40 protein-coding genes and 1 pseudogene (1 of these 41 only partly in view) are annotated in these 57671 nt (G+C 72.2%); 19 read left to right on the top strand and 22 right to left on the bottom strand.

Going from position 1 to position 57671, the window contains the following annotated elements:
- From ACZ6D7_RS03660 to ACZ6D7_RS03645, 4 genes are all read right to left on the bottom strand, one after another.
- On the bottom strand, positions 1–41 hold the 5' portion of the coding sequence (locus ACZ6D7_RS03660) for an AAA family ATPase (protein WP_469482964.1). 952 nt of this gene lie to the left of the window's left edge; only the first 41 of its 993 coding nucleotides appear in the window; the start codon lies at positions 39–41; its stop codon lies off the left edge, out of view.
- On the bottom strand, positions 38–1234 hold the full coding sequence (locus ACZ6D7_RS03655; RefSeq protein ID WP_469482962.1) for a DUF4350 domain-containing protein: 1197 nt from the start codon (positions 1232–1234) through the stop codon (positions 38–40). Before ACZ6D7_RS03655 ends, ACZ6D7_RS03660 begins: the two co-directional genes overlap by 4 nt.
- Positions 1231–1941 (bottom strand): DUF4129 domain-containing protein, encoded by a 711-nt coding sequence (locus tag ACZ6D7_RS03650; protein WP_469483032.1) that lies wholly within the window; start codon positions 1939–1941, stop codon positions 1231–1233. Before ACZ6D7_RS03650 ends, ACZ6D7_RS03655 begins: the two co-directional genes overlap by 4 nt.
- Before the next feature lie 202 nt (positions 1942–2143).
- The gene (locus ACZ6D7_RS03645) at positions 2144–3391 is read right to left on the bottom strand and encodes a glycerophosphoryl diester phosphodiesterase membrane domain-containing protein (RefSeq protein ID WP_469482960.1); all 1248 of its coding nucleotides are present in this window, start codon (positions 3389–3391) and stop codon (positions 2144–2146) included.
- A 140-nt stretch (positions 3392–3531) separates the two neighbouring features.
- On the opposite strand from ACZ6D7_RS03645, the gene mtnA reads away from it, so the two are divergent.
- From mtnA to ACZ6D7_RS03610, 7 genes are all read left to right on the top strand, one after another.
- The gene (mtnA, locus tag ACZ6D7_RS03640; protein WP_469482958.1) at positions 3532–4662 is read left to right on the top strand and encodes an S-methyl-5-thioribose-1-phosphate isomerase; all 1131 of its coding nucleotides are present in this window, start codon (positions 3532–3534) and stop codon (positions 4660–4662) included.
- Positions 4663–4853: 191 nt separating this feature from the next.
- Positions 4854–5543: a two-component system response regulator MtrA gene (mtrA, locus tag ACZ6D7_RS03635; protein ID WP_187283109.1), complete on the top strand. Its 690-nt coding sequence runs from the start codon at positions 4854–4856 to the stop codon at positions 5541–5543.
- Position 5544: 1 nt separating this feature from the next.
- A complete protein-coding gene (gene mtrB, locus ACZ6D7_RS03630) occupies positions 5545–7698 on the top strand; it encodes an MtrAB system histidine kinase MtrB (RefSeq protein ID WP_469482956.1) in 2154 nt (717 codons plus the stop codon).
- Complete coding sequence (locus tag ACZ6D7_RS03625; protein ID WP_469482954.1) at positions 7688–9523, top strand: LpqB family beta-propeller domain-containing protein; 1836 nt, start codon at positions 7688–7690, stop codon at positions 9521–9523. The genes mtrB and ACZ6D7_RS03625 overlap by 11 nt, the downstream gene beginning before the upstream one ends.
- A 245-nt stretch (positions 9524–9768) precedes the next feature.
- Complete coding sequence (locus ACZ6D7_RS03620; protein WP_469482952.1) at positions 9769–10704, top strand: ComF family protein; 936 nt, start codon at positions 9769–9771, stop codon at positions 10702–10704.
- 314 nt (positions 10705–11018) lie between these two features.
- Positions 11019–11711, top strand: coding sequence for a ribosome hibernation-promoting factor, HPF/YfiA family (gene hpf, locus ACZ6D7_RS03615; protein ID WP_469482950.1), 693 nt, complete (start codon positions 11019–11021; stop codon positions 11709–11711).
- A gap of 205 nt (positions 11712–11916) precedes the next feature.
- On the top strand, positions 11917–12663 hold the full coding sequence (locus tag ACZ6D7_RS03610) for a response regulator (RefSeq protein WP_469482948.1): 747 nt from the start codon (positions 11917–11919) through the stop codon (positions 12661–12663).
- 6 nt (positions 12664–12669) lie between these two features.
- On the opposite strand, the gene ACZ6D7_RS03605 is transcribed toward ACZ6D7_RS03610, so the two are convergent.
- Positions 12670–13869, bottom strand: coding sequence for a winged helix-turn-helix domain-containing protein (locus ACZ6D7_RS03605; RefSeq protein ID WP_469482946.1), 1200 nt, complete (start codon positions 13867–13869; stop codon positions 12670–12672).
- A 73-nt stretch (positions 13870–13942) separates the two neighbouring features.
- Complete coding sequence (locus ACZ6D7_RS03600; protein ID WP_469482944.1) at positions 13943–14536, bottom strand: GNAT family N-acetyltransferase; 594 nt, start codon at positions 14534–14536, stop codon at positions 13943–13945.
- Positions 14537–14815: 279 nt separating this feature from the next.
- On the opposite strand from ACZ6D7_RS03600, the gene secA reads away from it, so the two are divergent.
- Positions 14816–17659, top strand: coding sequence for a preprotein translocase subunit SecA (gene secA, locus ACZ6D7_RS03595; protein WP_469482942.1), 2844 nt, complete (start codon positions 14816–14818; stop codon positions 17657–17659).
- A 312-nt stretch (positions 17660–17971) separates the two neighbouring features.
- Here the strand turns inward: secA and ACZ6D7_RS03590 are convergent, their stop codons facing one another.
- The gene (locus ACZ6D7_RS03590) at positions 17972–18523 is read right to left on the bottom strand and encodes an Rv3235 family protein (RefSeq protein WP_469482939.1); all 552 of its coding nucleotides are present in this window, start codon (positions 18521–18523) and stop codon (positions 17972–17974) included.
- Between the two features lie 308 nt (positions 18524–18831).
- Here ACZ6D7_RS03590 and ACZ6D7_RS03585 point away from each other — a divergent pair, with 308 nt between their 5' ends.
- Together ACZ6D7_RS03585 and ACZ6D7_RS03580 are read left to right on the top strand one after the other, a co-directional pair.
- The gene (locus ACZ6D7_RS03585; RefSeq protein WP_469482936.1) at positions 18832–19347 is read left to right on the top strand and encodes a DUF6912 family protein; all 516 of its coding nucleotides are present in this window, start codon (positions 18832–18834) and stop codon (positions 19345–19347) included.
- Positions 19348–19494: 147 nt separating this feature from the next.
- Positions 19495–20163, top strand: coding sequence for an HAD family hydrolase (locus tag ACZ6D7_RS03580; RefSeq protein ID WP_469482934.1), 669 nt, complete (start codon positions 19495–19497; stop codon positions 20161–20163).
- A gap of 55 nt (positions 20164–20218) precedes the next feature.
- On the opposite strand, the gene ACZ6D7_RS03575 is transcribed toward ACZ6D7_RS03580, so the two are convergent.
- Entirely contained in the window at positions 20219–20785 is a 567-nt protein-coding gene (locus ACZ6D7_RS03575) for a DJ-1/PfpI family protein (RefSeq protein WP_469482931.1), read from the bottom strand.
- Between the two features lie 585 nt (positions 20786–21370).
- On the opposite strand from ACZ6D7_RS03575, the gene ACZ6D7_RS03570 reads away from it, so the two are divergent.
- Positions 21371–26308 (top strand): NAD-glutamate dehydrogenase, encoded by a 4938-nt coding sequence (locus ACZ6D7_RS03570; protein ID WP_469482929.1) that lies wholly within the window; start codon positions 21371–21373, stop codon positions 26306–26308.
- An 85-nt stretch (positions 26309–26393) separates the two neighbouring features.
- Here the strand turns inward: ACZ6D7_RS03570 and ACZ6D7_RS03565 are convergent, their stop codons facing one another.
- Entirely contained in the window at positions 26394–27332 is a 939-nt protein-coding gene (locus ACZ6D7_RS03565) for an ABC transporter ATP-binding protein (protein ID WP_469482927.1), read from the bottom strand.
- On the bottom strand, positions 27325–28242 hold the full coding sequence (locus ACZ6D7_RS03560; protein WP_469482924.1) for an ABC transporter permease: 918 nt from the start codon (positions 28240–28242) through the stop codon (positions 27325–27327). Before ACZ6D7_RS03560 ends, ACZ6D7_RS03565 begins: the two co-directional genes overlap by 8 nt.
- Positions 28243–28414: 172 nt before the next feature.
- Between ACZ6D7_RS03560 and ACZ6D7_RS03555 the strand changes: the two genes are divergently transcribed.
- Both ACZ6D7_RS03555 and ACZ6D7_RS03550 read left to right on the top strand, forming a co-directional pair.
- Positions 28415–29062: a TetR/AcrR family transcriptional regulator gene (locus ACZ6D7_RS03555; protein ID WP_469482921.1), complete on the top strand. Its 648-nt coding sequence runs from the start codon at positions 28415–28417 to the stop codon at positions 29060–29062.
- A gap of 39 nt (positions 29063–29101) precedes the next feature.
- Complete coding sequence (locus tag ACZ6D7_RS03550; RefSeq protein WP_469482919.1) at positions 29102–29746, top strand: LuxR C-terminal-related transcriptional regulator; 645 nt, start codon at positions 29102–29104, stop codon at positions 29744–29746.
- Here ACZ6D7_RS03550 and ACZ6D7_RS03545 read toward each other — a convergent pair.
- Complete coding sequence (locus ACZ6D7_RS03545) at positions 29743–30756, bottom strand: ADP-ribosylglycohydrolase family protein (RefSeq protein WP_469482917.1); 1014 nt, start codon at positions 30754–30756, stop codon at positions 29743–29745. The genes ACZ6D7_RS03550 and ACZ6D7_RS03545 overlap by 4 nt on opposite strands.
- A 115-nt stretch (positions 30757–30871) precedes the next feature.
- A complete protein-coding gene (galE, locus tag ACZ6D7_RS03540; RefSeq protein ID WP_469482914.1) occupies positions 30872–31852 on the bottom strand; it encodes a UDP-glucose 4-epimerase GalE in 981 nt (326 codons plus the stop codon).
- A gap of 384 nt (positions 31853–32236) precedes the next feature.
- On the opposite strand from galE, the gene ACZ6D7_RS03535 reads away from it, so the two are divergent.
- The gene (locus tag ACZ6D7_RS03535) at positions 32237–33952 is read left to right on the top strand and encodes a glycosyltransferase family 39 protein (RefSeq protein WP_469483030.1); all 1716 of its coding nucleotides are present in this window, start codon (positions 32237–32239) and stop codon (positions 33950–33952) included.
- Here ACZ6D7_RS03535 and ACZ6D7_RS03530 read toward each other — a convergent pair.
- Positions 33870–34388: a MarR family winged helix-turn-helix transcriptional regulator gene (locus tag ACZ6D7_RS03530; RefSeq protein WP_469482910.1), complete on the bottom strand. Its 519-nt coding sequence runs from the start codon at positions 34386–34388 to the stop codon at positions 33870–33872. The genes ACZ6D7_RS03535 and ACZ6D7_RS03530 overlap by 83 nt on opposite strands.
- Before the next feature lie 146 nt (positions 34389–34534).
- On the opposite strand from ACZ6D7_RS03530, the gene ACZ6D7_RS03525 reads away from it, so the two are divergent.
- On the top strand, positions 34535–34948 hold the full coding sequence (locus ACZ6D7_RS03525) for an organic hydroperoxide resistance protein (protein ID WP_469482907.1): 414 nt from the start codon (positions 34535–34537) through the stop codon (positions 34946–34948).
- Between the two features lie 61 nt (positions 34949–35009).
- On the opposite strand, the gene ACZ6D7_RS03520 is transcribed toward ACZ6D7_RS03525, so the two are convergent.
- From ACZ6D7_RS03520 to ACZ6D7_RS03480, 9 genes are all read right to left on the bottom strand, one after another.
- Positions 35010–36563, bottom strand: coding sequence for a hypothetical protein (locus ACZ6D7_RS03520; RefSeq protein WP_469482905.1), 1554 nt, complete (start codon positions 36561–36563; stop codon positions 35010–35012).
- Between the two features lie 97 nt (positions 36564–36660).
- Positions 36661–37944, bottom strand: coding sequence for a hypothetical protein (locus ACZ6D7_RS03515; protein WP_469483028.1), 1284 nt, complete (start codon positions 37942–37944; stop codon positions 36661–36663).
- Positions 37945–38024: 80 nt separating this feature from the next.
- Positions 38025–40241, bottom strand: coding sequence for a bifunctional glycosyltransferase/CDP-glycerol:glycerophosphate glycerophosphotransferase (locus tag ACZ6D7_RS03510; protein ID WP_469482903.1), 2217 nt, complete (start codon positions 40239–40241; stop codon positions 38025–38027).
- A gap of 8 nt (positions 40242–40249) precedes the next feature.
- Positions 40250–42454, bottom strand: coding sequence for a bifunctional glycosyltransferase/CDP-glycerol:glycerophosphate glycerophosphotransferase (locus ACZ6D7_RS03505; RefSeq protein ID WP_469482901.1), 2205 nt, complete (start codon positions 42452–42454; stop codon positions 40250–40252).
- A gap of 65 nt (positions 42455–42519) precedes the next feature.
- A complete protein-coding gene (locus ACZ6D7_RS03500; protein ID WP_469482897.1) occupies positions 42520–44784 on the bottom strand; it encodes a bifunctional glycosyltransferase/CDP-glycerol:glycerophosphate glycerophosphotransferase in 2265 nt (754 codons plus the stop codon).
- Positions 44785–44927: 143 nt separating this feature from the next.
- Positions 44928–45770 carry a carbohydrate ABC transporter permease gene (locus tag ACZ6D7_RS03495; protein WP_469482895.1) on the bottom strand — a complete coding sequence of 281 codons (843 nt, stop codon included), beginning with the start codon at positions 45768–45770 and terminating at the stop codon, positions 44928–44930.
- On the bottom strand, positions 45767–47092 hold the full coding sequence (locus ACZ6D7_RS03490) for a carbohydrate ABC transporter permease (protein WP_469482893.1): 1326 nt from the start codon (positions 47090–47092) through the stop codon (positions 45767–45769). The genes ACZ6D7_RS03495 and ACZ6D7_RS03490 overlap by 4 nt, the downstream gene beginning before the upstream one ends.
- A 7-nt stretch (positions 47093–47099) precedes the next feature.
- Positions 47100–48479, bottom strand: coding sequence for an ABC transporter substrate-binding protein (locus ACZ6D7_RS03485; RefSeq protein WP_469482890.1), 1380 nt, complete (start codon positions 48477–48479; stop codon positions 47100–47102).
- 211 nt (positions 48480–48690) lie between these two features.
- Complete coding sequence (locus tag ACZ6D7_RS03480; protein WP_469483026.1) at positions 48691–52206, bottom strand: FHA domain-containing protein; 3516 nt, start codon at positions 52204–52206, stop codon at positions 48691–48693.
- Between the two features lie 406 nt (positions 52207–52612).
- Here ACZ6D7_RS03480 and ACZ6D7_RS03475 point away from each other — a divergent pair, with 406 nt between their 5' ends.
- The 4 genes and pseudogenes from ACZ6D7_RS03475 to ACZ6D7_RS03460 all read left to right on the top strand — a co-directional run.
- Entirely contained in the window at positions 52613–54310 is a 1698-nt protein-coding gene (locus tag ACZ6D7_RS03475) for a serine/threonine-protein kinase (RefSeq protein WP_469482888.1), read from the top strand.
- 139 nt (positions 54311–54449) lie between these two features.
- Entirely contained in the window at positions 54450–55703 is a 1254-nt protein-coding gene (locus ACZ6D7_RS03470; RefSeq protein ID WP_469482886.1) for a serine/threonine-protein kinase, read from the top strand.
- 134 nt (positions 55704–55837) lie between these two features.
- Positions 55838–56944, top strand: a complete 1107-nt coding sequence (gene prfB / locus ACZ6D7_RS03465; protein WP_469482883.1) for a peptide chain release factor 2 — start codon at positions 55838–55840, stop codon at positions 56942–56944.
- A gap of 304 nt (positions 56945–57248) precedes the next feature.
- A pseudogene (locus ACZ6D7_RS03460) lies at positions 57249–57671 on the top strand (hypothetical protein); the annotation flags it as partial.

Below are 57671 nucleotides of genomic sequence, written 5' to 3'. Positions count from 1 at the left end.
TCCCCGGTGTTCCCGGCGTTGTCAGTGGTCGGGTCCATCATGGACGGCGTACCTCTCTTTCGAGGGCGTCGAGTTGGTCGGCGAGTGCGATGAGGGCCGTGTCGTCGCTGGGCGGCAGGCCGAAGAGGAGGGAGTGCAGGGGCTGTCCGTCGCCGTGGAGGTGGGCGGACAGGGCGGGGACGAGTGCTTCGGGTGTGTGTGCCTGGGTGACGGGGACGCCTACGAGAGGGGCGAGGCGGGTGCGGGTGGTGGAGCGAAGAGCGGCGGCCGCGCGGTCGCGGGCGGCCGCGTTGCGGTAGAGGCGGGCGCGGCCCTCGACGGTTTCGGAGGCGCGGATCGCCACGGGGAGTTTTTCGGGTACGAGGGGGCCGAGCCGGCGTGCTCGCCAGAGGGCGGCCAGGGCTGCCGCGACGAAGAGTTGCAGTGTGCCCCAGAGCCAGCCGGAGGGGAGCAGGTCGAAGAAGCTCTTCTCGTTGTCCCCGTCGGTGGTGGAGGTGTCGGAGAGTGAGGGGAGGTACCAGACGAGATGCGGGCGGGAGCCGAGGAGTTGGAGGGCGAGCGAGGCGTTGCCCTGCTGGTCGAGGCGGGTGTTGAAGAGGATGTCGGGTGCTCCGAGGACGACGGTGTCTCCGGTGCCGGAGGTGTCCGGGATGCGCAGCAGGGTGGCCAGGCGCTGACTCGGGTAGCACTCGTCGGCGTTGAGGTGGCGGGTGGTGTAGCGGGTGCCGCCGGTTTCGGCGGTGCCGGCGCGCCGGGCGTCGGGCAGGGCGCAGTCGGGGGTGAGGGCGGAGCTGCGGCTGGTGGCGGGGTCGGCGGTGACTCCCGGGGCGAGGGTGCCGACGGAGGGGCTGCCGGGGTCGACGAGGACGGTGCGGCCGCCGGAGCCGGCCATTGCCGCGTGCAGGGATTTCTGTTGGCGTTCCGTCAGGAGGTCGGGGACGGCGACCAGGAGGGTGGTGTCGGGTCCGGTGGCACTGCGGGCCTCGGCCAGGGTGGTGACCACGCGGGTGTACACGCCGCGGTTGGCGAGGAGTTCGGCGACGGCGCGGCTGCCGTAGGGGTCGGCGGAGCGTGGGTCAAGGGAGCCGTGCCGGGTGTCGGACTGGAGGGTGGCGAGGGCGACGGCGCCGGCGAGGAGGAGTGCGACGGCGAGGGCGATGCCTCGCGCGCGGGTCCACACCTGGCGGGCCGTGGGTGCGGCGGAGGTGGGCGGGAGCGTGGCCTGGGTGGTCATTCGGCGGCTCCCTGGCGGGCGGTGCCGGCCGGGGTGTGGGCGCTGTTCGTGGTGAGCTGGGGTTTGGTGCGGTCGAGATCGTGGTCGAGTTCGGCGATGCGGTGGTACGCCTGCTCGGTGGCGTTGCGGCCGCCGTATGTCACGTCGTCGAAGTCGCGGGCGGCGGCGCGCAGTCGGTCGGTGTGGGCGGGCAGGGTGCGGCCGGCCTCGGCGGCGGCCTCGTCGGCGGTGCGGCCGGGGCGGGCGTCGAGGAGGGCGCGTTCCTCCAAGGAGCGGACGATGGCGCGCATGCGTTCCTGGACGGCCTGGTTCCAGTGGCCCTGGGCGGCGTGTGCCTCGGCGGCCGCGCGGTGTTCGGCGGAGCTGCGGGGGCGGTCGTCGAACAGGGCGGCGGTGGAGGCGGGTTGGCGGCGGGGGGTGCCCAGGCGCCACCACAGGGCGCCGACGACTGCGAGGACGGCCAGGACGATGACGAGGAGGCCGAGTGTGCCGCCGGGGGTTGCGGTCGATGCGGTGCCGAACAGGTTGCCGAGCCAGTCCCAGAAGGCGTCCAGGGCCCGTTCGAACGGGCTGGGGTCGTTCTCGTGGTACAGGCGTTTGGACAGTTCGCGTCGGGCTGCCTCGCGTGCGGGGTCGCGCGGGATGGTCAGGGGTGGTTCGTCGTTCGAGCCGGTCAGTGTCTGTACCGAACGGTCGGCGATCCGCAGGAGGGCGTGTACGGCGTTGTCGGTGGTGTCCGAGAGGGCTGCGGGGATCGCGTCGGCCGCGCGTGACAGGGCCGTGAGGGCCGGGTCGGCGGTGTGTGAGAGGGCTTCCGGGGCCGCGTCGGCCGGGGCGGGCGGCAGCCGTGTGGGTGCTGTGTCCGTGAGTGGTACCGCTGTGAGAACTCCCCCCGTCAGGCTCACCGCATCAGCTCCCGGGGGTGGTGCCGGGGGTGGGGGAGCCGTAGCCCTGGATGCCCGCGGCGCGGGCCAGGTCGAGGTCGAGGGCCTCGCGGCGGATCCGCTGGTCGATGTAGAGGAGCACGGTGACGCCTGCCGCGATCGGGAGCGTGATCATGGAGCCGATGACGGAGCCGATCCCGCTGACGATCAGGTAGGTCCAGCCGTAGTCGCTGCCGGCGTCGACGAGTCCGCCAACCCCCGCGTCGCTCAGGGCGGCGCCGACGAGGGCGAAGGGGAGGACGACGATCGCGGAGATGATGTTGGCGATGACCACGGCGAGCAGTTGGATGCCGAACATCCGCCACCAGGAGCCGCGGACGAGTTTCGCAGAGCGGCTCAGGGACTTCTTGATGCCCTGCTTCTCCAGCATCAGGGCGGGAGCGGCGAGGGAGTAGCGGACCACCAGCCACAGGACGAGCACGAACGCGCCGAGGCTGCCGAGGCTGATGAGCGCGGCACCGCCGTCACTACTGCCGGAGGCGGCCACGAGGATGCCGGGCAGGACGCAGGCGGCAGCGACACCGGCCGTGAGGAGCAGCAGGACGAGGATCAGGCCGAGCAGCCGGGGTACCTGCGGGCGGGCGTCGCTCCAGGCCTGCCCGAGGGTGACCGGCTTGCCGAGGACCGCGCGGCTGGTGACGGTGGCGAGCAGGGCGGTCGCCGTGAGGATGGCGAGCATGGTGATCAGGAGGAGGAGACCGGAGCTGCGCATGACGTCGCCCATGGCGCGGGTCTGCTCGTCGAGGCTGGAGTTCGGGTCGCCGAGGGCGGAGGTGTCCAGGGTGTCGTTCAGGACGAGGCCCTGGAGCAGGACGACGACGATCTCGAAGACGATCGCGATGGTCAGCGAGATGCCGAGGGCGGTGCGCCAGTAGGTGCGCATGGTGGAGACGGCGCCGTCGAGCATCTCGCCCACGCCGAGGGGGCGGAGCGGGATCACACCGGGCTTCACGGCGGGGGGCGGGCCGCCCCAGCCGGGGCCGGGGGGCGGGGGCGGAGGGGTCTGGCCGGGGGTCTGGGGGCCTGCGGGCGCGGACCACCGAGCGGGTGGCGGCTGCTGGTCGGACCACTTCGTGCCGGGGCCCTGTGGGTCCGTGCCCGGCTGGTCCGCGGGCTGCGGGGCGGTGGGTCGGTCGGCGGGGGCGGACGCGCCGGGTTCCCGTCCGTCGGACGGGGCGGATCCGGGCGAGGCCCAGCCCGGAGTGTCTTTCATCGTCGCTCCTTCACGGTGCCCGTCCGCGGTCGCGGCGGCAGGTTGGCAGCCATCGTGCCATGGGGTGGTCATCGGATCACCGGCCGCGGTAGGGGCTGCGCACCTTCAATTGTCCGCCGGATCCGGGGCAGACTGACCGCATGGCTGATCAGTACGCGCAATCCGACGAGGACAAGCGGCCGGCAGGGATACCCGCGATTCGCTGGGAGGAGCCGCCCGAAGGTCCCGTACTGGTGCTTCTCGACCAGACGAGGCTGCCGGCCGAGGAGGTGGAACGGGTCTGTACGGACGCGTCCGCGCTGGTGGAGGCGATCCGGTCGCTCGCCGTGCGCGGTGCGCCGCTGCTCGGTATCGCCGGGGCGTACGGCGTCGCGCTCGCCGCCGTACGGGGCTTCGACGTGGACGAGGCGGCGAGCGCGCTGGCGGGCGCCCGGCCCACCGCGGTGAACCTGTCCGTCGGTGTGCGGCGGGCCCGGTCCGCGTATCTGGCGCAGCTGGCCAAGGGCGGTGACACCGCGCAGGGCGCGCGGGCCGCGCTGGCCGCCGCGCGGCAACTGCACCGGGAGGACGCCGAGGCCAGTGCCCGGATGGCCGGCCACGGGCTGGCTCTCCTCGACGAGCTGCTGCCCGGCGGCGGGCACCGCGTCCTCACCCACTGCAACACCGGATCGCTGGTGTCGGGCGGGGAGGGCACGGCGTTCGCGGTGGCGCTCGCGGCGCACCGGGCGGGGCGGCTGCGGCGGCTGTGGGTGGACGAGACGCGTCCGCTGCTGCAAGGAGCCCGTCTGACGGCGTACGAGGCGGCGCGCAGCGGGATGGCGTACACGCTGCTCACGGACAACGCGGCGGGTTCGCTGTTCGCGGCGGGGGAGGTGGACGCGGTGCTGATCGGGGCGGACCGTATCGCCGCGGACGGCTCGGTGGCGAACAAGGTGGGCAGTTATCCGCTCGCGGTGCTCGCCCGCTACCACCATGTGCCGTTCATCGTGGTCGCGCCGGTGACGACCGTGGATCCGGACACCCCGAGCGGGGCGGCGATCGAGGTCGAGCAGCGTCCAGGGTTCGAGGTGACTGAGGTGGCGGCGCCGCAGGTGCCGGTGACCGGGGCGGGCGGCGGGGTTCCGGTGGCGCCGCTGGGGACGCAGGCGTACAACCCGGCGTTCGACGTGACGCCGCCCGAGCTGGTGACGGCGATCGTCACGGAGGCGGGGGTGGTCTCGCCCGTGACGGCGGAGGGTCTCGCGGAGCTGTGCGACGGTCACGCGCGGTGACGTCGAGGTGGGGGAGGGAAGCCTGGGACGGCGGTGGGTAAAGACCGTGGAGTGGGTGCCGGAGAGCGGGCCCGCATCAGTGCTCACATCGACGTCCACGGACGAGGGCAGACAGTGACGGCCCAGTACGACTATGGTCACAGGCCGGTGACCCTGCTCACCTGCGCCACCTTCACTGTTATGAGAATGGGATGATGTCGTTTATGAAGGGACGAGTCCTTGTCGTCGACGACGACACCGCACTGGCCGAGATGCTCGGCATCGTGTTGCGTGGTGAAGGTTTTGAGCCGTCTTTCGTAGCCGACGGCGACAAGGCGCTGGCTGCTTTCCGTGAGGCGAAGCCCGATCTGGTGCTGTTGGACCTGATGCTGCCCGGACGGGACGGCATCGAGGTCTGCCGCCTGATCCGGGCCGAGTCCGGCGTGCCGATCGTGATGCTCACGGCCAAGAGCGACACCGTCGACGTGGTCGTCGGGCTGGAGTCCGGCGCCGACGACTACATCGTGAAGCCGTTCAAGCCGAAGGAGCTGGTCGCCCGGATCCGGGCGCGGCTGCGCAGGTCGGAGGAGCCGGCACCGGAGCAGCTCGCCATCGGTGACCTCGTCATCGACGTGGCCGGTCACTCCGTGAAGCGGGACGGGCAGTCGATCGCGCTGACGCCGCTGGAGTTCGACCTGCTCGTGGCGCTCGCCCGCAAGCCGTGGCAGGTGTTCACGCGCGAGGTGCTCCTCGAGCAGGTGTGGGGCTACCGCCACGCCGCCGACACCCGCCTGGTGAACGTGCACGTGCAGCGACTGCGCTCCAAGGTCGAGAAGGATCCGGAGCGGCCGGAGATCGTGGTGACCGTCCGTGGCGTCGGATACAAGGCAGGACCGAGCTGACATGCCCGGGGACAGTGCCGCTTCGGCCCCCGGCCGGTCCGGGGCCCGTCCGGGGCGGCCTGTCGGCCGTAAGACGATGAGCTCACGCTTCGGACGCCTCCTCGAAGGGGGCCTGCTCCAGGGCGGAGTGCAGGGCAGCCCCGTCCTGAGGCTCCTGCTGCGCTGGGTGCGCCGGCCGCTGCTGCCTGTCATGCGGCTGTGGCGGCGCAACATCCAGCTCAAGGTCGTCGCCACGACCCTGCTGATGTCGCTGGGCGTCGTGCTGCTGCTGGGCTTCGTCGTCATCGGGCAGGTCCGCAACGGCCTGCTCGACGCCAAGGTCAAGGCATCCCAGAGCCAGGCCACCGGCGGATTCGCCGTGGCCAAGCAGAAAGCCGACGAGACGACCGGCGCCGGCGCCGTCGACGGCACCCCCGTCGACGGCTCCAACCCGCAGAACGTCATCGAATGGATGAGCGAACTGGTGTCGTCGCTGTCCAGCGGCGGCCAGGGCGCCTTCGACGTGGTCACCCTGCCCCCCGGCGACGACAGCGGCGGCGGCCGGGGCCCGCGCGCCTCCGGCGACGTCAACCCCAACAAGAGCGTCCCCGAGGACCTGCGCGCACGCATCAACACCAGCACCGGCGCGGCCCAGAGCTACACCCGCATCCGCTACAGCAGCAACAAGGAATCCCAGCCCGCCCTCGTCATCGGCAAGCAGCTCAACGACCCCAACGGCGACCCCTACGAGCTGTACTACCTCTTCCCGCTCACGCAGGAGGAGAAGTCGCTGAGCCTGGTCAAGGGCACCCTGGCGACCGCGGGACTCTTCGTCGTCGTACTCCTCGGCGCCATCGCCTGGCTCGTCGTACGGCAGGTCGTCACGCCCGTGCGGATGGCCGCCGGGATCGCCGAGAGGCTGTCCGCCGGGCGGCTCCAGGAACGGATGAAGGTCACCGGCGAGGACGACATCGCACGCCTCGGCGAGGCCTTCAACAAGATGGCCCAGAACCTCCAGCTGAAGATCCAGCAGCTGGAGGACCTGTCACGGATGCAGCGGCGGTTCGTCTCTGACGTCTCGCACGAACTGCGGACACCGCTGACGACCGTACGGATGGCCGCCGACGTCATCCACGAGGCACGCGAGGACTTCGACCCCGTCACCGCGCGGTCCGCGGAACTCCTCGCCGACCAGCTCGACCGGTTCGAGTCGCTGCTCGCCGACCTGCTCGAGATCAGCCGCTTCGACGCGGGCGCGGCCGCCCTGGAGGCCGAGCCGATCGACCTGCGCGAGGTCGTACGGCGGGTCGTCAGCGGCGCCGCGCCCCTCGCCGACCGCAAGGGCACGGCGATACGGGTCCTCGGCGACCAGCAGCCCGTCGTCGCCGAGGCCGACGCACGGCGCGTCGAGCGAGTGCTGCGCAACCTCGTCGTCAACGCCGTCGAGCACGGCGAGGGCAAGGACGTCGTCGTCAAGCTCGCCTCGGCGGGCGGCGCCGTCGCGGTCGCCGTCCGCGACTACGGCGTCGGACTCAAGCCCGGCGAGGCCACCCGCGTCTTCAGCCGCTTCTGGCGGGCCGACCCGGCACGCGCGCGTACCACCGGCGGAACGGGCCTGGGCCTGTCCATCGCCCTGGAGGACGCACGACTGCACGGCGGCTGGCTCCAGGCCTGGGGCGAGCCCGGAGGCGGCTCCCAGTTCCGGCTGACACTGCCGCGGACCGCGGACGAGCCGCTGCGGGGCTCGCCGATACCACTGGAGCCCAAGGACTCCCGGCGCAACCGCGGCCTCGACGACGCCGGCCTGCCCCGCGGAGGCGGCGAGAAGAGCGCCACCGTGCCGGTGCAGCCGGCCGCCGAGCAGCTCTCGGCCGCCCGCACCCCGCTCGCACCGAGGATGTCCGCGGCCACGCCCACGGCCGATCCGACGGCGCTGCCGGGCAACGGCGCGCGCGTGGTGCCACGGCCCGCTCCGGCGGGTGGCACGGCAGGCCCGGGAGCGGGGCTGGGCGTCGGCCCGGGAGCCGGGCAGCAGGACGAGCAGCGGGCCGACTCCGGCGAGACGCCGGAGCGGAAGGACGCGGCACACAGCGCGGCACACAGTGGGGCACCGCGGCGGACGGACGCCGCGACGGACCGCCCGGACGACCAAGGGGAGACAATTCGTGGGCGCTGACCGCGACGGGCACGCCCGGCGCACGCCGGGGCGCGCGGTGGCGTACGCCACCTCCGGCGTCGTACTGCTGGCCGGATGCGCCTCGATGCCCGACAGCGGCGACCTGCGCGGCGTCGAGTCCACGCCGCGCCAGGACACCCAGGTACGGGTGTTCGCGATGCCGCCCCGCGACGACGCACCGCCCTCGGAGATCGTCCAAGGCTTCCTCGAAGCGCTGACCAGCGACGATCCGCGCTACTCGACAGCGCGCCAGTACCTGACCACCCGGGCGGCCCAGAAATGGGAACCCGAGCGGATCACGACCGTGCTGGTGGACGGACCCGGCACCGAAGCCGGCCCGGCCGGCGCCCGGGAGGAAGGCGACGACTACGCCTTCGTCCTCACCGGCACCAAGATCGCCCAGGTCGACGCGCAGCAGTCGTACAGCCCCGCCTCCGGCACCTACAGCCAGACCGTGCACCTCACCCGCGACAAGAAGACCCGACAGTGGCGCATCGACTCGCTCCCCCAAGGCGTCGTCATGGGCAAGTCGGACTTCCAGCGCAACTACATGTCCGTCAACAAGTACTACCTCGCGTCGGCCACCAAGGCCGCCGGCTCCGGGCAGCCGATGGCCGTCGCCGACCCCGTCTACGTACGGGAACGCGTCGACCCCATGACCCAGATGGTGCGCTCCCTGCTCAACGGACCCACCAGCTGGCTCCGCCCCGTCGTCCGCTCCAGCTTCCCCACCGGCACGGCACTGCCCAAGAACGTCACCTCGCTGACCCCCGACGACCAGAACAAGCTCACCGTGCCGCTGAACGACAAGGCGGCCCGCATCGGGCAGAGCAAGTGCGACGAGATGGCCGCCCAGCTCCTGTTCACCCTCCAGAGCCTCACCCCCACCGTCGAGGAGATCGCGCTGCGCGCGGGCGGCAAACAGCTCTGCTCGCTCACCGAGGAGCAGGCCGCCGCCGTCGCCGCGCGCGGCTCGCGCTCCGACCCCGACTACCTGTACTTCATCGACGGCCGCCACCGGCTCGCCCGCATGGCCGGCAGCGCCGGCGGCAACGCCAAGTCCGACCCCGTGCCCGGCGCGCTCGGCGACGGCACCAAGGCACTGCGCTCGGTGGCCGTGGCCCGCGACGAACACAGCGCCGCCGGAGTCGCCCTCGACGGCAAGGCCCTCTACGTCACCTCGACCGTCACCGGCAGCTCCCTCGGCGAGCCCGTCCTGCAGAGCCAGGGCAAGACGGAGACCGACCGGCTGACCACGCCCACCTGGGACGCCCAGGGCGACCTGTGGGTGGCCGACCGCAACCCCGCAGACCCGAGGCTGCTCCTGCTGGAGAAGGGCGCGGGCCCGGCGCTGGAGGTGCTCACCCCCAGGCTGGACGGCCGGATCAACGCCGTACGGGTCGCCGCCGACGGCGCGCGGATCGCGCTCGTCGTGGACAAGGACGGCAAGCAGTCCCTGCTCATCGGACGCATCGAACGGACCGAGGACAGTGAGGGCAAGTCCTCCGTGTCCGTCCAGGAACTACGCTCCGCGACACCCGAGTTGGAACAGGTCGCGGCCGTGTCGTGGGCCGGTGAAAGCCGGCTCGTCGTCGTCGGACAGGAGTCCGGTGGCGTCGAGCAGGTGCAGTACGTGCAGAGCGACGGATCGATCCCCGAGTCCGCCACGCTGCCCGGCCTGACCGAGGTCAACAGCATCGCCGCCTCCGAGGACAGCGACGCCCCCCTGTTCGCGACCTCCGAGGACGGGCTGCTGTGGCTGCCCGGCGGGAGCGGCTGGCGGACGCTGAAGGAGACGGCTTCGGTCGCGTTTTATCCGGGGTGATGCCCGGGTGATCCCGGGGGATCCGGAGGCGGTTCTGAGGGATCCGGAGGGCGGTTCCGGGGGATCTTGGGAGTGTTCCGGGGTGATACCCGGGCGGTACCCGGGCGAGGGGATACCGGGGGCATACCCCGGTGGTCCCCCGGGTGATCCCGGAGACTTGTCCGGGGTGGTCCTTTCGCTTTTCCACAGGGCCTTCGGCGAGTTATCCACAGGGGTGGTCGGACGCTTCGCGTAAGGGCACAGTGATGGATGTGGAAGGCGTTCGCACGTGGTGGCAGGAACTCGCCGGCCTGGTCCTGCCCGCCGAGTGCGGAGGCTGCGGACGGGCCCGTACGGTGCTCTGCCCCGAGTGCCGCGCCGCGCTCGGCGGGACGGCGCCGTTCCGGGTACGGCCGGTCCCCGAGCCGCCCGGGCTGCCCGCCGTGCACGCGGCGGCCCGGTACGCGGACGAGGTACGGGCGGCGCTGCTGGCGCACAAGGAGCGCGGCGTGCTGGCGCTTGCGCGGCCGTTGGGGGTGGCGTTGGCGGGGGCGGTGCGGGTGGGGTTGGGGGAGGAGGGGGTGGGGGAGGGGCCCCCTCCCCCCGGAGACATCCTGCTCGTCCCCGTCCCCTCCACCCCCACCACCACCCGCTCCCGAGGCCACGACCCCGCCCGCCGGATCGCTCTCGTCGCCGCCGGTGAGCTGCGGCGGGCCGGGGCCGCGGTGCGGGTGGCCGCGGTGCTGCGGCAGCGGCGGGCGGTGGCCGACCAGGCGGGGCTGAGCGCGCGGGAGCGGCTGGACAACCTGGTGGGCGCGCTGACGGTGGTGCCCGGTGGGGCGCGGGTGCTGTGCGGCGGTCCTGTGGTGCTCGTCGACGATCTGGTCACGACGGGCGCGTCCCTGGCGGAGGCGGCGCGTGCCGTACGGGTGGCGACGGAGGCGGAGCGCGTGGGGCGCGTGGGGCGGGCAGGGCGTGGTGAGGGAGCGGCGGTTGTGTACGCGGGTGTCACCCGGGAAGGCACAGGGGTACGGCCGTCCGGAGGTGACGGAGGCGGCGGAGGCGTACGACCGCCCGGAGCCGGGGAGGGAGGTGCGGGCCGGGGTTCGCAGGGGCCCGTGGCCGTGCGTGGGGCCGGTGACGTGCTCTGTGCGGCTGTGGTCGCGGCGTCGCCGGATTCCTTGGAAATAAACCGGAACTGAGGGAGAACTTGCGTCGTTGCAGGTAATGAGAGGGTCAATTCACCTGAACGGAGGTACGCCGCAGTAGAGGGTGACGACATCCGTCCGGGCGAGATATGTTCGGTTGTGAGGGAAAGCCGCAGGCCACACCTCTCATATCCGAATGCCGTGCTGCGGTTTCTGGTTATGACCCGCAGCACCTGGGGTGTAGATCTCGCCCATGGGGGAGGAGGAGGTGGAAGTCACCAAGTCCGAGGTTCCGGTGCCCACCGGAACCTGGTGCAAAAGGGAGACGCTCCGCAGGGAAGCGGAGTGATCCGGGAACGGAGTTCTGCGTGGACATCGTCGTCAAGGGCCGCAAGACCGAGGTGCCCGAGCGGTTCCGCAAGCACGTGGCCGAGAAGCTGAACCTGGAGAAGATCCAGAAGCTCGACGGCAAGGTGATCAGCCTCGACGTCGAGGTGTCCAAGGAGCCCAACCCCCGACAGGCCGACCGGTGCGACCGAGTGGAGATCACGCTCCGCTCCCGTGGTCCTGTGATCCGGGCGGAGGCGGCGGCCAGCGACCCGTACGCGGCACTCGATCTGGCGGCGGAGAAGCTGGATGCCCAGCTGCGCAAGCAGCACGACAAGCGGTACACGCGGCGCGGCGCGCGCCGACTCAGCGCGGCGGAAGTTCCCGACGTCGTCCCCGGCGTGGCGACACTCAACGGCAACGGCCACCCCGTTTCGGCCGAGGCGTCGGACAGTGTGCCGACGAAGAAGATCGGTTCGCTGGAAGTGCAGGGCGACGGCCCGCTCGTGGTGCGCGAGAAGACCCACGTCGCCGCTCCGATGACGCTCGACCAGGCCCTCTACGAGATGGAACTGGTCGGCCACGACTTCTATCTGTTCGTCGACTCCGAGACGAAGGAACCCAGCGTCGTCTACCGGCGGCACGCCTACGACTACGGCGTGATCCACCTCAATTCGGACCCGATGGTGGCCCAGGGGCACTCTCCCGAGGCGGGCGGTGCGCTGGGTGGCTGATCCGGTCCGGTGACGGCTGAGCGGTGTGCCCCTGGAGCGCGTGTGCGCCCCCAGGGGCACCCGTGTGCGACCCCTTCGCGCCCTTCGGTGTCACCGCGTTGTCGTCCGGACATGGAATCATGGCGGCAACGGCCCAATCGGTGGGCCGTTGCCTTGGGTTGGCGATGGCTCAGGACCACGGCCGCAGCCTTCAGGGGGAGGAACGATGGCGGACAGCTTCGGACCGATGCGTGACGAGGATGCCGACGACGGCGTCGTCGGCATGGGGCCGGACGGGGGCACTTCACGCAAGGAGCCGATCAGAGTCCTTGTCGTGGACGACCATGCCCTGTTCCGCCGCGGACTGGAGATCGTGCTCGCGGCCGAGGAGGACATCCAGGTCGTCGGCGAGGCGGGGGACGGTGCGGAGGCCGTGGACAAGGCGGCCGATCTGCTGCCGGACATCGTGCTGATGGACGTACGGATGCCGAAGCGCGGTGGTATCGAGGCGTGCACCTCCATCAAGGAGGTGGCCCCCAGCGCGAAGATCATCATGTTGACGATCAGCGACGAGGAGGCCGACCTCTACGACGCGATCAAGGCGGGCGCGACCGGTTATCTCCTCAAGGAGATCTCCACGGACGAGGTGGCGACCGCGATTCGCGCGGTGGCCGACGGGCAGTCGCAGATCAGCCCTTCGATGGCGTCGAAGCTGCTCACCGAGTTCAAGTCGATGATCCAGCGGACCGACGAGCGCCGGCTGGTCCCGGCGCCGCGGCTGACGGACCGTGAGCTGGAGGTGCTCAAGCTCGTCGCCACGGGGATGAACAACCGGGACATCGCCAAGGAACTGTTCATCTCCGAGAACACCGTGAAGAACCATGTGCGCAACATCCTGGAGAAGCTTCAGCTGCACTCCAGGATGGAGGCGGTGGTGTACGCGATGAGGGAGAAGATCCTCGAGATCCGGTGACGCGGGTCAGGCGAGTGCGCGGGCGAGTTCCCGGGTGAGCGGCTCGCGCAGCTCCGGGGCGTCGACGCGCTCCACGCGTACGTCGGTGCAGTCCACCCAGGTCGCGGCCTCCAGGAGGGCCTGGGCGACCGCGGGGACGGCCTTCGGGCCGTCCAGGGTGACTTGTTTGGCGACGAGGGTGCGGCCCTCGCGCGCGGGGTCGACGCGGCCGACGAGGCGGCCGCCGGCCAGGACTGGCATCGCGAAGTAGCCGTGGATCCGCTTGGGTTTGGGGACGTAGGCCTCCAGGCGGTGGGTGAAGCCGAAGACGCGTTCCGTGCGTGCCCGTTCCCAGACGAGGGAGTCGAAGGGGGACAGGAGTGTGGTGCGGTGGCGGCCGCGCGGGGGCGTTCGAAGGGCCGCGGGGTCGGCCCAGGCGGGCTTGGGCCAGCCCTCGACGGTGACGGGGACCAGGCCGGAGTCGGCGATCACCGCGTCGACCTGTTCGCCCTTGAGGCGGTGGTAGTCGGCGATGTCCGCGCGGGTGCCCACACCGAGGGCCTGGCCGGCCAGGCCCACCAGGCGGCGCAGGCATTCGGTGTCGTCGAGTTCGTCGTGCAGGAGGTCGGCGGGTACGGCGCGTTCGGCGAGGTCGTAGACGCGTTTCCAGCCGCGGCGTTCGACGCAGACCACCTCGCCGTGCATGAGTGCGCGTTCGACGGCGACCTTGGTGCCGGACCAGTCCCACCATTCGCTGGTCCTCTTCGCGCCGCCCAACTCCGTGGCGGTAAGGGGGCCTTCGGTGCGGAGCTGTTTGATGACCTGCTCGTAGGTGCCCTCGGGGAGCGGGTGGTTCCAGTGGGGGCGGTTGCGGTAGGCGCGGCGGCGGAAGGCGAAGTGGGGCCATTCCTCGATGGGGAGGATGCACGCGGCGTGGGACCAGTACTCGAAGGCGTGGGGGCGTGCCGGAGGCGAGCCGAGGGATTCCGTGTTCCAGTACGCGTTCTCGACCGTGGTGCGGCCTACGGCGCCCAGGCGGGCGTACGGGATCAGTTCGTGGGAGCGGGCCAGGACGGAGATGGTGTCGAGCTGGACGGCGCCGAGGTGCCGAAGGACTCCGCGGACGCCGGCCTTGCGGTCGGGGGCACCGAGGAAGCCCTGGGCCCGGAGGGCGATGCGGCGGGCTTCGTCTGCCGTGAGGTCGGTGGCGGGGCGCGGCGTGGTCATGGTGCGCACGATAGGCGGTGGCACTGACAACGGGCGGTGAGCTGGGGGTTCGGGCAGAGAGGCGGAGAGGCGGTCAGCGGGTGTCGTCGGACGGTGGCGGCGTCGGGGCGGGGAGGTAGGGGGCCGCCGAGGGGAGGCCGAGGTCCGAGGGGAGCAGGGAGGCGAGCCAGCAGTCGCGGCGGATGCCTTTGTTGTTGATGGCGGAGCGGAGGGTGCCTTCGAGGGTGAAGCCGGCGTGTTCGGCGACCGCGCGGGAGGCGGTGTTGCCCACTTCGGCGCGCCATTCGAGGCGGTCGACGGCGAGGTGGGTGAAGGCCCAGCGGGCGGCGGTGAGGGTGGCCTCGGTGGTGTAGCCGTGGCCGCGGTGTTCCTTGGCCGCCCAGAAGCCGACCTCGACGGTGCCCAGGGAGCGCATGGTGAGGCCGAGCATGCCGGTGAGGGTGCCGTCGGGGAGGAAGACGCCGAAGGTGAACATCGAGCGGGTGGCCCAGCCTTCGGGGGCGAGCTGTTCGGTGAAGCTGCGGGCGTGTTCGGGCAGGTAGGGGGAGGGGATGGTGGTCCAGCGCTGGATGTCGGGGTCCTGGGCGGCGGCGTGCACGGCGTCGGTGTCCTGGGGGCCGACCGGGCGCAGGATCAGGCGGTCGGTGGTGAGGGTGACGGGCTCCATCGGGCGATTCTGGTGCGGGGAGGGCGGCCGCGCCATCGATTCGCGGTGCGTGAGCGGGTGATCACAATTCGCGCAATTCGTGGGCCGGACGCGGCACTATCGGCGGGGCCCGGCCGTTGTCCTCTTTGAAGAAGATTTTGATGCTCGTGCGCGCCAGTGTGCGGTCCTCGTACGGCAGGCCTCCCGGCGTGGTGGGGTCCTCGCATACGATGGCCGTTGCTCAGCAAGTCAAATGGAAACCGACCGTCCCAGGCCCGACCGGCAAGGAGACCAACCCCCGTGTCCGTCCTCTCGAAGATCATGCGTGCAGGCGAAGGCAAGATCCTGCGCAAGCTGCACCGCATCGCGGACCAGGTCAACTCCATCGAAGAGGACTTCGTCGACCTCTCCGACGCCGAGCTGCGGGCCCTCACCGATGAGTACAAGCAGCGGTACGCCGATGGTGAGAGCCTGGACGACCTGCTGCCCGAGGCGTTCGCCACGGTGCGTGAGGCCGCGAAGCGCGTCCTGGGCCAGCGTCACTACGACGTGCAGATCATGGGTGGCGCCGCCCTGCACCTCGGCTATGTGGCCGAGATGAAGACCGGTGAGGGCAAGACCCTCGTCGGCACGCTGCCCGCGTATCTGAACGCGTTGTCCGGCAAGGGTGTCCACCTGATCACGGTCAACGACTACCTGGCCGAGCGCGACTCCGAGATGATGGGTCGCGTCCACAAGTTCCTGGGTCTGAACGTCGGCTGCATCCTGGCCAACATGACGCCGACCCAGCGGCGCGAGCAGTACGCGTGCGACATCACGTACGGCACGAACAACGAGTTCGGCTTCGACTACCTGCGCGACAACATGGCGTGGTCGCAGGACGAGCTGGTCCAGCGCGGCCACAACTTCGCCATCGTCGACGAGGTCGACTCCATCCTGGTCGACGAGGCGCGTACGCCGCTGATCATCTCCGGTCCGGCCGACCAGGCCACCAAGTGGTACGGCGACTTCGCCAAGCTGGTGACGCGCCTGAAGAAGGGCGAGGCCGGCAACCCGCTCAAGGGCATCGAGGAGACCGGCGACTACGAGGTCGACGAGAAGAAGCGCACGGTCGCCATTCACGAGGCCGGTGTCAGCAAGGTCGAGGACTGGCTGGGCATCGACAACCTCTACGAGTCCGTGAACACCCCTCTGGTGGGCTACCTGAACAACGCCATCAAGGCGAAGGAGCTCTTCAAGAAGGACAAGGACTACGTCGTCATGGACGGCGAGGTCATGATCGTCGACGAGCACACCGGCCGTATCCTCGCCGGCCGCCGCTACAACGAGGGCATGCACCAGGCGATCGAGGCGAAGGAAGGGGTGGACATCAAGGACGAGAACCAGACGCTCGCCACGATCACCCTGCAGAACTTCTTCCGCCTCTACAAGCGTCAGAGCCAAGAGGGCAAGGAAGAGCCCGGTCTGTCCGGCATGACCGGTACGGCGATGACCGAGGCCGCCGAGTTCCACCAGATCTACAAGCTCGGCGTGGTCCCGATCCCGACGAACCGGCCGATGGTCCGCAAGGACCAGTCGGACCTGATCTACCGCACCGAGGTGGCGAAGTTCGAGGCGGTCGTCGACGACATCGCCGAGAAGCACGAGAAGGGCCAGCCGATCCTCGTCGGCACGACGTCCGTCGAGAAGTCGGAGTACCTCTCGCAGCAGCTCTCCAAGCGCGGTATCCAGCACGAGGTGCTGAACGCCAAGCACCACGAGCGTGAGGCGTCGATCGTCGCCCAGGCCGGCCGCAAGGGGGCCGTGACGGTGGCCACCAACATGGCCGGCCGTGGTACGGACATCAAGCTCGGCGGCAACCCCGACGACCTCGCCGAGGCGGAGCTGCGTCAGCGCGGCCTCGACCCCGAGGAGCACATCGAGGAGTGGGCGCACGCCCTGCCCGCCGCCCTGGAGAAGGCCGAGCAGGCGGTCAAGGCGGAGTTCGAGGAGGTCAAGGACCTCGGTGGCCTCTACGTCCTCGGTACCGAGCGGCACGAGTCGCGTCGTATCGACAACCAGCTGCGCGGTCGTTCCGGCCGTCAGGGCGACCCGGGTGAGTCCCGGTTCTACCTGTCGCTGGGTGACGACCTGATGCGGCTGTTCAAGGCGCAGATGGTCGAGCGTGTGATGTCGATGGCGAACGTCCCGGACGACGTGCCGATCGAGAACAAGATGGTCACGCGTGCGATCGCGTCCGCGCAGTCGCAGGTCGAGCAGCAGAACTTCGAGACGCGTAAGAACGTCCTGAAGTACGACGAGGTCCTCAACCGTCAGCGTGAGGTCATCTACGGTGAGCGCCGCCGTGTCCTGGAGGGCGAGGACCTGCACGAGCAGGTGCAGCACTTCATGGACGACACGATCGACGCGTACATCTCCGCGGAGACCGCCGAGGGCTTCCCGGAGGACTGGGACCTGGACCGGCTGTGGGGTGCGTTCAAGCAGCTCTACCCGGTGAAGATCACCGTGGACGAGCTGGAGGACGCGGCGGGTGACCGGGCCGGTCTGACCGCCGAGTTCATCTCGGAGTCCATCAAGGACGACATCCACGAGCAGTACGAGGCGCGCGAGACGCAGCTCGGCTCGGAGATCATGCGTGAGCTGGAGCGGCGGGTCGTGCTGTCGGTCCTGGACCGCAAGTGGCGTGAGCACCTCTACGAGATGGACTACCTCCAGGAGGGCATCGGTCTGCGCGCGATGGCGCAGAAGGATCCCCTGGTCGAGTACCAGCGCGAGGGCTTCGACATGTTCACCGCGATGATGGACGGCATCAAGGAGGAGTCGGTCGGCTACCTGTTCAACCTGGAGGTCCAGGTCGAGCAGCAGGTCGAGGAGGTTCCGGTCGAGGATGCCGCGCCGGTCGACATGGAGAAGCAGGACGTGGTGCCGGCGCAGGCGGGTTCGCGTCCGGAGATCCGTGCGAAGGGGCTGGACGCTCCGCAGCGGCGGAACCTGCACTTCTCCGCGCCGACGGTGGACGGCGAGGGCGGCACGATCGAGGGCGAGTTCGACGACGACGATGAGCCGGTCCGCTCGGAGGCCGACGGTCTCACGCGCGCGGAGCGCCGCAAGCAGGCGAAGGCCGGGCGGCGCCGCAAGAAGTAGGCGCTGCATGAAGTAGCGCTGCAAGAAGTAGGGGCCCGTGTCCGCGGTGCCGTCGCCTGGAGTGACGGTGCCGCGGGGTGCGGGAGGCTTGAAGGGCCGGGTCACCTTGAGGTGGCCCGGCCCTTTGGCGTGTGCGGGCTCGTCTGGGTGGGCTCGGGGGAGCCTCAGGAGGCCTTGAGAGGGGCTCGGGGGAGGCCCGAGGTGTCCTGGTCGCCGGCCTCGCCGGAACCCCGGAGGGGAACCCGGAGAGCTGCCGGGAGCCCGTTCGGTCGGTCCGGTGGGCTCGGCTCAGTCGGTCCGGGGGGCTCGGGGTCAGCCGGTCCGGCGGGGCTCGGGCCGGCGAGGGCCGTCCAGTTCGACCGCCGTGCAGCGCCAGCGGTGGTCCGGGCCGAGTTCCAGGCGGAAGGCCATGGCGCGCAGGCGGCTGCCGGCGCCGATGCGGGCGAAGGCCTCGATGGCGCCGGGGCGCGGGACGTAGTAGCCGATGTCCCGGACGATCGGTTGGGCGCCGTGGGTGGTGCGCAAGGGGCCGCGTTCGGCGAGGTGGGCGAGGTCGTCGTAGGCGTGGCCGACCGTGTGGCGGAGCATGAAGTGGACGGGGCGCCGGCCGCTCAGGACGGCGAGGAGGCGGTCGGCGAACAGGTCGGTGGGGCGCGCCCGGGCCGGGGTGGGTGCCGGGCGGTTGTCCGTCGGGCGGGTGGGGGTGGTGCGGGGCGAGGCCGGTGGACGGGCGCCGCTCGGGGCCGTGCGGGGGATGCCGCCGCCCGGGGTGCGGGGCGGGGTGCCGGTGGGGCGGCGGGTGTCGCGCCGGCCGGGCGGGCGGGTGCCGGGGGTGTGCTGGGCCCGTGTCATGACCTTGTTCATGGTTGTCCCCGTTCGCTGGGCCCGGTCGCGGTCTCGGTCTCTACCGGGCGGTAACTTGCGTTGTGGATCTTGTACGGGGTCACGGACCGTGAGGGCAAGGAGGCGGAGAGTTCCCGAATCGTGACGGGTCGATTCACCTATCAGGGGGATTCCCGGAGGGAAAAGGCCCGGCAGGCGGGGTGCGGGGGGTGAATTCCGAGGCGTCGGGTGGACGCGTCGCGGGGTGTGGGCAGGGGCTCGAAAGGGGACGCCCGCACGTATCCTGAAGCCCTTCGAGCGGAGCCTCCGACCACGAAAGAGCGGCCACCATGCGCGTCTACGTCCCTCTGACCCTCCCCGGTCTCGCCGAGGCCCACAAGACGGGGGAGCTGGGGTCCGGGCCGCTCGTCGCGTACGCCGTCACGCCCGCGCTGCGCGAGTGGTACGTCTCCGACGACATCGAGGAGCTGGAGTACGCCGCCCTCGGCCGCGCGGCCCTCGCCTCGCTGCGGCTGCTCGCCGCGGACCCGGGCGCGCCCCGGCGGCGGGTCGTGGTCGCCGTCGACGTCCCCGACCGGGCGGCCGCGGCCGACCCCGACCGCGGACTCGACCCGGCAGCGCTCGGCGAGGTGCGGGTGTCCGGGCCGGTGAAGCTGGCCAAGGCGGCGTCCGTCCATGTCGACGCGGACGACGCGGAGGCGGACGTCACGGCCGCGGCCCAGGCCCTGGCGGCGGCGGACGGCGGGGACGACGGCGCGCAGTTCGTCGTGGACGGCGCCGAGGACCACGAGCTGCTGTGGTTCGCCAGGCAGGAGATCCCGAGCCTGGTGGGCTCCGGCGGCTGAGGCCACGACCGGGACGCCGAGGCGGCGCCGCGACCGAGACCGGGACGCCGAGGCGGCGCCGCGACCGAGACCGGGGCGTGTCCGTCGGTCCTCCTGATTGTCGTCGGCCCTCATTGATTGTCAGTGGGGGCGGGTACGTTTTGTGACATGGCGAAGCAGCAAGAACCGGCACACATCGTCTGGGACTGGAACGGCACGCTGTTCCACGACAACGACGCGATCATCGGCGCGACGAACGCGGCGTTCGCCGAGCTGGGGCTGGAGCCGCTGACTCTGGAGCGGTACCGGGCGCTGTACTGCGTACCGGTGCCGAAGTTCTACGAGCGGCTGATGGGTCGGCTGCCCACCGACGCCGAGTGGGAGCTGATGGACGACATCTTCCACCGGTACTACGCCGAGCACCGGGTGCGGTGCGCGCTCACCGACGGCGCGGAGGAACTGCTCACGGGGTGGCGGTCGGCGGGCCACAGCCAGTCCCTGCTGAGCATGTACGTGCACGAGGAACTGGTTCCGCTGGTGCGGGGCTTCGGGATCGAGCCGCACTTCATACGGGTCGACGGGCGCACCGGGCCGTCCGGCGGCAGCAAGGCCGAGCACATGGTGCGCCATCTCGCGGCACTCGGCGTGGTGGAGCCGGAGCGGACCGTGGTGATCGGGGACGCGGCCGACGACGCGGTGGCCGCGCTGCACGCGGGGGCGCGGGCCGTGCTCTACACCGGCGGATCGCATAGCCGGGCCAGCCTCGAGGGGGTCGGGGTGCCGGTGGTGGACACGCTGGAGGAGGCCGTGGAGGTCGCCGGGCGGCTGGCCGCCTGAGGGGAGCGGTGCGGCGTCCGGTCCCGCGACGCCGCACCCGCCGTCACGGGGAGGGTCAGGTCACGGGTGCCTTCGCGCGCAGCACGGTCAGGAACTCGCGCATCCAGGCCGAGTGGTCCGGCCAGGCCCGGGAGGAGACCAGCGTGCCGTCGACCACGGCCTCGCTGTCCTGGAAGGTCGCGCCGGCCGTCTGCATGTCGATCTCCAGTGCCGGGTAGGCGGTGACCCGGCGGCCCCGCAGGGCGTCCACCGCGGCGGTGAGCAGGGGGCCGTGGCAGATCTGGGCGACGGGCTTGTCCGCGTCGAAGAACGACTTGAGGATCTTGCGCAGTTCGGGGTCGTTGCGGAGGTACTCGGGGGCTCGCCCGCCGGGGATCACCACGGCGGCGTACTGGCCGGGCTCCACCTCGGAGAACGCGAGGTCGGCGGGCCAGGTGTAGCCGGGTTTCTCGGTGTAGGTGTCGAAGCCGGGCTCGAAGTCGTGGACGACGAACCGGAGCTGTTTGCGGGTCGGGGCGGCGATATGGACCTCGTAGCCCTCCTCGCGCAGGCGCTGGTAGGGGTAGAGGACCTCCAGGGACTCGGCTGCGTCACCGGTGACGATGAGGATCTTCGTGGTCATGGCGGGCGGCTCCTCTCGGGCGGGCACTGTCATGGGCAACGTGCCTCTTGGGGGTGGGCCTGCCAAGAGGTGGGGTCGCTTTCAGGGTGCCTTTGGGCGGGGCCGGCGTCGACTCGTCCGCGACGGGGGCCGCCCAGCACCCGTCCCCCCGCGCCGCTCCTGTGCAGAACGTCAAACTTCTGGCCCCTGTTTTGTACACATACGGCTCATGACGGGGCCCCGGTGAGGAGCGATAGCCTGGTGGCGTGATCAGCGCGATATCCCGCGGGGGTTCTGTGGCCCCTGCCCTGCGCCCGGCGAGCACGGATTATCCCCGTGGCCGGGCGGCGGACGCTGGTTCTTGCGGGCGGGACGGGGGCGCAAGGCCCCCCATGACGCCGTACACACCCCATGAGCGCGTGCCGCGGAGAGCAGCGTCACACTTCGGGGACGTGTCGAGAATGGCCGATAACCCCCCGCTCATCTCATCTTGCGGCATAGCGTCGGAGCAGACCGGAGACCCCGGGCCGTGGCGGCGAGCCGCAAGGAAAGAGACCGTACTTCCTTCTACGTCACGCAACGGCGCGCGACAGGAGTCAGAGGACAATGCAGACCAAGCTGGACGAAGCCAAGGCCGAGCTGCTCGAGAGGGCGGCCCGGGTCGCTGAGAACAGCCCGGTCGGGGGGCACCTACCGACTGGCACGACGGGTGAGGGGCTCCCGGACCGGGACACCCTGCGCGCGTTCCTCCAGCGCTACTACCTGCACACCGCGGCGGAAGACCTCACGGACCGCGACCCGGTCGATGTCTTCGGCGCCGCACTCTCGCACTACCGGCTCGCCGAGAACCGGCCGCAGGGCACCGCCAACGTCCGGGTGCACACCCCGACCGTCGAGGGGAACGGCTGGACGTGCAGCCATTCCGTCGTGGAGGTCGTCACCGACGACATGCCCTTCCTCGTCGACTCCGTCACCAACGAGCTGACCCGGCAGGGGCGGGGCATCCACCTCGTCATCCACCCGCAGGTCGTCGTCCGGCGCGATGTCACCGGCAAGCTCATCGAGGTGCTCCGCACGCCCCCGTCCGCCCCGGACCTTCCGCACGACGCGCACATCGAGTCCTGGATCCACGTCGAGACGGACCGGGAGACCGACCGCGCCGATCTCAAGCAGATCACCGCCGACCTGCTGCGGGTCCTGTCCGACGTCCGGGAGGCTGTCGAGGACTGGGAGAAGATGCGGGACGCGGCCCTTCGGATCGCGGACGACCTCACGGACGAGCCCGTGCCCGGCGACCTCGCCACGCCCGAGGTCGAGGAGGCCCGCGAGCTGCTGCGCTGGCTCGCCGCCAACCACTTCACCTTCCTGGGCTACCGGGAGTACCAGCTGCGCGAGGACGACTCCCTCGCCGCGGTCCCCGGCACCGGCCTCGGCATCCTGCGCTCCGACCCGCACCATGCCGGCGACGACGCCCACCCTGTCAGCCCGTCCTTCGAGCGGCTGCCGGCCGACGCCAGGGCCAAGGCCCGCGAGCACAAGCTGCTGGTGCTGACCAAGGCGAACAGCCGGGCCACCGTGCACCGGCCGTCGTACCTCGACTACGTGGGCGTGAAGAAGTTCGACGCCGACGGCAACGTCGTCGGCGAGCGACGCTTCCTGGGCCTGTTCTCCTCCGCCGCGTACACCGAGTCCGTGGTGCGGGTGCCCGTCGTGCGCCGCAAGGTCGACGCCGTGCTGCAGGGCGCCGGGTTCTCGCCCAACAGCCACGACGGGCGCGACCTGCTCCAGATCATGGAGACCTACCCGCGCGACGAGCTGTTCCAGACCCCGGTCGACGAGCTGCGGTCCATCGTCACCAGCGTCCTCTACCTCCAGGAACGGCGACGGCTGCGGCTCTACCTGCGCCAGGACGAGTACGGGCGCTACTACTCCGCGCTCGTCTACCTGCCCCGCGACCGCTACACCACCGGCGTGCGGCTGCGGATCATCGACATCCTCAAGGAGGAGCTGGGCGGCACCAGCGTCGACTTCACCGCCTGGAACACCGAGTCGATCCTCTCCCGGCTGCACTTCGTCGTCCGCGTCCCGCAGGGCACCGAGCTGCCGGAGCTGTCCGAGGTCGACAAGGACCGCATCGAGGCGCGGCTCGTGGAGGCCGCGCGGTCCTGGTCCGACGCCTTCGGCGAGGCGCTCAACGCCGAGCTGGGCGAGGAGCGCGCCGCGGAGCTGCTGCGGCGCTACAACAACGCCTTCCCCGAGGGCTACAAGGCCGACCACACCCCGCGCTCCGCGGTCTCCGACCTCGTCCACCTCGAACGGCTCACCGAGGAGCAGAGCTTCTCGCTCAGCCTGTACGAGCCGGTGGGTGCCGCGCCCGACGAGCGCCGCTTCAAGATCTACCGCAAGGGGGACGCGATCTCCTTGTCGGCGGTGCTGCCGGTGCTCAACCGGCTCGGCGTTGAGGTGATCGACGAGCGGCCCTACGAACTGCGCTGCACCGACCGCTCGGTCGCCTGGATCTACGACTTCGGGCTGCGCATCCCCAAGGCGCTGGGCGGCGGCACCGCCGACCTGCTGGGCGACGACGGGCGCGAGCGGTTCCAGGAGGCGTTCTCCGCGACCTGGACCGGCCACGCGGAGAACGACGGGTTCAACTCGCTGGTGCTGGGCGCCGGGCTGAGCTGGCGGCAGGCGATGGTGCTGCGCGCGTACGCGAAGTACCTGCGGCAGGCCGGGGCCACGTTCAGCCAGGACTACATGGAGGACACCCTCCGTACGAACGTGCACACCACCCGGCTCCTGGTCTCGTTGTTCGAGGCGCGGATGGCTCCGGAGCGCCAGCGCGCCGGGCACGAGATCGTCGACGCGCTCCTCGAGGAGCTGGAGGCGGCGCTCGACCAGGTCGCCTCGCTCGACGAGGACCGCATCCTGCGCTCCTTCCTCACCGTCATCAAGGCGACCCTGCGGACGAACTTCTTCCAGGAGGGAGCGGGCGGCAGGCCGCACGAGTACGTCTCCATGAAGTTCGACCCGCAGGCCATCCCGGACCTGCCGGCGCCCCGCCCGGCGTTCGAGATCTGGGTGTACTCCCCGCGCGTGGAGGGCGTGCACCTGCGGTTCGGGAAGGTCGCACGCGGCGGTCTGCGCTGGTCCGACCGGCGTGAGGACTTCCGCACCGAGATCCTGGGCCTGGTCAAGGCGCAGATGGTGAAGAACACGGTGATCGTCCCGGTCGGCGCCAAGGGCGGCTTCGTCGCCAAGCAGCTGCCCGACCCGAGCGTGGACCGCGACGCGTGGCTGGCCGAGGGCATCGCCAGCTACCGCACCTTCATCTCGGCGCTCCTCGACATCACCGACAACATGGTCGCCGGCGAGGTCGTGCCCCCGGCCGACGTCGTGCGGCACGACGAGGACGACACCTACCTGGTGGTCGCCGCCGACAAGGGCACGGCGACGTTCTCCGACATCGCCAACGACGTCGCGGGCAGCTACAACTTCTGGCTCGGCGACGCCTTCGCCTCCGGCGGCTCGGCCGGCTACGACCACAAGGCGATGGGCATCACCGCCCGCGGCGCCTGGGAGTCCGTCAAGCGGCACTTCCGCGACATGGGTGTGAACACGCAGGTCGAGGACTTCACGGTCGTCGGCATCGGTGACATGTCCGGTGACGTGTTCGGCAACGGCATGCTGCTCTCCGAGCACATCCGCCTGGTCGCCGCCTTCGACCACCGGCACATCTTCATCGACCCCCACCCCGACGCGGCCACCTCGTACGCCGAGCGCCGCCGCCTGTTCGAGCTGCCGCGCTCCAGCTGGGCCGACTACGACGCCGGCCTGATCTCCTCCGGCGGCGGAGTCTTCCCCCGCACGGCGAAGGCGATCCCGGTCAACGCGCACATCCGCGAGGCCCTCGGTATCGCGGACGGCGTCATGAAGCTGACCCCGGCCGACCTGATGAAGGCGATCCTCAGCGCGCCGGTGGACTTGCTGTGGAACGGCGGCATCGGCACGTACGTCAAGGCGAGCACCGAGTCGAACGCGGACGTCGGCGACAAGGCCAACGACTCGATCCGCGTCGACGGCCAGGACCTGCGCGTCAAGGTCGTCGGCGAGGGCGGCAACCTGGGCCTGACCCAGCTCGGCCGGATCGAGTTCGCCCGGGGCGGCGGCCGGATCAACACGGACGCCATCGACAACAGCGCGGGCGTGGACACCTCCGACCACGAGGTGAACATCAAGATCCTGCTCAACGGGCTGGTCTCCGACGGTGACATGACCGTCAAGCAGCGCAACAAGCTCCTCGCGGAGATGACCGACGAGGTCGGCGCTCTCGTCCTGCGCAACAACTACGCGCAGAACACGGCGATCGCCAACGCCCTCGCCCAGTCCAAGGACATGCTCCACGCCCAGCAGCGGTTCATCCGCCACCTGGTCCGCGAGGGGCACCTCGACCGGGCGCTGGAGTTCCTGCCGGCCGACCGCCAGATCCGCGAGCGGCTCGCCGCGAGCCAGGGCCTGACCGGCCCGGAGACGGCCGTCCTGATGGCCTACACGAAGATCACGGTGTCGGACGAGCTGCTGCAGACCTCGCTGCCCGACGACCCCTACCTGCGCGGCCTGCTGTACGCGTACTTCCCGACCGCGCTGCGCGAGACGTTCCCGGAGCACATCGACAGCCACCCGCTGCGCCGTGAAATCACCACGACCGTGCTGGTCAACGACACGGTCAACACGGGCGGTACGACGTATCTGCACCGGCTGCGCGAGGAGACCGGCGCCTCGCTGGAGGAGATCGTGCGGGCGCAGACCGCGGCCCGGGCGATCTTCAGCTCGGCGCCCGTGTGGGACGCCGTGGAGGGCCTCGACAACCAGGTCGAGGCCGAGGTGCAGACCCGGATCCGGCTGCACTCGCGGCGCCTGATCGAGCGCGGCACGCGGTGGCTGCTGAACAACCGGCCGCAGCCGTTGCAGCTCGCCGAGACCGTCGACTTCTTCGCCGAGCGCGTCGAGCAGGTCTGGTCGCAGCTGACCAAGCTGCTGCGCGGCGCGGACCTGGAGTGGTGGCAGAAGATTTACGACGAGCTGAGCGGTGCCGGAGTGCCGGACGAGCTGGCCACCCGGGTGGCCGGGTTCTCCTCGGCCTTCCCGGCGCTGGACATCGTCTCGGTGGCCGACCGCACCGGGAAGGACCCGCTGGACGTCGCCGAGGTCTACTACGACCTCGCCGACCGGCTGCACATCACGCAGCTCATGGACCGCATCATCGAGCTGCCGCGCGCGGACCGCTGGCAGTCGATGGCCCGCGCCTCCATCCGTGAGGACCTGTACGCGGCCCACGCGGCGGTGACCGCGGACGTCCTGTCCGTCGGCAACGGCACCTCGACGCCCGAGCAGCGGTTCAAGGCGTGGGAGGAGAAGAACGCGGCGATCCTGGGCCGGGCGCGGACGACGCTGGAGGAGATCCAGGGCTCGGAGACGTTCGACCTGGCCAACCTGTCGGTGGCGATGCGGACGATGCGGACGCTGCTGCGCACGCACTCGTAGCCGGTGACGACAGGAGGGGCGCCCCGAGCGGTCGGGGCGCCCCTCCTCCTGTGCGGTCGCGCGTCAGACTGTGTGCGGTCGCGTGTCAGACCGCCGCTGTCGGCTGCTCCGCCGGCGGCTTCGCCGCCGCCGGCTGCTCCGCCGGCGGCTTCGCCGCCGCCGGCTTCGGAGCTGCCGGCTTTGCGGCCGCCGGCTTCGGGGCGGGCTTCTTCTTGGCCTTCTTGTCCCCGGTGAAGGTCTCGTACGCCTCCATGACCTCCTCGGTCGGGCCGTCCATCTTCAGCTCGCCGCGCTCCAGCCACAGCACCCGCTCGCAGGTCTCGCGGATCGTGCTGTTGCTGTGGCTGACCAGGAAGACGGTGCCCGCGTGCTCGCGCATCTCGCGGATACGGTCCGCCGAGCGCCGCCGGAACAGCGCGTCACCGGTGGCGAGGGCCTCGTCGATGAGCAGGACGTCGTGGTCCTTGGCGGCGGCGATGGAGAACCGCAGCCGGGAGCCCATGCCGGAGGAGTACGTGCGCATGGGCAGGGAGATGAAGTCGCCCTTGTCGTTGATTCCGGAGAAGTCGACGATCTGCTGGTAGCGCTCCTTGATCTGCTCGCGGGTCATGCCCATCGCGAGGCCGCCGAGGTAGACGTTGCGCTCGCCGGTCAGGTCGCCCATCAGGGCCGCGTTGACGCCGAGGAGGGAGGGCTGGCCATCGGTGTAGATGTGGCCGTTCTCCACCGGCAGCAGGCCGGCGACCGCCTTGAGCAGGGTCGACTTGCCGGAGCCGTTGCTGCCGATCAGGCCGATCGCCTCGCCCTTGTACGCGACGAAGGAGACGTCGCGCACCGCGTGCACCAGCCGGGTGCCGGCCGCCTTCTCGGCCTGCTTGCGGCGCAGGATGCGGTTGAGGGCGGCGGTCGCGCTGCCCCGGCCGCCGCCGGTGCCGTTGACGCGGTAGACGATGTCGACGCCGTCGGCGATGACGGTGGGGGCCCGCTCGTCGAGCGGCGCGGTGGGGGATGTGTTGTCAGCCACGGCCGTACGTCTCCTCAGCCTTCCAGAAGTAGATGAATCCGCCGACGCCGGCGAGCAGCGCCCAGCCCGTCGCGAGCGCCCACACGTGGGGCGGCAGCTGGGCGGCGTGGAAGCTGTCGATCAGCGCGAAGCGCATGAGGTCGATATAGACGGCGGCCGGGTTGGCGCGCAGGACGTCCGCGACCCAGGACGGCAGGCCGGTGTGCTTGCTGAGGAGCTGATCGATGCTCCACATCACGCCCGAGATGTACATCCAGGTGCGCAGGACGAACGGCATCAGCTGGGCGATGTCCGGGGTCTTCGCCCCCGCCCGCGCCAGGATCATCGACACGCCCGCGTTGAACACGAACTGGAGCGTCAGGGCCGGGATCACCAGCACCCAGGAGAGCGCCGGCGGCACCCCCATGACGAACAGGATGACCAGCAGCGCCGCCATCGAGAACAGCAGCTGCTGGAGCTGCTGAAGGCAGTACGAGATCGGCAGCGCGGCCCGCGGGAAGTGCAGGGCCCGCACCAGGCCGAGGTTGCCGGAGATGGCCCGGGTGCCCGACATGATCGAGCTCTGCGTGAACGTCCACACGAACACCCCCGTGACCAGGAACGGGATGTAGTCCGGGACGCCCTTCTTGGTCTGGAGCAGCACGCCGAAGATGAAGTAGTAGACCGCCGCGTTCAGCAGCGGGGTCATCACCTGCCAGACCTGGCCCAGCTTGGCGCCGCTGTACTGCGAGGTGAGCTTGGCGGTGGCGAAAGCGGTGATGAAGTGGCGGCGTGCCCACAGCCGGCGGACGTACTGGGGCAGGGAGGGGCGTGCGCCGCTGACGCTGAGGCCGTGCCGGGCGGCCAGGGCCGCGAGGTCGTCGTGGGGCACGGCCTGTGTCCGGGGCGGTGCGTCGAGTACCTGGCTCACATCCGCTGCTTTCACTCGGGGGTGGGGTGCGCGCGTCCGGCTGTACTGCCGTCGACCGGCGTTTCCTTACGCTTCTCTTCACGTTCTCTTACGTCGGGACGGGACCGTATCGTCGCAACGTGAGCGTAGGCCGAGTTGACGTCGGAACGCAACCGTTTCGTCGTAACGCCCTATGCTGGTCCGTATGACGACGAACACGACGAACGCCGACGGGACCCCGGCACGTCCGCGCCGCCGGGCACCCGCGGGAGCGGCCGTGCTCCGCGAGGATGTGACGGAGGCCATCCGGGCGGCCGTGTTCGAGGAACTCGCGAGCGTCGGATACGCGCGGATGTCCATCGAGGGCATCGCCCGGCGCGCCGGCGTCGGCAAGACCGCGGTGTACCGGCGCTGGCGCTCCAAGCTGCACCTGGTCCTCGACCTGGTCTCCGCGCTCGCCGTACAGGGCCTGCCGGCACCCGAGACCGGCAGCCTGGAGAGCGATCTGCGGATGCTGTACGAAGTCACCTCCCGGGCGCTGCGGCACCCCGTGGCCTCGCAGATCATCCCGGACCTCCAGGCCGAGGCGGCCCGCAACCCCGAGATTGCCGAGGCCCTCCAGAAGGCGCTGCGGGAGGGGCAGGAGGGTGTCGCCCTGAAGATCGTGGCGGCGGCGGAGCAGCGCGGCGAGGTACGCGCGGGCCTGGACGACGAGCTGGCGCTCGATCTGATCTCGGGTCCGCTCTACTGGCGTTCGGTGGTGATCCGCAGCCCGAAGCTGCCCAAGGGCTACCTGGCCGCGCTGGCCCGGGCGACGGCGGAGGCGATCAAGGCGCTGTGAGCGGAAGGCTCCGGGGGCCGTGACGGGAGTCGAGGTGGCATGAGAGTCGTGGTGGCCGAGGACAACGCCCTGCTCAGGGAGGGGCTCGTCCTGCTGCTGACGTCGGCCGGGCACGAGGTGGCGGCCGTCGCCGGCTCCGGGCCCGAGATCCTGCCGGCCCTGCTGGAGCAGCGGCCGGACGTGGCCGTCCTCGACGTGCGGATGCCGCCCGGCTTCCGTGACGAGGGGCTGCGCGCCGCCCTGGAGGCCCGCGAGAAGATCCCGGGGCTGCCGGTGCTGGTGCTGTCGCAGTACGTCGAGGAGTCCTACGCGGCCGAGCTGCTCGGCGGCGGGGCGAGCGGCGTCGGGTATCTGCTGAAGGACCGGGTCGGCCGGGTCGACGAGTTCCTCGACGCGCTGGAGCGGGTCGCCGCCGGCGGCACGGCCCTCGACCCCGAGGTCGTCACCGAGCTGCTGACCCGCCGCCGCGACTCGCCCCTGGACTCGCTCACCCCGCGCGAGCGCGAGGTGCTGGAACTGATGGCCGAGGGCCGCGACAACACCACCATCGCCACCACCCTCGTCATCACCGAGCGCTCGGTCAGCAAGCACATCGGGAACGTCTTCCTGAAGCTGGGCCTGCCCCCGAGCGACAGCGGACACCGGCGGGTGCTGGCCGTGCTCGCGTACCTGAACAACGCCTAGAGAGGCCCCTGGCCGGGCCGTTCGCCGGCCAGTCGGATCGCCAGGCCGGTCAGTTCCGGCAGTCGCAGGACGCGGTCGCCGAAGCCGGGCAGCGGCACGTGCAGGGCCGCCGTCCAGCGTTCAGGGACCGCGCCGACGCCGTACACGGCCCCGGCGAGCCCGCCGGTGACCGCCGCGACGGTGTCCGTGTCGCCGCCCAGGTCGACCGCGGCGCGCACGGCCTCCTCGTAGGAGGACGTCGTCCGCAGCGCCCAGACGGCGGAGCCCAGGCACGGCCAGACCGCGCCGTTGAACTCGGTGGCCAGATCGGGATGCCAGCCGGGGTCCAGCACGACCGCGTAGCGCTCGCGGTGCGCGGGGTCGACCTGGGTGAGCGTGTCCGGCAGCGCGGCCAGCGGATCGGCGCCGGTCAGGGCGATGCGGACCAGCTCGTGGAAGACGGCCGTGCCTTCCCAGGCCGCGCGGTCGCCGTGGGTGAGCGCGGCGAGCCGGCGGCCCGCGTCCAGGGTGGCGGCGCGACCGTGGGGCGCGAAGCGGACGGCGGAGGTGGCGGCCCGCATCAACGCGCCGTTGCCCGCCGCCCGTTGACTCGCCTGGAAGTGCAGAGCGGCGGCCGAGTCCCAGGGGTCGCCGCTGCCCAGCACCGCCTCGGTCTGGAGACCGATGTCCTTCGGATCGGCCGCCGCCCAGCGCCGGAAGCGGCGGAAGACGTCCGCCGGATCCAGGCCGCCGCACTCCAGCAGCGACTCCGCGACGAGAACGGCCATCTGCGTGTCGTCGGTCGCCTCGCCCGGGTCCCAGCCGCCGCCCCCGCACATCTCACCGCCGTGCCCCGGGGCGGGGAAACGGGCCGAGAAGGCCCCCTCGGGCCCGAACTCGAAGGGCGCGCCCAGCGCGTCCCCCACGGCGGAACCGACGACACAGCCGACGGCACGGTCGACGGCGGGATCGACGGCAGCGTCGACGGCAGGGCCGTGGGCATCGGCCCCGGCAGGTCCGGAAGCGATCACCGGGGCAGCCTACGAGCCCCCGGCGCGCGGCTGAACCGGAGATGCCCCGCCCCCTACGCCCCGCCCCCTACGCCCGCCCCGTACACCGCGCCACCAGCAGCACACCGCCCGCGCCCTACGCCCGCGCCGCCCCCGGATGCAGCCGCACCCATCCCTCCCACGCCGAGGCGATCATGTCCTGGACGTCGTACCTGGCCTTCCAGCCCAGTCGGGTCGTGATGCGGTCGGCGGAGGCCACCACGCGGGCCGGGTCGCCGGGGCGGCGCGGGCTGACCGTCGGCGGCCGGTCGTACCCCGTGACGGCGTTGACGCGGTCGATCATCTCCCGCACCGAAACCCCCTCCCCGCGCCCGATGTTGAGGGTGAGGTCGTGCCCGGGGGAGGCCTGGAGGGCGTTCGCGGCGGCCACATGGGCCTCGGCCAGGTCGACGACGTGGATGTAGTCCCGGACGCAGGTGCCGTCGGGGGTCGGGTAGTCGTCGCCGAAGATGCGCGGCGGCGCGTTCTCCGTGAGCCGCTCGAAGACCATCGGGACGAGGTTGAAGACGCCGACGTCCGCCAGCTCGGGGGTGGCCGCGCCGGCCACGTTGAAGTACCGCAGCGAGGCCGTGGACAGGCCCGTCGCCCGGCCGGTCGCCCGGACCAGCCACTCGCCCGCCAGCTTCGTCTCGCCGTAGGGCGACATCGGCACGCACGGCGTCTCCTCCGTGACCAGCTCCACGTCCGGCATGCCGTACACGGCGGCGGAGGAGGAGAACACGAAGGACGCCACCCCGGCGTCCGTCACCGCCTCCAGCAGGACTCTCAGCCCCTCCACGTTCTCCCGGTAGTAGTGCAGGGGCCGCTGCACCGACTCGCCGACCTGCTTCTTCGCGGCCAGGTGGACCACACCGGTGACCGAGTGCTCGGCGAGCGCGCGGGCCATCCGCTCCCCGTCCAGCGTGGAGCCCACCACCAGCGGCACCTCGGCCGGGACGCGCTCGGCGATGCCCGTGGTCAGGTCGTCGTAGACGACGGCCCGCTCGCCCGCCTCGGTCATCGCCCTGACGACGTGCGCCCCGATGTAGCCGGCACCGCCCGTGATCAGCCAGGTCATGTCGCGACCTCCCCCTCGTCCGTCGGCCATGATGGTGCGTTTCACCAGTGATCGCCCTTCGGCGGACAATCACCCGCAATGGAGTCGACACATAGTGAAGCAGGCACCCGGGCTCTCGCGCAGGGCCTGTGGACAACTCTGCATCCGGGCGGATCACAATAAAGGTCTGATAGGACGTCAATCATCGGAAAAAGCTTCCTACCATCACAAAATCGTCCTGTGGTGTACAAGCGCTCGCACACGTCCGGCCGAGGCACATCCGTCGCCCTGGCAGCCCCAGCCCCAGCTCCAGCTCCAGCTCCAGCTCCAGCTCCAGCTCCAGCTCCAGCCTCCGCCCCCACCCCTGTCGCCGCTGCCGTCGCTGTGGCCGTCCCGGTCCTCGTCATGCTCGCGCTCGGCCTCTGGGGCCTGGACCGCGGCGGGACGTGGCGGGACGAGGCCGTCACCCTCCAGGTCGCGCGGCGCTCGGTGCCGCAGATCTGGCGGCTGCTGCACGGCGTGGACGCGGTGCACGGCCTGTACTACCTCCTCATGCACCCGGTCCTCGCCGTCCGCGCCGACGAGGTCGCCCTGCGCCTGCCGTCCGTCTGCGGGGCGGCCGCCACCGCGGGCCTGATCGCGGCCCTCGGCGTACGGCTGGCCCAGCCCCGGGTCGGCCTCTGGGCGGGCCTGCTGTACGCGGCGACCCCACTGGCCGGCCACTACGCGCAGGAGGGCCGCTCCTACGCCCTCGTCGGCGCCGGCGTGACCGGGGCGACCCTGCTGCTGGTGCGGGCGTCGGCGGGACGGTCCTCCTGGTGGCCGTACGGCGTCGTCGTCACCCTCACCTGTCTGCTGCACGAGCTGGCAGTGCTGTCGCTGCTCGCGCACGCCGTGACGCTCGCCCACGCGCGCGTGCCGAGGCGCACCTGGCGGGGATGGTCGTGCGCCGCCGGGGCCGCCCTGGCGGCGCTGCTCCCGCTCGCCCTCGTGTCGAGCGCCCAGGCCGGGCAGATCGCCTGGCTGCCGCGGCCGGGGCCGGCCAGCGCCGAGCGGCTGCTGCACACCTTCCTGGGGCAGTCCGGGCCGGTCTTCTGGACGTCCCTGCTGCTCGCGTCCGTGGCGCTGCTGCCGGGCTCCCGGAAGGCGCCGTCGGTCACGTCGGCGGCCCTGCCGCTCATGGTCCTCCCGCCGCTCACCCTGCTCGCCGTCTCCCAGCTCCGCCCGATGTACGACGACCGGTATGTGCTGTACGCCCTGGCGGGGGCGCCGCTGCTGGTGGCGGCGGGAGCGGACCGCCTGCTGACGGCGGCGGGGGCACTCCTGCGCAGACCGAGACCCGAACCGGGACCGAGACCCGAACCAGGACCGAGACCCGAACCGGGACCGAGACCCGAACCGGCACCCGAACCGGCACCGAGACTCGAACCGGGACCGAGACCGGAACCGGCACCAAGACCCGAACCGGCACCCGAACCGAGACGGTCCCTCGCGACGGCCACCTCACTCCTCGTCCCCCTCGCGGGCACTCTCGCCGTCGCCCTCGCGTTCACGCATCAACTGCCCCTGCACCGCCAGAGCCGCACCCTCCTCACCCGCCCCGACAGTCTCGCCGCCGTCTCCGCGCTCGCCGCCCGCGAGCTGCGCCCCGGGGACGCGGTGGTGTTCCTGCCGTCGATCGGCCGGCGGGCGGCGATGTCGCACCCGGAGGGCTTCCGGGGCGTACGGGACATCGCCCTGCGGACGCCCGGGCCGGCCTCGGGCACGCTGTACGGCCGGGAGACCGGCGCCCGGGAGCTGCGCCGCAGGCTGCTCGCGCTGGACCGGCTCTGGGTGGTCGCCGAGCCGTACGCGCTGCGCTCGCCGTGGTATCCGCGCAACCCGACCGAGCGGGTCAAACTCACCGTCGTGGGGGAGGAGTTCGTACCGTACGAGCCGCGCCGCGAGTTCGTGCGCGACGGCGTGACCCTCCGCCTCTACGCGAGACGCCCCGCCGCGGGCATCGCGGGCCCACCCGCCGGGGCTTCCGCCGACACGCCTACCGGCATGTCGGCCCCTCCTCCTCCAGCCCCTCGTACCCCGGATCGTCCTCCAGCGCCGCCGCGTCCAGCGCCGAGGTGAGCTGGTCGAGGCGCTCGCGCAGGGCGCTGATCTCCGACAGGTCGAAGCCCGTCGCCGAAACGATCCGGCGCGGCACGGCCAGTGCCCGCTCGCGCAGCGCGGCCCCCTCCTCGGTGAGCCGGATCTCCACCGAGCGCTCGTCGCGGGCGCTGCGCTCGCGGCGCACCAGACCGGCCGTCTCCAGCCGCTTGAGCAGCGGGGAGAGCGTGCCGGAGTCCAGTCGCAGGTGTTCGCCGAGCTTCTTCACGGGCAGGTCGCCGTGCTCCCACAGCACCAGCATCACCAGGTACTGGGGGTAGGTCAGCCCGAGGTCCTTGAGGATCACGCGGTACACGCCGTTGAAGGCGCGCGAAGCGGCGTGCAGGGAGAAGCAGATCTGGCGGTCCAGGCGGAGCCAGTTCTCCGTGGGGGTTCCAGGGGCGGTCGTGGACGTCATGACTCCAGGATAGCTCCGGCGAGCCATTTAGTTGTACACAACTGAATTGTGTGCTCTAATCTTCTCCGTGAGGCGGTCCGGACGCGAGAGGCGCGAGGGCCGGCCACCCCCCCCCGCACACGACTTCCGAGAGGGATGGTTCATCCATGGACGCGCTCTACACCGCGGTCGCCACCGCCACCCACGGCCGTGAGGGCCGCGCCGTCAGCAACGACGGCAAGATCGACCTCGCGCTCGCCATGCCGGTGGAGCTGGGCGGCAACGGTCAGGGCACCAACCCGGAGCAGCTGTTCGCCGCCGGTTACGCGGCCTGCTTCGGCAGCGCTCTCGGCCTCGTCGGCCGTCAGGCGAAGGTCGACGTCAGTGACGCCGCCGTGACCGCAGAGGTCGGCATAGGCAAGCAGGGCGAGGGCTTCGGCCTGAAGGTGACGCTGCGCGTCGAGCTGCCCGACGCCCTCGACGAGGCGACCGGCCGCAAGCTGGTCGAGGCCGCCCACCAGGTCTGCCCCTACTCCAACGCCACCCGCGGCAACATCGAGGTCGACCTCGTCATCGAGTAACCGCCCCCGCGGACCGAGGTCTCCCGAGGGTCCGGACATCGGGCGACCCCCTCGCGAGGCCTCACCCGACCCGCGCCAGCACCTCCCCCGTCCGCCGGCTCCACGCCACCACCACGGCCTCCTCGGGCACCGGGTGCCAGCGTGTCAGCAGCAGCCAGCGGATGCGGTGGCGGCGAGCGATCGCCGTCCGCTCGGCGCGGGTCGACCCGGGGGAGAGGTAGGCGCGGATCTCCGCGAGCCGCCGCAGCCGCTCCCCCTCGTCCAGCGCCGCGTCCGGCCAGGCCGGCACCGCGAGGTTCGGCCCGTACCCGGCGATGGCGTGGACCGCGTAGTACCCGTCGGTGACCACCACCTCCCCGGGCCCGATGTGCCGCGCGGCCCAGTCGTACGCCGGCCAGCGCGGCGGCTGGTCGAAGCCCACCGGGTCCAGCGAACGCGGCACGACCGCCCCCGCCTGCACGGTCAGCAGGCCGAGGCACGCCCCGCCCGCCGCCAGCGCCCCCAGCACCTTCCGCCCCGCCGGCCAGGGCCGCGGCGCCGCCAGTTCCACCGCGAGCGCGAACTGCGCCGGAACGAGGGTCAGGCCCAGGATCCGTCCGTAGGTGTAGTGGCCGCCGGCGAAGCCGTATCCCACCACCAGGCAGTCCAGGGCGAACATCAGCACCAGGGGATCGCGCGCCGAGCGACGCGCCCGCGCCCACAGCGCCGGCACCCCCAGCAGCGCCAGCCAGAAGTGGCCGGCCAGCCCGTCGTACAGCCGCCGGTGCATCGCGTCCACACTGCCGTTCCCGGCCAGCGCGAACACGTCGAAGTACGGCCAGGACCAGGCCACCAGCAGCGCCGCCGCGCCCGTCGTCGCCCACCGGCCGAGCACCGCAGCCCGCCGGCCCCGCTGCCACCCCAGGACGAAGGCGAGCCCCCCGGTCAGGGCCGCCACCGCGGTGATCGGATGCACCAGCACGATCACCCCGTACAGCGCGCCCAGCCCCGCGTACCCGGTGAAGCCGCGCAGCCCGCTCGGGCCCACGAACCGCACCCGGCGTGCGTCCCGCGCGCGGGCGCCCGTCAGGGCCCACGCCCAGAAGGCGAGCCCGATGGCGAACGTGGACGGGTAGCCGAGGTTGCCGGTCATCGACATCAGGCCCAGATAGCCGCTCCACCAGGCGCGCTCGGTGCCCCACAGCAGCGTCATCGCGGCCAGCGCCAGCACCGGCGCCCACGGCCGGGGCGTCAGCACCCGCACGAAGCGGCCGATGCCGGTCAGCAGCACCACCAGGTTCACCGGCCCGGCGACCCGCAGCACCCCCCAGCCGCTCAGCCCGGTCAGCCGGGCGAACGCGCCCTCCGCCACCGCGTACGGCGAGTAGTAGGGGCTGCCCGCGCCCGGCAGGTCGGCCATCGGATGCAGCGGCTGGAGCAGACGGTCCTTCAGGCGCTCCACGACCGCCGCGTGCTGGCCGGCGTCGCAGCACAGCGGCACCCGCCAGTACGCCAGCGACATCACCAGCCAGAACAGCAGCCCGAAGACCTGGTACGGGCTCGGCCGCCAGGTCCGCCCGCCGCGCAGGGCCGTGGCGCCGCGCACGCCCCGCCGGGTCAGTACACCGGCGCTCACCGGACCGCGCCACAGAGGCGACCGAACGGGGTGAAAAAGCACATAAGGGGCAGCATCGGCGGTCTCTTCCCGCCCAGGTCAACGGCCTTGCCGACTGTCACCTCATCGAGTGAGTCCGATCGGACGCGTCCTGCGCCGGAAGCACCACCTGCCCGCGCACCACGGGCTCCAGCAGCAGCGGCACCCCGAGCACCGGCAGCAGCCAGGCCAGCACGATCAGCCGCCCGCCCCAGATGGCGATGTCCGGATGCCCGGCCTGGGTGAGGATGCCGGTGCCGGCGGCGGCCACCACGAACACGCCGAACGCCCGCCGCCGCCCCCGTGCCAGCGCCCCCCACAGCCCGGCCGCCAGCGCCGCCACGAACAGCGGCTCCCACAGCTGCCGGCGCAGCCACTCCCACCAGAAGTTGACCTGGAGATGCAGGAACTCCGGCCACGCGCGCGTGCGGTCCGGCCGGGCGAAGTGATGGGTCAGCAGATCCTGGAGGCTCTCGGACTCCGACGGATAGTGCAGCAGCCGCGACAGCAGCATGGTCCCCAGCACCCCGCAGCACCCCGCGACGGCCACCACGGCCACCCCGCGCCCCACCGCCCGCCCGCGCCGCCGACGCCGTACGGCGACCAGGGCGCCCGCGACCGCCAGGCACAGCCCGAGGAACAGCGCCTGCGAGTGCTTGACGGTGAACAGCGCGGCCAGCGAGCCGCCCACCAGCCAGGTCCCCGCACGCACCCGCCCGCCCTCCAGCGCCAGCGCGCACCCCCACAGCGCGGCCAGGGTCAGCGCCAGCATCAGCCCCTCGGTCATCGGCCGCATCGCGGTCGTCCCGCACGGCAGCACGAAGTACAGGGCCTGCCCGGTCAGACACACCGGCGTCGGCGCGCGCAGCGTGCGCAGGATCAGGAAGACCAGCACCCCGCCCGCCACCGTTACCACGACCCCGGCCAGCCACAGCCCCCACGTCACCCCGAACAGCGTGACGAACGGGACCAGGAACACCGGATAGCCGGGCCGCACCTCGAAGATCCGCATGAAGCGCTCCGGCATGAACGGCACCGTGTGCCCGCCGGTCTGCCCCGCCCGCAGCCGCGCGCCGACGGTGCGCCACTGGCGCGCACGGCACTCGGCCAGGACCCGCGCGGAGGGATCGGGCCGGTGGAAGCGCACCACGTCCACGCTCTGCCGGCGCGCGGCGATCGCGGCGCCGCCCGCGCACGCGTAGTCGATCGTCGCGGCCGCCGCCTCCCGCTTGCCCTCCCCGCGCAGACTCAGCGCGTACGACAGGTAGTTCTTGGTGTCCGGGGTGTCCCGGCCGGTGACGTTGGCGAGCTGGAGCAGCGCGAACACGGCGGCCAGGACCAGCACCCAGGCACGCGGCCGCAACCGTGCCTTCGCCGACAGCCCCCTCACCAGGCCAGCGCGCAGGCCCGTGCGCAGGCTCACACGCAGGCTCGCGCGGACGCTCACGTGGACGCGAGCAGGTCGGGCGCCGTCGTCGGCCCCGGCACCGCCACCGCCGGCTCCCGCGCCGGTGGCTCGCCCAGCAGCAGCCGCCGTACGACCCGCTCGGCGGCCCCGCCGTCGTCGTACGCGCAGAACCGCTCCCGGAAGACGGTCCTCAGCCGGGTGGAGTCCTCGTCGCGCCAGCTTCCGGAGGCCAGCAGCCAGGCCAGTTCGCGGTAGGTGCGCGAGACATGGCCCGGCGCCTCGGCGGTGATGTCGAAGTAGGTGCCCCGGCTGGCCGTGTACGCGTCCCAGTCGTCGGCGTGCACGACGATCGGCCGGTCCAGGTTGGCGTAGTCGAACATCAGGGCCGAGTAGTCGGTGACCAGGACGTCGGAAGCCACCATCACCTCCTCGACGTGCGGCTCGTCGGTGGCGTCGATCAGCACGCCGCGCCGGTGCAGATCCGCCAGGCCCGCCCCGCGCGCGGGCCCGGTCGCCAGGGACGGGTGGAGGCGCACGACGAGGGTGTGGCCCTCGCCGAGGTCCGCGGCGAACCGGGCCAGGTCGATCCGCTCGGCATGCCCGCCCCGCACGTACTCGCGGCGGGTCGGCGCGTACAGCACGACCGTGTGGCCGTCCGGGACGCCCAGCCGGGCGCGGGCCGCGGCGGTCGCCCGCGCGTCCGCGGTCACCAGGACGTCGTTGCGCGGGCTCCCGGTCCGTGCCGACGCGAAGTGGCACGGATACGCCCGCTCCCACACCAGCTCCGAGTGCCGGTTGGCGACCAGGCTGTGGTCCCAGCGGTCGGCGCGGCGCAGCATCTGCGGCACGTCCACGCCGAACCGGCCGCCGGGCCGTTCCAGCAGGTCGGCGGCCATGTACTTCAGGGGCGTGCCCTGGTGGGTGTGGATGTGGACGCTGCCGGGCCGCTTGGTGAGCGCGCCCGGCCAGTTGACGTTGTTGACGAGGAAACCGGCCCGCGCGGTGATCCGCCGGTACGCGGGGGAGTCGAGGAGCACGTGCTCGACGTCGTCCGGGAGCCGCGCGGCCGTCTCCTCGTCCCGGACGACCCACACCCCGCGCAGCTGCGGGGCGATCTCCCGCGCCTTGCGGTAGATCGCGCCGGGGTCGCCGAGCACGCCCCGGTGCGAGAACGCCGAGTAGACGACGAGCCGCGGGTCCAGCGGCCGGAGCGCGTGCACCCCGTCCACGGCCCGGCGCACGCGCCCCCCGGCCGCCCCGCGCACCTGCGCCCCGCGCCGGGCGAGTTCCCGTCCGGCCCGCCCGGCCTGCCGCCGCACCAGGTAGGCCGCCCAGCCGCCCTCCAGGACCCTCAGCTCGGCGGGCACCGGCTCGTCGGCGGGCCGGTACGCGCGGAACATCTCGACCGTACGGCGGAAGAACTCGCCCTTGTCCGACGGCGGCAGCCGGTCCGGCTTGGCCAGGATGTCCAGGCAGTGCTCGCCCATCTTGCGGTGCAGATAGGGCCGCCACCCGTCCAGCTCCGGGCGGGAGCCGACGAACGCGAAGACCCGCTCGTACTGGTCGTGGATGTCGAAGTGCTTGCGGCTGGTGGTGGACAGGATGTTGCCCTGGCGGCGCTGGCGGTAGTTCAGGCAGATCCGGTCCAGCGTGGCGATCCGCTCCGCGCTGAGCATGACCGGGAACGTCCAGGGGGTGTCCTCGTAGTAGCCGGGCGGGAAGGCGAAGCCGTTCTTCTCGACGAAGTCCCGGCGGTACACCTTGTTCCACACGACCATCAGCAGATCGAGGATCTCCGGGTGCTCGGCGGCCGTGAACGTGCCGTCGCCGACATCGGCGAGGACGTGCGCGAGGGCGTTGCGGCGGGTGCCGCCCCACCAGTAGGTGCGCGCGTAGTCGAAGACCAGCACATCCGGGTCGCCGGCCTCCGCCAGCCGGTCGGCCGTCGCCCGCAGCGCGCCCGGGGTGAGCGTGTCGTCGCTGTCGAGGAAGAACAGGTAGTCGCCGGTGGCCTGCGGCATCCCCGCGTTGCGGGCCCGGCCCAGGCCGACGTTCTCCGGCAGGTGCAGCACCCTGACGCGCTCGTCGCGGGCCGCGAACTCGTCGAGGATCGCGCCGCAGCCGTCGGGCGAGCGGTCGTCGACGGCGATCACCTCGAAGTCCCGGTAGGACTGCGCGAGGAGCGAGTCGAGGCACTCGCGCAGGAAGCCCTGCACCTTGAAACAGGGCACGATGATGCTGAAGCGGGGCACTGCTGGGGTCAGCTCCTTACGAGGGTGGAGGCGGCGGGGGCCGGGACGCGCTCGGCGAGCGGCCGCACGGGCGGGATCGCCTCCGGGGGCTCGCCGAGCAGCACCCGGCGCACCACGCGCTCGGCGGCCCGGCCGTCGTCGAACTGGCAGAAACGCTCCCGGAACGCGGCCCGCAGCGTCCGGGACTCCGGCGAGGCGTAGGAGCCGTCGGCGAAGACGCGCGCCAGTTCCTCGGGCGTCCGGGCGACCGGGCCCGGCGGGGCCGCCATCAGGTCGAAGTACACGCCGCGGGTCTCGGTGTAGACGTCCCAGTCGTCGGCGTACACCACGATCGGGCGGTCCAGGTTGGCGTAGTCGAACATGATCGACGAGTAGTCGGTGACCAGCGCGTCGGCGGCCAGACAGACGTCCTCGGAGGAGCGGTGGGCGGTGACGTCGATGATCCGGCCGCTGCCGTGCCGGGCGCCCAGGTCGTAGAAGTAGTGCGCCCGCAGCAGGACGACGACGTCCTCGCCGGCCGCCGCGCAGAAGGCCTCCAGGTCCAGGCCGGCCTCGAAGCCGGACCGGTAGTCCCGGTGGGTGGGCGCGTACAGCACGGCCGTGCTGCCCTCGGGGACGCCCAGCTCGCGCCGGATCCGGGCCACGTTCCGCGCCGTCGCCGTGTAGAACACGTCGTTGCGGGGATAGCCGTACTCCAGGTGCTCGTACCGGCCCGGGAAGGCGCGCTCCCACATCTGCGTGGAGTGGGTGTTGGAGGAGAGGTTGTAGTCCCAGCGGTCCACGCGGCCCAAGAGCTTGGTGAAGGAGCCGGTCGCGGCGGCCACCACCGGGTACGTCGACTGGTCCACGCCCATCTTCTTCAGTGGGGTGCCGTGCTGGGTCTGCACGTGCACACTGCCCGCCCGCTTCACCACGCCCTCCGCGAAGTTGGCGTTGTTGACGAGGTATTTGGCGCGGGCCAGTACCTGCCAGGAGCGGCGGCTGCCGATCACGGCGTGGTCGATCCCCTCCGGCATCGCGTGCGCCTGGTCGGGCTCGACGAGGAACACCGACCGGATGTGCGGGGCGAGTTCGGCGGCCTTGGCGTGGATCGCGGCCGGACTGCACGCGTACCCCCGCCCCCAGTAGGCGCAGAACACGGCCAGGTTCGGGTCGATACGGCGGCGCAGCTGACGCCGGTAGAACAGTCGGGTGCGCAGCCCCTGGGGGCGCGGGATCCGCTCGGCGGCGGCCGACACCGCCCGGTTGGCGCCCCGCAGCGCGCGGAACGCCGCGTACGCCCCCGCCGCCAGCAGCCGGTGCTGCACCCCGAGACTCCCGCCCGGCCTGCGGTGACCTGCCGGACGGTGCCGCCGGTACAGCCTCCCCGCCCGCCGGAAGAACGCCCGCCGCAGGCCGCCCGGCAGCCGGGCCGGGTGCGCGGCCGTCTTGAGGACGGCGCCGAAGAGCTGCTCGAACAGCGCCCCCGACCGCTCGGCGGACAGCTCCAGCTCACCGGCCCGGGTCAGCAACTCCTCGACACGGTCCAGCAGTTCGGCGTGATGCCCGCCCGGCAGGTTCAGCCGGCTGCCCTGCCGCCGCAGCAGATGCCGTACGACGACCGTGCGTGCCGCCGCGATCCGGGAGGCGTGCAGGGCGGTCAGCCCGGCGAAGCCCAGGTCCGTGAAGCGGCCGTCGGGAAAGGCCAGGGCGTGCTCGGTGAGGAAGGCACGCCGGTAGGCCGCGCTCCAGGCGGGCAACTGGACACCGGTCAGCTGCGGGGCCTCGACCGGGGAGAACGCGTCCTTGGGAGTCCGGGCCAGCAACGGGGCCGCCGGGTTGGTCGGTTCGCCCTCCCACCACGGGGTGCGCTCGTGCTCGAAGTGCAGCACGTCGACGTCACCGGTCGTGGTCAGCCGGGCGTCCAGTGCCGACAGGGCGCCCGGGGCGAGCCGGTCGTCGCCGTCGAGGAACAGCAGATACGCGCCGGTCGCCGCCCGCAGGCCGGTGTTGCGCGCCCCGGCCAGGCCCGCCGACGGCGGCGAGTGCACCGGCCGCACCCGCGAGTCCCGCTCGGCGTACCCGGCGGCCACGGCGGCGGCCGGGACGTCGGGCGCGTCGCAGACCGGGATCAGCTCGAAGTCGCCGAAGGACTGGGCGAGGACGGAGTCCAGCGCCAGGGACAGCCGGCCCGCGACCCCATGGGACGGAACGATGATGCTGAAGCGGGGCATACAGCTCTTTCTCTGTTCTTCTCTGTCTGTCTGTCTCTGTCTGTCTGTGCCTGTGCTGCTGCGGGTCAGGCCGTGCGGCCGGGGTCGGCGACGGGGAGCGCACCGGAAGGCTGCGGGACGGTGGCGACGGGGGAACGCGCGATGTCCGCCGCCGACGGCACCGGCCGCCGCTCGGCCGGCGGCACCACCGGCGGCAGCCGCGTCTCGCCCAGCACCACCCGGCGCACCACGCGCTCCGCGGCCCGTCCGTCGTCGTACGGACAGAACCGCTCCCGGAACGCGGCCCGCAGCTGGGCCGAGCGGGAGCCGCGCCAGTGCCCGGTGGCGAAGATGTCGATCAGCTCGTCCTCGCTGCGCGCGATCGCGCCCGGCGGGAAGGCCCGCAGGTCGAAGTAGGTGCCGCGGGCCGCCTCGTACGCCTCCCAGTCGTCGGCGTGCACGACGATCGGGCGGTCCAGGTTGGCGTAGTCGAACATGATCGACGAGTAGTCGGTGACCAGCGCGTCCGACGCGAGACAGAGGGACTCCACGCTCGGGTGGTCGCTGACGTCGATGACGCCCGGGGTCCGCGCCATCGGGGCGTCCTGCCAGTAGTGGCCGCGGGCCAGGACCACGAACCGCGGGCCCAGCCGGCGCAGGACGCGCTCCAGGTCCAGGGTCGCGCGCTGGGTGCGCCGGTAGTCGCGGTGCGTGGGCGCGTAGAGGACGGCGACGGTGTCGCGGGGGATGCCGAGGGACTCCCGCAGCCGGGCCACGTCGGCCGAGGTCGCCCGCTGGAAGATGTCGTTGCGCGGGTAGCCGTACTCCAGCGTCTCGTAGCCGCCGGGGTAGACGCGCTCCCAGGTCAGGGTGGTGTGGCGGTTGGCGGACAGCACGTAGTCCCACTTGTCGACGTTGCGCAGCAGCTCGGCGAAGTCCGTGCCGCGGGCGGCCGCCGGGCGCTCCTGGAGGTCGAGGCCCATGCGCTTCAGGGGCGTGCCGTGCTGGGTCTGCACCAGGACCTGACCGGGCCGCTTCACCAGCCGCCGGTCGAAGTTGACGTTGTTGACCAGGTACTTGGAGCGGGCCAGCGCCGTCCAGTACGCGGCCGTGCCCGGGGCGAGCCGGCGCGGACCCGGCGGGACCGTGCCGTGGTGCTCGGGAGCGGCGATCCACGCCGTGCGCACCTGCGGGGCGAAGGAGCGGAACGCGGCCTCCAGTGCGCCCGGGTTGCAGCCGTGCCCGCGCCCCCAGTACGCCGCGAAGACCGCGCGGTCGGCGCGCAGCGGCAGCCGCAGCTGGACCCGGTAGTGCGCCTGCAGCAGCGCCGCCCGCAGCGCGCGGCCCAGCTTCACGCCGGCCTTCAGCGCCCGGCGGCCCAGGGTCATGCCCGCCTGGAGGGCCCGGTAGGTGCGGTGCAGGCCCAGATGGACCAGGGAGTGCCGCAGCCGGGAACGCAACGGGATCCGCACACCGAGCGTGCGGTAGCGGCGGTACTGGGCCCGCGCCCGGCGCAGGAACTCGGCGCGGGTACCGCGCGGCAGCCGGTCCCGCTTGGTGTAGATCGTCGTGAAGTGGTCGACCATGCGGCGGAACAGCACCGGCCGCCACTGGGCGAGTCCGGGCCGCTCCAGGACGTACGAGAAGACCCGGTCGTACTGCTCGAAGACGTCGAAGTGGCGGCGGCTGGTGGTGGAGAGGATGTTGCCCCCGCGGCGCTGCCGGTAGTGCACGCACACCCGGTCGAGGGTGGCGATCGACTCGGCGGCCATCAGCGCCGGGTACGTCCACGGGGTGTCCTCGTAGTAGCCCGGCGGGAACGTCAGCCCGGCGTGCTCGGCGAACTCCCGCCGGACCGCCTTGTTCCAGGCCACCATCAGCACCCGCAGCAGCCCGGGGCGGTCCTCCAGCCGGAACGGCACCGGGCCCTCCTCGGTCAGCTGCGCGGCCACCTGGTTGCGCTCCGCCCGGCCGTCCCAGTAGGTGCGCGCGTAGTCGTAGACCAGGACGTCCGGCTCGCCGGCCTCCTTCAGCCGGTCGGCCATCGCGCGCAGCGCGTGGGGGGTGAAAGTGTCGTCGGAGTCCAGGAACACCAGGTAGTCGCCGGTCGCCCGCTCGATGCCCGCGTTGCGCGCCCGCCCCAGGCCCACGTTCTCCGGCAGGTGCAGCACCCGGACGCGCTCGTCGCGGGCGGCGAACTCGTCGATGATCTCGCCGCAGGCGTCCGGCGAACGGTCGTCGACCGCGATCAGTTCGAGATCGCCGTACGACTGGGACAGCACCGATTCGAGGCACTCGTGCAGATACGCCTGAACCTTGTACGCGGGGACGATGACACTGAACCTGGGCAAGGGACATCCATGGGTCGGCACGGGCAGGGCCTTGCCCGGGAACGGCCGATGGAGTGAGTTGGTTACGGTTCGTACGGCATTCGGGGGACGTCCGGTGAACACGACGGGGCGGACCGGTGTCCTGTCCGCCCCTCGCGTCGTTGCTACTTGACCGCTCCGGCCATCACCCCGGACACGAACTGCCGCTGGAACGCGAAGAACACGGCCAGCGGGATCACCATCGAGATGAACGCGCCCGGCGCCAGCACGTCGATGTTGTTGCCGAACTGCCGTACCTGTGTCTGGAGGGCGACCGTGATCGGCTGGCTGTCGGCGTCCGTGAACACCAGCGCCACCAGCATGTCGTTCCACACCCACAGGAACTGGAAGATGGCCAGGCTGGCGATGGCCGGCGCGCCCAGCGGCATCACGACCCGGAAGAACAGCCGCAGTTCGCCCGCCCCGTCCAGCCGGGCCGCCTCCAGCAGCTCACGGGGGATCTCCGCGAAGAAGTTCCGCAGCAGGAACACCGCGAACGGCAGCCCGAAACCGACATGGAACAGGATCACGCCCAGGGTGGAGCCGAACAGGCCGACCTCGCCGAACAGTTCGGCGATCGGGATCAGCGCCACCTGCACGGGCACCACCAGCAGACCCACCACGGCGAGGAACCACCAGTCCCGGCCCGGGAACTCCATCCACGCGAACGCGTACCCGGCGAGCGAGCCGATGACGACGACCAGGACCGTCGCCGGCACGGTGATCAGCACCGTGTTGAGGAGGGAGTCGGTGATGTCGCCGTTCTCCAGCAGCTTCCGGTAGCTGTCCACGGTGAGCTGGGACGGCTCGCCGAACACCTGCCACCAGCCGCTCGCGTTCAGGTCCTCCGGCGAGCGCAGGGAGGAGATCAGCAGGCCGATGGTCGGCACCAGCCAGAACAGGCCGACGAGGATCAGGAACACACGGACCAGACCGCCGTTGACCTTGTCGATCAGCCACTTCGTCATCGCCGCACCTCCCGCCTCAGCCTGCGCACGTTGAACCACATCACCGGGATCACCAGCAGCAGCAGGAACACCGCGATCGCGCTCGCCACGCCCGGCTGGTCCTCGGAGAAGCCCTTGCGGTACAGCTCCAGCGCCAGCACGTTCGCGTCGTCCTGCGAGGAGCCCGGCGCGATGATGAACACCAGGTCGAAGACCTTCAGCACGTTGATCATCAGCGTGACGGCGACGACCGCGAGCACCGGCGCGAGCAGCGGCACCGTGATCCGCCGGAACACCTGCCACTCGTTCGCCCCGTCCACCCGCGCCGCCTCCAGCAGCTCACGCGGCATCCCGGCCAGCCCCGCCGCGATCAGCACCATCGCGAACCCGGCCCACATCCAGATGTACGAGCCGATGATCGCCGGTGTGACCAGGGACGGGCCCAGCCAGTCCAGGCCGTTGTACGGCTCCGCGAAGTTGCTCGCGGGCAGGCGCAGCCGGGCTCCGTCGGCCTCGGCGGGGAGGGTGAAGGTGCCGTCGTCGGCGGCCTTCGTCGACGCGACCACCTCGCCGTCCTTGACCGCCTCGATCCGCATGCCGGCGTACCCGAGTTCGGCGGGGTCCGGGGCGCCGAGGGTGCCGACGCCCTTGCCCCGGGTGAAGTCCTGCCAGGTGGTGCCGGTGATCTTCCCCGGCTCGGGTTCCGCCCGCGCGGCCCTCGTCGCGCCGTCCGGCAGCTGGTCGGGGGCGACCCCGACCAGCGGCAGCACGACCGGGTCGCCGGCGCGGACGGTCGCCCGGGTCACGAACCCGCCCTTCTCGGCGACCAGCGGCGACTCGCGGCCCGGGTGCGCCTTCGGGAACGCCGACGACTCGGCGAACGTGTCGTGCACGCCCACCCACACCGCGTTCGCGACGCCCTTGTCCGGGTCCTGGTCGTAGACCAGCCGGAAGATGATCCCGGCGGCGAGCATCGAGATCGCCATCGGCATGAAGACGACCAGCTTGAACGCCGTGCCCCAGCGCACCCGTTCGGTCAGCACCGCGAAGATCAGACCGAGCGCGGTCGCGACCGTCGGCGCGAACACCACCCAGATCACGTTGTTCTTCAGCGCGGCGCGGATGCCGTCGTCCGTGAAGAGGGCCCGGTAGTTGTCGACGCCCGCGAAGCCGTCGCCGGGCTGGTCGTAGAAACTGCGCACGACCGAGTACCCGATGGGGTAGACCACGAGCGCGCCCAGCAGCACCAGGGCGGGCAGCAGGAACAGCGCTGCCACGGTCCTGCGGGTGCCGGTCACGCTCCTGCGCCGGGGGGCCTTGGCGGCCCCCGTGGCCGACATCATGTCCGGGTCAGTTCCCGTAGGCCGCCGCCGCGTCCGACTCCAGTTTCTTCTGGATGCCGGCCACGTCCGACGGGTTCTTCAGGAAGTCCTGGAGATCCTTCCACTCGCCCTTGCCCGGCGTGCCGCCGAATGCCTGCGGGGCCTGGTCGGACATGTCGAAGCGGAAGTCGTCACCGGCCGCGATCAGCGCCTCGGCGATCCTGCGCTGGACGTCGTTCGGATACACGGAGAAGTCGACGTTCTTGTTGGGCGAGAGATAGCCGCCCAGCTTCGCCTGGATCTCCGCCGCGTCCGGCGAGGCCAGGAAGGTCGCCAGCGCCTGCGCGCCCTCGGAGTCCTTCAGGACGACCGCCGCGTCACCGCCGGAGACCACGGGCGCGGTGTCGCCGACCTTCGGGAACGGGAACACCTTCGCGTCCGTGCCGATCTCCGCGTCCGTCTGCGCGATGTTGACCTGCACGAAGTCGCCCTCGTAGACCATCGCCGCCTTGGGCTGGTCGCCGCCGGTGAAGGTCTGGGTGACCGAGTTCGGGAACTGCGTCTGGAGCGCGCCGTCGGCGCCGCCCGCCACGTAGTCCTTCTTGCCCCAGATCTCGGCGAGCGTGGTCAGGGCCTCCTTCACGGAGGGGTCCGTCCACTTGATCTCGTGCTTGGCCAGCTGGTCGTACTTCTCGGGGCCCGCCTGGGAGAGGTACACGTTCTCGAACCAGTCGGTCAGCGGCCAGCCGTCCGCGCCCGGGATCGAGAACGGGGTGACGCCGGAGTCGTAGACCGTCTGGGCGGTCGTCAGCAGCTCGTCCCACGTCTTGGGCTCACTCGCGCCCGCGTTCTCGAAGACCTGCGCGTTGTACCAGACCAGCGACTTGTTGGCGGCCTTGTAGTAGACGCCGTACTGCTCGCCGTCGACCTTGCCGATGTCCTGCCAGCCCTGGGAGTAGTTCTTCCGGAGCTCCTTCAGGGCCTCGGGGCCGAGCGGCTTGGCCCACTTCTTCTCCACCGCCTGCTTGATCGCGCCCGGCTGCGGGAGCATCGCGACGTCCGGAGGCGCGCCGCCCGCGATCTTCGACCCGAGGAAGTTGATGATCGGGTCCTGCGCGGGCACGAAGGTGACCTTCGCGCCGGTGCGCTTCTCGAACTCCGCCAGCACCTTCTTGAAGTTGGCCTGCTCCGGGCCGGTCCAGACGGCGGCGACCTCGAGGGTGGTGCCGTCGAGCTTCGGGAGGGTGAGACCGCCGCCGGACTCCTCGCTCCCGGTGCTCTCGTTGGTGTCGCTCTTGTCGTCGTCGCCGCCGCACGCGGTGAGCGAGAGCGCGAGGGCTCCCGCGAGGAGCGCGGCGGCTGCTTTCACGGTCCTGCGTGTCCGGTTGGCGTTGCTCGTCCTGCGCATCACTGCCCCGTTCTTCGTCCTCGTCGAACGTCCGAGCGCTGTCCCGTGAGCTCTGGTCTACGCCGGGTCACCGGGGTCGGCAAGTGCGCGTACGCCGTCAAGCGGGCGATCGTGACCGCGTCGTGACTCCATGCCAGGGGGCAGGGCGAGGACCTCACCCGGCGCGGCGGGGGCAGGGCCGAGGAGCGGTGGGGCCAAGGCCGGACAGGCCCTAGAGCAGTGACGGCACCTCGGCCGCGGCCACTTCCCGGGCCGCCCGCTCCAGCGCGCTGGCCAGCAGGGCCAGATCGGTCGGTCCGTTGCCCAGTTCCCGGACCGGCCTGCGGGCGGGCGGATCGCCCATCCGGTGCCACTCCAGCGGTGTCACCGTGGGCCGCAGCGTCGCCGTCCGGGGGATACGGCCCGTCACCCGGCCGCCCTGGAACGGCGTGAGGCGGCCGTCGGCGCCCTTGAGGCGGCCGCGGCCGGGCGCCGGTTCGTCCGCGCCCGAACCCGGCGGCTCCAGGGTGATCCGTACGGTGGACCGGCGGGCCGGCTCGGACTCCGCCGTACGCCCCCCGGGACCGGCCGCCGCCACCAGGTGCACGCCGAGCCGCTCGCCCTCCCGGGCCACCGCCTCCAGCGCGCGCATCACGGACCCCGCGGCGGGCCGGCCGGGCGAGCCGAGCGCCGGGGAGACGAGCGCGTCCAGGTCGTCCACGACCACCACCAGCCGGGGCAACGGGGGCGCCGCCTCGGTCCGCTGACGGGCAGCCGCCGAGGGCCGCAGCCGGAGCGTGGAGCTGGGTGGGGCGTCTATGTCGGCGGCGCCGCCGCCCCCGCCCGCCGCCGGTCCGTGCGGGCCGCGCTGCGGGACGATCCGGCCCGACACCGCGCGATGCGTGTGCCACTCGGCGAAGTCGACCCGCCCGAGCAGCTCGGCCCGCCGCTTCAGCTCCGCGCTCAGCGACTGCGCGAACTCCCGCATCCGGACCGGGTCGGTGCCGGTCAGATGCGTCGTGACATGCGGTACGTCCGTACAGACCCGCAGTCCGTCGCCGTGGCCGGCGGTGCCCTGGCCGACCGTGTCCCGGCCGTCCATCAGGACGATGCCCAGCCGGTCGGGCCGCTCGGCGGCCGCCAGCGAGGCGACGACCGCCCGCAGCAGTTCGGTGCGCCCGCTGCCGGGCGGCCCCTCGATCAGCAGATGGGGGCCTTCGGCGGCGAGGTCCACCGAGACCGGGCCGCGCGGCCCCGCGCCGAGCACCGCCCAGGCCCGCCCGCCGAGCGCCTCGGTGTCGTCGGCCGCGTCCGCCCAGCGGGCCATCAGGGAGGCCGGGGTCGCCCGCGCCAGGCCCAGCTCGTCGAGCAGCCGGGACGACTGGGGCAGCGGCGCGGACACACGCGTGTGCCGCTCACCGCCGCCGCCGTCCGGGCGCAGCGGCGCGAGGGCACGGGCGAACCGCTCGGCCCAGGCCGGGGAGACCGCGTCGACGGCGGCGAGGGTGCCCTGGCCCACGGGGCCGGCCGAGCCGTCGCCCTCGGGCGCGATCCGCAGCAGCCGCAGCGCGGTCGCCACATCGCCGCTGAGCAGCGCGACCGCCCCGCACGCGCGGATCACGGGCGCCGCCGCGCAGGCCGCCTCGTACGCCCGTGCCACCGGCGCGGAGGGAGAGCCCGCGGACGTCTCCGCCAGGCACAGCACATGGATGCCCGCGTGCGGGCCGGCCACGGCCAGCCGGGCCACCGTGTCCCGCAGGTCGGCGGCGCCCGGGTCGCCGTCCACCACGAGCACGGTGAACGGGCCGGGGAAGCCGCCCGCGGAGTCGTCCGTCAGGGCCCAGGAAGGGCGGCGGGGGGTGGTGGCGCGGGACGCCGTGGCGGCGTCCGTGGCGAGGTCGGCGGCACCGCCGTCCGGCAGGTGGTCCGCCAGGCGGCGCAGCAGTTCGTCGGTGCGGGCGGCGGCCTGGTCGCGGTCGAAGGCGAGGAGGAGCCGGCAGTCCTGGCCGTGCCCGGGGCGCAGATGGGGGAGCCAGCCCAGCCAGGACCACTCGGCGGCGCGCTCCTCCTCGGAACGCGCGCGGTCGGTGCTGATCAGCACGATCTCCAGGGCGTCCGGCGAGTGCAGCGCGGCGAGCTGCGCCAGCACCGCGCGGGCCAGCCCGGACAGCCTCGGGCGGGGCCCGGCCAGGCCCAGCGCCCCGACCTCGCGCAGCCCCGCCGTCACCGGCACGGCGGGCAGCAGGCCCGAGCCGTCGGGCGCCGGCCGGTCCGCCGTGCCGAGCCGCACCGTGAGCGCCTCCGGATGGGCGGGGGCGCGCTCCCACAGCCGGGGGCCCGGGCCCAGCGCGGTCAGCAGCAGGGCGGCCGGGTCGGGCCAGGTCTCCGGCGCGGGGGCCGGGGCGGTCGACGGCTCGGGACCCCCGAAGGGCGCGTCCTCGTCGTGGGCTCCCGGGCCGGCCGGGTCCGGCAGGCCGTTGCGTCCGCCGGTCAGCCGCCGCGCCCAGGCGGAGAGGCCGCCGCGTTTGCGGACGCCGGGCGGTATGTCCGTGCCGCGCAGCGGGGTTCCTTTGCGGCGGCCCGGGTCGGGGGCGGAGGGGTCGCCTTCGTCGTACGGGGGCACGGACGGCTGCGGATCCCCGAGGGCGGGTGCGGGCGTGGTGTGCGGGCCGCGGACGTCGTCGTACGGCGTCGTGAAGGAGCCGACGCCGGTGCGGCCGGCGTGGGTGTCGTGGCCGGCCGCTCCGGGTGCGCTCCTGCGTCGCGGGTCGGCCGGGTGGCCCGTCTCGCCGGTGCTCCGGCGGCTCTCGATGCGGGGTGCGGTGCCCTGGCCCGGGACCAGGGGCGTGTCCACGAAGCCGGAGCCGGACCCGGCACCTGAGCCCGCGCCGGGCGCGCGCTCGCCCCGGGCCGCCGGGGAGCCGCTCCAGTCGACCGTGCCGTAGCCATGGGTGGTGGGAGCGGTGGGGGCGCTGACGGTGCTCGGCGTACCGGGCGTACCGGGGGTGCCGGTCTGGGGGTTCGGCACGCGCGTGTGGGCCGGGGGCTGGGGTGCCGAGGGGGCCGTCCCCTCCGCGGGCCGCCCGCCGCAGGGCACCCGGACGTGCCCCTCGCCGTCCGGGGTGGTCGCCACGCGGGCTCCCGGGCCGCCGGGCGGGGCCAGCCGGAGGGCGGACTCGCCGAGGCGCAGCAGCGCGCCGGGGGCGAGGCGGACCGGGCGGGTCTGGACCCGGGTGCCCTCGAGGGTGGTGCCGTTGGTGGAGCCGAGGTCGGCGACCGTGACCCGGCCGTCGGGCGCGAGCGTCACCGCGCAGTGCAGCCGGGAGACGTCCGGGTCGTCGAGCGGGACGTCGGCGTCGGCGGAGCGGCCGACGCGGACCTGGCCGCCGTGCAGCAGATGGACCCCGCCCGCGTCCGGACCCGCGACCACGTCCAGGCGGGCCGGGGCGTCGTCGACCTCCGGGTGCGGCTCGGGGTCGGCGGGAGCGCCCAGGGCGAGCACCGCGCCGTCGATCAGCGGGGGCTCACCGAGCGTGCAGCGCTGGGTGTCGAGCCGCTCCGTGCCCGCGTACAGGACGACGGAGGCGCCGCCGGCGCTCTCTCCGGAGACCGCCGCGGCCAGGGCGGGCGCCACCGCGGCCAGGGCCGTGCCGGCGGGCGCCGTGACCAGCACGTCGCAGCTCGCGGCACGGCCGCGCGCCTCGGGGGGCGGGCCCTGCGGGTCCACGACGGTCAGCCGGATCTGCATCGCCGTCAGCTGTCCCTTCTGCGCGGGCGCGGACTTCCCCCCACACCACACGAGCACATCGGCCAGTACTCCAGGCATCCTCGCACCTGTCACCGACAACGTGCCCACCACCCGGTAACAAGTGATCTTGATTGGTCGGCTCTGCCCGCAAAAGTGCCTGACCATTGCATCGTCGGCGATCAGTTGAGATCGGTCACGCCCGGCTCCGGCAACCAAGGGACCGGGATGAGCGTCTTTCCGGCGAACACGCTCGAACGCGCCCGAAGCCGGGCGAGAAACGGGGCGTGACCGTACGTAAAGCCCAGTGGGGCCCACAGAAAGACGACAGCCCGGTACGGGTACCACGGCACTACAGTGGGTCGGAACATCGGACACACAGGCAAGCAAGCAGCAGGGAGCGCGTGACGTGCGGCCAGTCGGCAGCAAGTACCTGCTCGAGGAGCCGCTCGGACGCGGCGCCACGGGCACCGTCTGGCGAGCCCGCCAGCGCGAGACCGCGGGCGCCGAGGCGGCCGTGCCCGGCCAGCCCGGAGAGACCGTCGCGATCAAGGTCCTCAAGGAGGAGCTGGCCGGCGACCCCGACATCGTGATGCGCTTCCTGCGGGAGCGCTCCGTGTTGCTGCGCCTGACCCACCCGAACATCGTGCGGGTCCGCGACCTGGTCGTCGAGGGCGATCTGCTGGCCCTCGTCATGGACCTCATCGAGGGCCCCGACCTGCACCGCTACCTGCGCGAGAACGGCCCGCTGACGCCCGTCGCCGCCGCCCTGCTCACCGCGCAGGTCGCCGACGCGCTCGCCGCCAGCCACGCCGACGGCGTGGTGCACCGCGACCTGAAGCCGGCCAACGTCCTGCTGATGCAGAACGGCGGGCAGATGCACCCGATGCTCACCGACTTCGGCATCGCGCGCCTCGCCGACTCCCCGGGCCTGACCCGCACCAGCGAGTTCGTCGGCACGCCCGCGTACGTCGCCCCGGAGTCCGCCGAGGGCCGCCCGCAGACCTCCGCCGTCGACATCTACGGCGCCGGCATCATGCTGTACGAGCTGGTCACCGGTCGTCCCCCGTTCAGCGGCGGCTCCGCGCTCGAAGTGCTCCACCAGCACCTCAGCGCCGAGCCGCGCCGCCCCTCCACGGTCCCCGACCCGCTGTGGACGGTCATCGAGCGCTGCCTGCGCAAGAACCCCGACGAACGGCCCAGCGCCCAGAACCTCGCGCGCGGTCTGCGGATCGTCGCCGAGGGCGTCGGGGTGCACGCGAACTCGATGCAGATCGCCGCCGCCGACGGCGTGGGCCATGTGCTGGCCCCCGACCCGGCGCCCGCGCAGGTGCCGGGCGCCCCCGCGGGCGCGTACGACCCCAACGCCGCGACCAGCGTCCTGCCGCACACCGGCGGACCGGCCGGTGTCGCCGACCCCACGGCCGTCCTGCCCCACACCTCCGGTCCGGCGGGCGCGGCCGACGCGACGGCCGTCCTGCCGCCGGTCCAGCCCGGACAGCAGGGCGGACCGCCGCCGGAGCAGCCGCACCCCTGGCAGACCCAGCTGCGGGCCGCCCGCGACCGCAACGAGCAGACGCAGGTCCAGCAGTACCTGGACCCCGGTGAGGACCCGCTGCGCCGCCGCCCCCAGCGGCAGGTCGCCCGGCCGCAGCAGCAGCCGCCGCAGCGCCCGCAGCCCCAGCAGCAGGCCGGATACGGGTACCAGCCGCAGCCCCAGCAGGGGTACGCGCCCCCGCAGCAGCCGCAGCGGTACGGCGCGCCCCAGCCGCAGCAGGCGCCGCCGCCGCAGCAGCGGCCTCAGCAGCAGCCGCAGCGCCAGCAGCGGCCCGCGCCGGAGCCGCGCCGGCCCCGGGAACCCCGGGAGCCGAGGCAGCGCAGCGCCAACCCGATGAAGATCCCCGGGCTCGGCTGTCTGAAGGGGTGCCTCTTCACGATCGTCATCCTGTTCGTCGCGGGGTGGATGATCTGGGAGTTCAGCCCGTTGCAGGGGTGGATCGGCACCGGCCGCGGCTGGTGGGACCAGCTCGGGCACTGGTTCGACCAGGTCGGGAGTTGGATCGGCGACCTGGGCGGCGCCTCGGAGGAGCCGGGCGCCGGGACCTGACGGACCGGGCGGGGCTGGGCGAACCTGACCGCGAGTTTGTGGACTTGTCGACATCTGGCGGGTGATTTCCGTCTCCGCGGTGAAGGTTGGCTTCTCGGACGCGTACTTTTGTCGGCAACACGCGTCGGTAGGAGCAGTCTTGGCACGGAAGATCGGCAGCCGGTACACCGCCCACCAGATCCTGGGACGGGGCAGCGCCGGCACGGTGTGGCTGGGCGAGGGGCCGGACGGTCCCGTCGCCATCAAGCTGCTGCGTGAGGACCTCGCCTCCGACGAGGAACTGGTGGGCCGCTTCGTACAGGAGCGCACCGCCCTCCTCGGCCTGGAGCACCCGAACGTGGTCTCCGTCCGGGACCTCGTGGTCGACGGCAACGACCTGGCGCTGGTCATGGACCTCGTCCGGGGCACCGACCTGCGCACCCGGCTGGACCGGGACCGTCGGCTCGCGCCCGAGGCCGCGGTGGCGATCGTCGCGGACGTCGCCGAGGGCCTGGCCGCCGCGCACGCGGCCGGCGTCGTCCACCGGGACGTCAAACCGGAGAACGTGCTGCTCGACATGCAGGGCCCGCTGGGCCCCGGCGGATCGCACCGGGCCCTGCTGACGGACTTCGGCGTCGCCAAGCTGATCGACACCCCGAAGCGGACCCGCGCCACGAAGATCATCGGGACGCCGGACTATCTCGCCCCGGAGATCGTGGAGGGGCTGCCGCCGCGCGCCTCCGTGGACATCTACGCGCTGGCGACGGTGCTCTACGAGCTGCTGGCGGGCTTCACGCCGTTCGGCGGCGGGCACCCGGGCGCCGTGCTGCGACGGCATGTCACCGAGTCGGTCGCGCCGCTGCCCGGGATCCCCGACGAGCTGTGGCAGCTCATCGTGCAGTGCCTGGCGAAGGGCCCCGCGTCCCGGCTGCGCGCCTCCGAGCTGGCGTCCCGGCTGCGGGAGCAGCTGCCGTCGCTGGCGGGGATGCCGCCGCTGGACGTGGACGAGCCGGAGACGGAGGCGGAGGCCGAGGAGGACGGCGGCCGTGAGCCGGGTGCGGCCCCCGCGCCGCCGGTGCCCTCCGGCGGGCGGGAGCGGCGGGGGTCCGTGCCCCTGGTCCCCGGCGCCAAGCCGGACTCCAACCGGGACACCCATACGTCGATGAGGGTGCCGGCGGCGGACGAGCTGGCGGGCGGGGCGCACGGCACGGCACGGGTGCCGAGGGCCGCGGGGGCGCCGCGGCCCGGGTCCGCGCGCAACCGGCCGGCCACGCGCCGACGCCGGATCACCCTGGGCGCGGCCGCGGTGGCGCTGGCCGCGGCGGTGGGCATCGGGGCATGGGCCGCGACGTCCGGGGACGACGCGGGGGCGAGCCCCCAGGACACCGAGAACTCGGCGCCGACAACCCCCTGACCTCGGGCTTTGCCCAGCACCCCGGCGTCCTCGGACGCCGGACGGGCGGGAGCGGGGCGCCTCGCGTTCTGCCTGACCGGGGGCGGTCCCGGCCGTCGGCGATGGTCGGTGGGCGGAGCCGTTACGCTGGGGGTGTGGCAGTCGTCGATGTATCCGAAGAGCTCAAGTCCCTCTCCTCGACCATGGAGTCGATCGAGGCCGTTCTGGACCTCGACAAGCTGAGGGCAGACATCGCCGTGCTCGAGGAGCAGGCGGCCGCGCCGTCCCTGTGGGACAACCCGGACGAGGCGCAGAAGATCACCAGCAAGCTGTCCCACCTCCAGGCGGAGGTCAGGAAGGCCGAGGCGCTGCGCGGCCGGATCGACGATCTCGCCGTGCTGTTCGAGATGGCCGAGGAGGAGGACGACCCGGACACCCTGGCCGAGGCCGAGTCCGAGCTCGCCGCCGTCCGCAAGGCGCTGGACGAGATGGAGGTCCGGACGCTGCTCAGCGGGGAGTACGACTCCCGCGAGGCCCTGGTGAACATCCGTGCCGAGGCCGGTGGCGTCGACGCCGCCGACTTCGCCGAGAAGCTCCAGCGCATGTACCTGCGCTGGGCCGAGCAGCACGGCTACAAGACCGAGATCTACGAGACGTCGTACGCGGAGGAGGCGGGCATCAAGTCCACCACCTTCGCCGTGCAGGTGCCGTACGCGTACGGCACGCTCTCGGTCGAGCAGGGCACGCACCGGCTCGTGCGCATCTCGCCGTTCGACAACCAGGGGCGCCGGCAGACGTCCTTCGCCGGTGTCGAGGTCCTTCCCGTGGTCGAGCAGACCGACCACATCGAGATCGACGAGTCCGAGCTGCGGGTGGACGTCTACCGCTCGTCCGGGCCCGGCGGCCAGGGCGTGAACACCACCGACTCCGCGGTGCGGCTCACCCACCTCCCCACCGGCATCGTCGTCTCCTGCCAGAACGAGCGGTCGCAGATCCAGAACAAGGCGAGCGCGATGAACGTCCTCCAGGCCAAGCTGCTCGAGCGGCGCCGCCAGGAGGAGCAGGCCGCGATGGACGCGCTCAAGGGCGACGGCGGCAACTCCTGGGGCAATCAGATGCGTTCGTACGTCCTGCACCCGTACCAGATGGTCAAGGACCTGCGCACCGAGTTCGAGGTCGGTAACCCCGAGGCCGTGTTCAACGGTGAGATCGACGGGTTCCTGGAAGCCGGAATTCGCTGGCGCAAGCAGCGAGAGAAGTAGTTTTGTCGACAAGGCAACCGCCCCTGATTCAGGGGCGGTTGCCTTTTGTATGGCGCCAGACTTCCTCAATGTCTGGGTTTTACATCACACTCACAGCTCCAACACCCGGCAAAGCGCCTCGACTTGGACATTGCGTGCGCAACGACCTTGACGTTGCTTTGAAAAATGGGGAGGGTGCACTGTGGCATGCGTATCTCTGGGGCGCATGTGAACCGGGGGGCTCGAGCTACACGCCGGCTACCTCCGTCGATCACCGCCCCGAGCGCGGCCTCTTCGACGATCGGCTACTGGGGGTAGCAAGCATATGACCAAGAAGACGCGCGTCCGGGTCGCGCGCATTGCCGCGGGTGCGATCATCGCCGCGGGCGCCTCGCTGACGGTGGCGGGTGTGGCTTCGGCCGACACCAACGAGGGTGGCCTGAGCGGGCTCGTCGAGACGCTCGACGGCGACAGCCCCGCGGACGACCCGATCTGCGACATCGTCGCGGACCCGACCTGCGACGACGGTACGGGCGACAACGGCGGTACGGGCGACAACGGTGGCACGGGCGACAACGGTGGTACCGGTGACAACGGTGGTACCGGTGACAACGGTGGTACCGGTGACAACGGTGGCACGGGCGACAACGGCGGTACCGGCGACAACGGCGGTACCGGCGACAACGGTGGCACGGGCGACAACGGCGGTACCGGCGACAACGGCGGTACCGGCGACAACGGTGGCACG

It is taken from the genome of Streptomyces sp. NPDC041784 (assembly GCF_055591025.1).
This window is presented reverse-complemented; position numbering and strand designations above follow the sequence as displayed.

Excerpts from the sequence above, each read along its gene's own strand:
- ACZ6D7_RS03570 (WP_469482929.1), top strand. The coding sequence starts at position 21,371 with ATGCAGACCAAGCTGGACGAAGCCAAGGCCGAGCTGCTCGAGAGGGCG.
- ACZ6D7_RS03555 (WP_469482921.1), top strand. The coding sequence starts at position 28,415 with ATGCTGGTCCGTATGACGACGAACACGACGAACGCCGACGGGACCCCG.
- ACZ6D7_RS03550 (WP_469482919.1), top strand. The coding sequence starts at position 29,102 with ATGAGAGTCGTGGTGGCCGAGGACAACGCCCTGCTCAGGGAGGGGCTC.
- ACZ6D7_RS03485 (WP_469482890.1), bottom strand. The coding sequence starts at position 48,479 with ATGCGCAGGACGAGCAACGCCAACCGGACACGCAGGACCGTGAAAGCA.
- ACZ6D7_RS03600 (WP_469482944.1), bottom strand. The coding sequence starts at position 14,536 with ATGGAGCCCGTCACCCTCACCACCGACCGCCTGATCCTGCGCCCGGTC.
- ACZ6D7_RS03645 (WP_469482960.1), bottom strand. The coding sequence starts at position 3,391 with ATGAAAGACACTCCGGGCTGGGCCTCGCCCGGATCCGCCCCGTCCGAC.
- ACZ6D7_RS03580 (WP_469482934.1), top strand. The coding sequence starts at position 19,495 with ATGGCGAAGCAGCAAGAACCGGCACACATCGTCTGGGACTGGAACGGC.
- ACZ6D7_RS03495 (WP_469482895.1), bottom strand. The coding sequence starts at position 45,770 with ATGACGAAGTGGCTGATCGACAAGGTCAACGGCGGTCTGGTCCGTGTG.
- galE (WP_469482914.1), bottom strand. The coding sequence starts at position 31,852 with ATGACCTGGCTGATCACGGGCGGTGCCGGCTACATCGGGGCGCACGTC.
- ACZ6D7_RS03590 (WP_469482939.1), bottom strand. The coding sequence starts at position 18,523 with ATGAACAAGGTCATGACACGGGCCCAGCACACCCCCGGCACCCGCCCG.
- ACZ6D7_RS03610 (WP_469482948.1), top strand. The coding sequence starts at position 11,917 with ATGGCGGACAGCTTCGGACCGATGCGTGACGAGGATGCCGACGACGGC.
- mtnA (WP_469482958.1), top strand. The coding sequence starts at position 3,532 with ATGGCTGATCAGTACGCGCAATCCGACGAGGACAAGCGGCCGGCAGGG.
- ACZ6D7_RS03655 (WP_469482962.1), bottom strand. The coding sequence starts at position 1,234 with ATGACCACCCAGGCCACGCTCCCGCCCACCTCCGCCGCACCCACGGCC.
- ACZ6D7_RS03530 (WP_469482910.1), bottom strand. The coding sequence starts at position 34,388 with ATGACGTCCACGACCGCCCCTGGAACCCCCACGGAGAACTGGCTCCGC.
- ACZ6D7_RS03585 (WP_469482936.1), top strand. The coding sequence starts at position 18,832 with ATGCGCGTCTACGTCCCTCTGACCCTCCCCGGTCTCGCCGAGGCCCAC.
- ACZ6D7_RS03490 (WP_469482893.1), bottom strand. The coding sequence starts at position 47,092 with ATGATGTCGGCCACGGGGGCCGCCAAGGCCCCCCGGCGCAGGAGCGTG.
- mtrB (WP_469482956.1), top strand. The coding sequence starts at position 5,545 with ATGCCCGGGGACAGTGCCGCTTCGGCCCCCGGCCGGTCCGGGGCCCGT.
- ACZ6D7_RS03575 (WP_469482931.1), bottom strand. The coding sequence starts at position 20,785 with ATGACCACGAAGATCCTCATCGTCACCGGTGACGCAGCCGAGTCCCTG.
- ACZ6D7_RS03620 (WP_469482952.1), top strand. The coding sequence starts at position 9,769 with ATGGATGTGGAAGGCGTTCGCACGTGGTGGCAGGAACTCGCCGGCCTG.
- ACZ6D7_RS03525 (WP_469482907.1), top strand. The coding sequence starts at position 34,535 with ATGGACGCGCTCTACACCGCGGTCGCCACCGCCACCCACGGCCGTGAG.
- ACZ6D7_RS03535 (WP_469483030.1), top strand. The coding sequence starts at position 32,237 with ATGCTCGCGCTCGGCCTCTGGGGCCTGGACCGCGGCGGGACGTGGCGG.
- mtrA (WP_187283109.1), top strand. The coding sequence starts at position 4,854 with ATGATGTCGTTTATGAAGGGACGAGTCCTTGTCGTCGACGACGACACC.
- ACZ6D7_RS03505 (WP_469482901.1), bottom strand. The coding sequence starts at position 42,454 with ATGCCCCGCTTCAGCATCATCGTTCCGTCCCATGGGGTCGCGGGCCGG.
- ACZ6D7_RS03605 (WP_469482946.1), bottom strand. The coding sequence starts at position 13,869 with ATGACCACGCCGCGCCCCGCCACCGACCTCACGGCAGACGAAGCCCGC.
- ACZ6D7_RS03480 (WP_469483026.1), bottom strand. The coding sequence starts at position 52,206 with ATGCAGATCCGGCTGACCGTCGTGGACCCGCAGGGCCCGCCCCCCGAG.